The sequence below is a fragment of the Microcoleus sp. AT8-A3 genome (genome assembly GCF_036705675.1).
Taxonomy (GTDB): domain Bacteria; phylum Cyanobacteriota; class Cyanobacteriia; order Cyanobacteriales; family Microcoleaceae; genus Microcoleus.
In genome coordinates this window covers 8,819-66,489 of record NZ_JAUBVD010000022.1, presented here as the reverse complement: position 1 = coordinate 66,489, position 57,671 = coordinate 8,819, and the positions used below count along the sequence as shown (strand labels likewise).

Sequence of the window (57,671 nt, the reverse complement as noted above, 5' to 3'; positions counted from 1 at the left end):
TGGGCCGCCGTGGTCTGCGGATAGAGGTTCGCCGAAGACGGTGTGGGCGAAAAAGTTTTCTTCTCTCAGGAAGTCGGCGATCGCAATGTTAGTCGTGTAGCCGCCGTAGCAGTGTTCCAGGACGTGCATAGCTTTCGGATCGACTTCTATGCAGTTCATAAAATCGGTGACTTTGACTCCCGTCCACTGCACGTCGAGTTTTGACCACCGGGTGACGCAGTGAAAATCCGCAGTAAAGTTACTTTGGGGCATGGCCTGGAAGTCCGACCAACTGAAGGTTTGTGGTTTTGCCAATCCCCAGACTTTAAATTCCCAACTCTCAATGCTGACGGAGGGTGTATCGCCGTAGGTCAGCACAGGAAAGCCGTTGGCGAGGTATTGACCCGGGGGGACGCGATCGATGTTTTCTGATTCTGGCTTGCGAAAAAATTTGCCCAGCATGGATTCACGCTCTACAGTAACTGACTGCAATCCTGAGTATAACTTGCATAGAGGGGCGCATCGCAATTCTTCTCAAGGTAGAAAGCTTTCTGGACTTCTCTAGAAAGAAAAATCCCTAAATCCTGCCTGATGCCAACCTACTTCTGCCTTCTGAGAGAGACCAAGCTAAAAATTATAAAATTTATCACCCCAGCGGATGAATTTCCTAACCTTAAATTTTACCGTAATTAATGGCGCATTTCCGAATCTTTGATGTATTGTTACAATATGCTCAGATGCCATATGTAAAAAAATTGATGGGGTAAAAATCATGATCGCAAGTTGCTTAATTCCGTTGACGATCTGCTTGATTGCTTGGTGGGTGACAGCCGGGACTGACAACAGAACGCTAGACGGAATTCCGGCTCCCATAGCTGCAATTATTGGAATTTGTTCGTTAATTTGGTTGGTGGCGGCGTGTCCTTGGCCTGTTGAACTTGCTCTAGTATTGGCGGTACTGGTTTTGGGCAAAGCTTATTTGCAAAAAATCTTGAAAGTCGGCTGAAATTTTAGGGCTAGCGCTCCTAGGGTTTGCGGGAGCGCGACGATCGAGTGCTGCTACCTTGTTAAAATTTTTTGCAATGTGTCTGGCTAAGTTCTCAAAGGGGGTCGCAAAGGCGGAAAAAACCCTAGAATTGGTGAAATTCAATTTACATATTTTAGTTAAAAATTAGAACATAAAGATGGACAGGAAAACCCGGTTTATCTAAAATAAACCGGGTTTGTGAGGGTCTGAAATTGTCACACATCCAGCAATAATTGCTTAGGAGTGAGACACTCGGAACACAAGACACTGGGTTTCTGAGTCGAGGACTGTTGCTGTATGTGGGTAAAATGTCGATCTGTTAAATTGGCAAGCGATTAATATCTTTGTTAGAACCAATTACTACCATCACCTCGCCTTTTCTCAAGCGTTCGCTTGGCTGCGGATTGATCTCGAACTTGTCGCCACGACCGACTGCTAGCAAATTCAAACCATACCTGCGCCGGAGTTCCAATTCGGAGATGGTTTTGCCATCAAACTTTTCAGGAACTAGCAACTCAACGATGCTGTGAGCTGGGTCGAGGTCAAAGCGTTCTAAAATGCTGGGTTTTGTAAGGAGGCGGGCCAAAGAGCAGCCCATTTCTCGTTCGGGAAAAACTACATGATCTGCGCCGACTTTTTTCAACAGTTTTAAGTGAGTTTCCGAAGAAGCTTTGGCTATTACGTGAGCTACCCCGCCTTCCTTAAGATTTAAGGTTGTGGTAATGCTTTCTCCTAGATAATTGCCGATCGCAACAATTACTGTTTCAAATTCAAATATACCGGCTTCCGCAAGAGCGCTAGGCTCAGTAGAATCTAACTGCAAAACGTGAGCCGCAATGCGATCGTTCAAAGCTTGAGTTACTTTTTTTTCATCGGTGTCAATTCCCAGGACTTCGTAACCCAAACCGTGCAGAGTAGAACACACAGCTTTGCCGAAGCGTCCCAAACCAATAACGGCAAACTGCTTGTTGTCGGCGCGCAAAGTGCGAAAAAAATTTAAAGATGACAGGTTCACTGAATATCCAGCGCTGAGCGTCTTGCTGTTTAAATGTTAGCAGAGACAGCGCCGCCTCCTTTTGATTTTTGGGTAAGTAGTAAAAGTTGATTTGGGTTGTCACCCATTGTTTAGATTATCAGCAACGAGGCAGGATTTTTTATCCCACTAACAAACTTTCCTCAGCATACTTAAAAGGTCTGGGTTTGGGGTCGCCGACAGCGGCACTCATCAGCATCAGCACGCCAACACGACCTATGTACATTGTAGCAATCAAAACCAGCTTACCGATCGCTGAAATCTTGGCTGTAATCCCTGTGGAAAGGCCGACCGTAGCAAAAGCTGAAACTGCTTCAAATAGCACTTCGATAAATTTTAGTTCGGGATTGGTCAACTCAATTAAGATTGCAGATGTGAACGCGACCAACATGGAACCGAAGACTACACTAATAGTTTTTAGAATCATTGCTGGCGGGATTTGACGCTGATAGCACTCCACATCTTCCTGACCTTCGAGAACTGCTGTGGTACAGCAAAACAATATTCTAAAAGTTGTGGTTTTGATTCCGCCGCCGGTGCTGCCAGGACTGGCGCCGATAAACATCAGCGCGACAGTCAGAAATAGCGATGCTTCGCTCATTTTGCCAATGTCAATTGTATTGAATCCCGCCGTGCGGGAAGTAACAGATTGAAACCAAGCTGCCATCACCTTTTGAGGAAAATTTAGAGAGCCGAAAGTTTCTGGGTTGTCGTATTCCAGCACAAAAAAGGCTAGCGTTCCTAAAATCAAAAGGACAGCAGTTGTAGTGGTAACGACTTTGAAATTTAGGGAATAAACTGTGCAGATAGGGCTTTTGTTGAAGCGATCGCGCAGCCACAGGTACAATTCCATAATGACTTGATAGCCGATTCCCCCAAATATGATTAAACTGCAGACTGTGAAGTTAACCATAGGCGAATTGATGTAGCCGATCAAATTATCTGAATAGATGCTAAAACCCGCGTTGTTAAAGGCATTAATGCTGTGAAATACCGCCAACCACAGACCGTCTTTAAATCCGTACTGGGGGACGAAAACCGTCATCAGCAAAAACACTCCTGTTAATTGAAACAAAACGGTTGTTGCTAGAATTGACTGCACGAGTTGCACTACGCCGGCTAGCCCGGATTTGTCGAGAGATTGTTGCAGGGCAATTTTTTCTTTCAAGCCAAAGCGACGGCCCAATAACAGCAGCAAGATAGTCGTGGCTGTCATGTAGCCCAAGGCTCCTATTTCCACCAGTAAAACTAGGCACAGTTGCCCCCAAAAAGAGTAATATTTTCCGATATCTACAACCGACAAGCCCGTGACGCAGACAGCGGAAGTAGAGGTAAACAGTGCTGTTATTGGATCGCTCCAAGTTCCATCAATTGTGGAAAAGGGCATCATCAGCAATAGAGTACCTGCGAGGATGACAGCGAGAAAGCCCAAAGCAATGGTTCGCGAGACAGTCATTCGATTTTAGATTTTAGATTTTAGATTTTAGATTTGGGATTTGAGATTTGAGATTTTGGATTTGGGATTTGAGAGGGAACCCACAAATATATCGTCGGGCTTGAAATCAGGACATCTCTATCTGGCGAAGGCCGGAGACCGATCGAACTCAATCGCCAATTTCTATGACAACAGCGGGAAAATAACGGTAGAATTCCTTTAATAACTTGCGATCCGGCGATGACATCAACACTTTACCAGCAAATTCAGCAACTTTACGACGCTTCTAGCGGTTTGTGGGAGCAGGTGTGGGGCGAACATATGCACCACGGTTACTACGGCCCGGATGGCAATTTGAAAAAAGAGCGCCGACAGGCTCAGATAGATTTGATAGAAGAACTGCTGGCTTGGGCTGGAGTCCCGTCAGAGAAGGCACTGGGTGAATCTTACCGCATTCTCGATGTCGGTTGCGGGATCGGCGGCAGCACGCTGTATTTGACGGAAAAGTTTAGTTCGTTAGCGCAGCCCTCGAAGAGGATCGCTCAAAATAATTTAAAGTTGGATGGCGGGGTCGATCGAGATTTTAGCCGATCGCCCGAACTCAACAAAACGGGCGCTAGCGTTACAGCTACCGGGATTACTCTGAGTCCGGTACAGGCCAACAGAGCGACCGAACGCGCTAAAATTGCTGGGCTTGAAAGCAATGTGAATTTTTTGGTGGCCGATGCTTTGAATATGCCTTTTCCTGACGAGTCATTCGACTTGGTTTGGTCGCTCGAAAGCGGCGAACATATGCCAGACAAAATTAAGTTTTTGCAGGAATGCTGCCGCGTACTCAAGCCGGGAGGAACTTTGATATTGGCAACTTGGTGTCACCGCCCGCTGGGAGAAACGGCGGGTGAATTAACTGATGAAGAGAGAAAGCAATTGGCAGAAATTTACCGGGTTTATGCTTTGCCTTATGTGATTTCTTTGCCGGAATATGAGGAAATTGTCCGCAGTTTGCCTTTGACAAGTATTCGCACGGCTGATTGGTCAAAATCTGTTGCTCCTTTTTGGGATGTGGTGATCGATTCTGCTTTGACTCCGAGCGCGATTTGGGGTTTGCTAACTAGCGGTTGGACGACTATTCAAGCAGCACTTGCTCTCGGATTGATGAGCCGTGGATATCAGAGCGGGTTGATTCGTTTTGGCATGATTTGTGCTGTAAAATAACAGGCATATATCAGAGAATTTTTGAGTTTTGAGTTAATGAGTAAGGTGCGTATTACGCACCCTACAGAATATTATTTTTTTGGCGTGGGTGTGAGATTTATGGGCAATGATTCGATTGGCAAGTCTTGGATTGATAAGAATGGCTCGGCTCCGCAAAGCTGGGTGAGCGCATTTTGGGAGTTTTCTCGGCCGCACACAATTGTGGGTACTAGCTTGAGTGTATTGGCTTTGTACGCGATCGCCCAAAGTTCGCGGCTATTTGTTAATCCTGTACTTTTGCCCCTAGCTTTTGCCTGGTTGGCTTGCATTTGCGGCAATATTTATATTGTGGGATTGAACCAGTTAGAAGATGTTGAAATTGATAAAATTAATAAGCCGTATTTGCCGATCGCGTCGGGAGCGTTTTCTAGGAAAACCGGGGAATTAATTGTAATTGCAACGGGAATTATAGCAATTTTGACTGCTGTTTTACAAGGCCCGTTTTTGCTGGCTACTGTTGGTGTTAGTTTGGCGATCGGGACTGCTTATTCTCTGCCGCCAATTCGGCTGAAGCGGTTTCCTTTGTGGGCGGCGCTGTGCATTTTTACGGTGCGGGGCGCGATCGTAAATTTAGGGTTATTTTTGCACTTTAATTGGGTGTTGGGTTTGGGAGGGGCGAAAAGCGCTTTTTCTGGCTGGAGTTTGGAGAGTGTGTCTTTTGAGATTCCTGCGGAAGTTTGGGTGCTGACGGTTTTTGTTGTGGTGTTTACGTTTGCGATCGCCATTTTTAAAGATATCCCCGACATGGAAGGGGACAAGCAATATAATATTACTACGTTTACGATTGAGCTGGGCAAGCCGGCTGTCTTTAATTTATCTCGCTGGGTGTTGACGGTTTGTTATTTGGGCGCGACTTTTGCGGGAGCGATCGTATTGTCTAATGTTAATTTAGTGTTTCTGGCAGTTTCTCATTTGGCGGCTTTGGGTTTGATGTGGTTTTGGAGCGCGAAAGTTGATTTGGACGATAAAATAGAAATTGCGGCATTTTATCAGTTTATCTGGAAGTTGTTTTTCTTAGAATATCTGATTTTCCCCGCAGCTTGTTTGTTGGGGTAGAAGTTCGGCAACTGATTGTGTAACGGATGTAACGGATGTAACGGATGTAACGGATGTCACTCCGATGGAAGGGGGAAGAAGCAAGAAGGAAGTCGGAAGTTCGGCAACGGATTATGTAACGGATGTAAAGGATAGAAGGAAGAAGGAAGAAGGAAGAAGGAAGAAGGAAGAAGGAAGAAGGAAGAAGGAAGGAAGAGTTAACACATTAGAAGAAGTTGGCAATTACCAGTTAGCGAACTCCCAAACAACTAAGACAACTATGGCTTCTCAAAAAAAATTGCGGAAATCTGCCTGTACACTGGGTGCCGAAGACTCTTTGAAATTAGCTTGGGAACATCACCAAGCGGGACGTTTGTTAGAAGCTGAGAATTTGTATCGGCAAATAATAGAAGTGCAGCCGGAATCAGCAAACGTGCTGTGTTTGTTGGGAATAGCGGCGAGACAGCAGGGAAAGATTGCAGAGGCGATCGACTTTTACGAAAAGGCGATCGCCCAAAACCGCGATTTTGTAGAAGCACATTTAAATAAGGCTAATCTTTTGCTCGATGTAGGCGAGTATCAAAGGGCGATCGCCAGTTACGAACAAGTCATCAAAATCCAGCCCAACTCCGCACTCGCCTACAATAATTTGGGCTGGTCAAAACAGCAATTAGGCGAAATAGATGCAGCTATTTTATATTACCAAGCAGCGCTGCGAATTGACCCCAATCTGCACGAAACAGCGCACAATTTAGGACATATATTTAAACAGAAGAATTACTTAAATGAGGCAATTGCCTGTTACCAGCACGCTTTAAAAATCAATCCAAATTTGACATATTCCCTGATGGGTTTGGGAACAGTTTGGCAGCAGCAAGGTAAATTAGCAGAAGCTCTCAACTGCTACCAGCAAGCGGTAAAACTAGACCCCAACAATCCCGAAGCTCACAACAATGTAGGAGCATTTTTTCACGAACAAGGCAATGCAAAAGCAGCAATATCCCACTACCGACAAGCCCTAAATTTAAAGCCAGATTTCGTGGAGGCTATTAATAATCTCGGACACGCTTTGGTCGATTTAGGAGAATTTCAAGAAGCTTTTTCTTGTCACAGTCGAGCCTTGGAATTGCAGCCAGAAAACGCGATCGCCCACCTGGAATTCGCCTTAACTTTGCTATTGTTCGGAGATTTTCAGCGCGGTTTTGCTGAATATGAGTGGCGGTGGCGCACTCCGCAACTACAACCGAGGCAATTTAAACAGCCGGTTTGGGATGGTTCGGATTTGCAGGGAAAAACTATTTTACTCCACGTCGAGCAAGGCTTTGGCGATTCTATTCAGTTTATTCGCTACGCGCCGATTCTTCGCAGCCGAGGGGCTAAAGTTATGGTGGCTTGCTATCCAGAACTGATGCGGTTGTTTGCGACAGTTGCCGGCATTGAATATTTATCAGTTCGTTTGGAAGGTTTACCAGAATTTGATGTTCACGCGCCGCTGATGAGTTTGCCGCGAATTGTGGGGACAACTCTGGAAACAATACCAGCAAATGTTCCTTATTTATATCCGCCTGCTGAGTGCAAATTTGCGCTTTCTTCTGATGCCAAGTTGAAGGTAGGGATTGTTTGGGCGGGAAGTCCGAAGCGCCGGAAAGACAATCAGCGTTCTTGCAGCTTGAGCGATTTTATTCGATTTTTGGATGTTCCGGGAATTGCTTTTTATAGTTTACAAAAAAACTTGTCCGAGAGCGATCGCACTTTGTTACACCAACACTTAGTGCCGGATTTAACTCCGCATTTGAACGACTTTGCTGATACCGCTTCGGCTATATCTCAACTGGATTTAGTCATTAGTGTCGATACGGCTGTGGCGCACTTAGCTGGTGCTTTAGGAAAACCGGTTTGGGTGCTGCTTTCTTTTGCTCCTGACTGGCGTTGGCTGCTGGATCGCGAAGACAATCCTTGGTATCCAACTGCGAGGCTTTTTCGCCAAAGTCAGCCGGAAAGTTGGCAAGAATTGTTTGAGGAAGTACAGGCGGCTTTGAGTTTATTTGCGATCGCCAATACTGCTAGTTATTCCGAGGAGTCTGCCAAAGATTCGCTTGACTTCGTTTCACTCGCAATGACGGCTAATCATAAGCCTGACCTCGATTATGTAGCTGTCAAAATGACAGGTGCAAGCGTAGTTCAAGAGAGTAAACAAATATTTGCGATTGCGAGCGAAGGGTTAGCAGAAGGCTCTGCAGCTAAGCAATCGCAGGGGATTGAGACATCGATTGCGATCGGAAACAGCGGGGAGAATTTGGTTGTTTTAGAGGATTTATTGCGGCAAGCAGAGCATTTAATGGAAACAGGCGATCGGGAAGAGGCGATCGCCCTTTACGAACAGATTATATCTCTTGAGCCAAATTGCGTTCAAGCGCGGATTAATTTTGGTTTTCTCAAGCAAGAAAAGGGCGAATTAGAAGCCGCTATCCCGCACTACCGAGAAGCTTTAGCCATCGCTCCAAATATTCCTCAAACAGCTTACAACTTGGCCAAGATTTTTGAGGAACAAGGTCAAGCGGAAGAGGCGATCGCACATTACGAGCAAGCTCTTGTAGCTCAACCGGATTTCGTACCTGCACTGATTAATTTAGCCGTGGCGCTGCAAGAAAAAGGCGAACTTTTCAGGGCGATCGAGCTGTACCGGCGAGCGCTGGAAATTAATCCGCATAGCTGGGAAGCTTACAACAATCTGGCAACTGTTTTGCAAGAACAGGGCAATTTAGAAGATGCGCTGGATTATTATCACAAAGCTCTAGAATTGCTGCCGGATTTTGTGGAAGCTATCAACAATTTAGGCAGGACATTTCTGGAAAAAGGTGCGGTAGAAGATGCGATATCCTGCTACAGACGAGCGATTCATTTAAATCCAAATCATGCTAGCGCTCACCTGAATTTATCCTTGGCTTTGCTGTTGGTGGGAGATTTGGAAAATGGTCTCGCTGAATACGAGTGGCGCTGGCAAATTAAAGAATTTCACACTGGTCATTCCTGTTTTTTGACGGGGCCGGATAATAGTGTTTCGGCAAGAGAATACCGGCCTCTATGGGACGGTTCTGATTTGCTGGGAAAGACTATTTTGCTGCACGCCGAACAAGGTTTAGGTGATTCGCTTCAGTTTATTCGCTACGCTGCGATCGTCAAAAATAAAGGCGGTAGGGTTATTGTGGGCTGTTACCCGCAATTGCACCGTTTATTTGCAACGGTTGAGGGCATTGATTTGCTAATAGTTAAAGGGGAGCCACTGCCGGAATTTGACGTGCAAGCGCCGATGTTGAGTTTGCCCTATATTCTTGGTACAAATCTGCAAACAATCCCGGCAAATACTGCTTATTTATCTCCGCCAGCGGGTGCTGAATTTGGACTTTTGCCCGATCGCACTTTGAAAGTTGGGATTGTCTGGGCGGGGAATCCAAAACACCGCAAAAACAAGCAGCGTTCGTGCAGTTTGAGTCAGTTTCTGCCGCTTTTGGACGTTTCGGGGGTAAGTTTTTACAGCTTGCAGAAAGAGGTTTCTGAGGCCGATCGCGCGCTGTTGAATCAAAGGTCGATCGTAGATTTGAGCCCGCATTTTGGCGATTTGGCCGATACTGCTGCTGCGATCGCCAAACTGGATTTAGTCATTAGCGTCGATACCGCTGTCGCCCATTTGGCGGGGGCTTTGGGCAAACCAGTGTGGATTTTGCTGGCGTTTTCGCCGGATTGGCGGTGGCTGTTGCAGCGCGAAGATAGTCCTTGGTATCCGACGGCGCGGCTGTTTCGCCAGCATCAGCGGGGCGACTGGGAGGACGTTTTCGATCGGGTGGCGGAAGCTCTAGGCGCGGTTGCTGCTGCATTTGTCCCGTCGGATGGGGCGGATGCAGAGTTTCGGTTGGGCGTGGATTTGCAGCAGCAAGCCGATTGGGGCGGTGCGATCTCTTGTTACGAGCGAGCGATCGCGATCGATCCTAATTACGCAGCCGCGCACAGCAATTTAGGCGTTGTTAAACAGCATACCGGCCAGCTAACAGAGGCGATCGCGCACTACCGACAAGCCCTCTTCATCGACGGTAATTTGGCGGAAACTGCGAGCAATTTGGGCAGCGCGCTCGCGGAAGCAGGGGAGACTGAAGAGGCGATCGCAGAATATCAGCGGGCGCTTTCTTTGAACCCGAATTGCGCGGAAGCGCTGATTAATTTGGGCCTGTTGCGGGAAGAGCAAGGGGATGTGGCGGAGGCTATAAGCTGCTACGAGCAAGCGATTCAAGTCAATCCTAATTGCGCGGCGGCTTATTTGAATTTGGGAATTGCTTTGGAGGCACAAGGGGAGGATGCGATCGCGAATTACGAACGGGCGATCGCGAATTACGAACAGGCGATCGCGCTCGCTCCCAATGATGTGGAGGCTTTGCAGCATTTAGCATACGCCTCGATCCGACAGGGCAAAATTTCCGATGCGATCGCATACTACGATCGAGCTCTGGCGCTGCAACCGGATTGGGCAGAAACTGATCTCGCTTATCTGAGTTCACTGTCTAGCCCAGATAAGTTGGATGAGGATTTAGCTGTTTGCCAGCAAGCGATTCAGGCATCGCCAGCCAGTGCACAGGCTCACGGCAATCTGGGAATTGTCCTGCACAAACAGGGCAAAATTGAAGATGCGATCGCCTGCTACCAGCAAGCTTTGAGGCTGAAACCCGACTTTCCACAAGCTTTGAACAATCTCGGCAAAGCTTTTGAGGAAGCGGGAAATATGGCAGAGGCGATCGATTGTTACCGTCGGGCGATCGTACTCAAACCCGGTTATATCAATCCCCTCACCAGTTTGGGAAGTGCTTTGCACGATCGCGGACAATTTGCGGATGCTCTCACCTACTACAGCCAAGCAGTTAAATTTAATGTCGCTAGCCCCGAATCTCACCTAAATTTAGGTTTAGCTTTGCTGCTGGCGGGAGATTTTCAGCGTGGTTTTTGCGAGTACGAATGGCGACTCCTAGTTAAAGAAAAACAGTTCCGGCGCCACAACTTTATTCAGCCGGTTTGGGATGGTAAAAATTTGGAGGGAAAAACTATTTTGCTTTGCCCGGAACAGGGTTTAGGCGATGCAATTCAGTTTATCCGCTATGCAGATTTAGTCAAACAAAAAGGCGGTAGGGTAATTGTTTGGTGTTTGCCGCACTTGCAGCGCTTGTTTGCAGAAGTTTCTGGAATCGATGCGTTAATAGTTAATCCAGAGGATGCGCCGGATTTTCAAGTGCGCGCGCAGCTCATGAGTTTGCCTCATCTTCTGGGAACAACTTTAGAAACTATACCCGCCAAAGTTCCTTATTTAGCTCCGCCGCCCGGTTGGGAATTTACTCTCAATCCAACTACTAATTTGAAAGTGGGAATTGTATGGTCAGGAAATCCTAAAAATTCCCAAAATAAGGTGCGATCGTTACCGCTAAAATTGTTGACAAAACTGTTAGATATTCCGGGAGCAGATTTTTACAGCTTGCAACAGGAAATGACAGCAGACGATCGCGCTTTGTTAGAGCAAATAGCCGTAACAGATTTAAGCTCTTATTTGCACGAATTGGCGGATACTGCGGCGGCAATCTCGGCTCTGGATTTAGTGATTTCTGTAGATACTTGTGTGGCACACTTGGCTGGTGCTTTGGGCAAACCCGTGTGGATTTTGCTGTGTTTTGTGCCGGATTGGCGGTGGATGTTGCAACGCGAAGATAGTCCTTGGTATCCCACGGCGCGGCTGTTTCGCCAGTCTACAGCGGGAGATTGGGAAGGAGTTTTAGAACAAGCTGCTTTGGCGCTGAGAGAAAGAATTGTCCAGCATAAACCAGCTATACCGCCCAGAGAAAGTCTAACCAATATTGAATTATATCAAAGACAGTTTAATCAGGGAAATATTCTCAAGGCGCAAGGAAGATTTGCCGAGGCGATCGCTTATTTTAAAAATGCTTTGGTTTTGCAGCCAAATTCGATAGAGACCGCCACGAATTTGGCAGTGACGCTGCACCAAACAGGCGATTTAGCCGAAGCTGCCACCTATTATCAGCGCGCGAGCGAAATTGACCCTAACTGCGCTCAATCTCACAATAACTTGGGTATTTTGCTGCAAGATCAAGGCAATATAATGGCTGCTATATCTTGCTTTCAAAAGGCGATCGCCCTGAATCCGGTTTACGTCAAAGCTCTCAACAATCTCGGCGCGATACTCCAGCAGCAGGGCGAGTTGCCAAGTGCGATCGCGTGTTTTCATCAAGCACTTTCTGTCAATTCCAATTACGTGCCGGCGCTGGTAAATTTGGGTGCGGCGATGCAAACACAATCTCAGCTAGACGAGGCTCAACGGCTTTACGAGCGGGCAATTGAAGCAGAACCTAACAATCCTGCAGGACACTATCACCTGGGAACGTTACGCTTGGGGGCGGGAAAAATAGAACAGGCAATTTCTAGCTTGGAACGAGCCATATCTTTGAACCCTAATTATCTAGAAGCTCTTACTAATTTAGGCAGTGCTGTTGAACAATTAGGAGACGTAAATCGAGCAATTTTGTGTTACAGTAAAGCTCTCGAACTTGATGCAAATTGTGTTAAAAGTCACTTCAATTTAAGCTTAGTTTTGCTGTTAACTGGGGACTTGCCGCGCGGTTTAGCAGAATACGAGTGGCGGTGGCAAACAGAACAGGCGAAAAAATTGCCACGGTTGAATTTTAATCGACCAGTTTGGGATGGTTCAGATTTGAATGGGCAAACTATTTTGCTCCGATCCGAACAAGGTTTGGGCGATGCTATTCAATTTGTGCGATACGCAGCCATTGTGCAGCGAAAAGGCGGCAAAGTAATCCTTTCTTGCTATCAAGAACTGAAGCGTTTATTTAAGCAGATTCCTGGCATCGAACAAGTGGCGGTTCGGATGGATGAATTGCCCGATTTCCAAGTGCAAGCACCGCTGATGAGTTTGCCTCATATTCTGGGAACAAATTTAGAAAATATACCCGCAAATGTTCCTTATTTAGCTGCGCCGCCGCATTGGCAATTTTCTCTAAATTCCGATGGCAATTTCAAAGTTGGGATTGCGTGGGCGGGAAGTTCGGAACATTTGAAGGATTTTCAGCGATCGAGCGATTTAAGCTATTTCCTGCAATTGTTAGATGTTCCCGGTGTAAGTTTTTACAGTCTTCAGAAAGACTTATCGCCTGAAAATCGTACTTTGTTAACTCAAATTCCCGTGATAGATTTGAGCGACAATTTGAACGATTTTGCCGATACTGCGGCGGTGATATCGCAACTAGATTTAGTAATTTGCGTGGATACTGCGATCGCCCACTTAGCCGGTGCTTTGGGTAAACCCGTATGGATTTTGCTGTGTTTTATGCCGGATTGGCGGTGGATGTTGGAACGTGAAGATAGCCCTTGGTATCCGACAGCGCGGCTGTTTCGGCAGCAAACACCGGGCGATTGGGAGGAAGTATTCGATCGCGTAAAAACAGCCTTGCTAGAGAGCATAAAAACAGCCTTGCTAGAGAGGGCGAGCACGGGGGCACCGCCCCTACAATCTACTCGTTTCCAGGCTGTGCCTGGTAACGGAGATACCGAAGCTTCGCCTCGATTTGCCTTATCGCCGCCACAGGTACAATTTTACATAGCAAAGGCCTTAGAAAAACAAGGTAAAAAAGCAGAGGCAGCCGCTCGTTATGAACAAGTAATTGCCGCCTCACCCAGCCACGCAGAAGCCCACAGTTGTTTAGGTTATCTCAAACAGGAAAACGGGCAAATAATCGAGGCAATTTCGCATTACAAACAAGCGCTAGAAACCGATCCCAATCTGAGCGAAACAAACTTATATTTGGGTTCCGCCCTCGAAGAACAAGGAAAAGTCGCAGAGGCGATCGACTTCTACAATAAAGCAATTCAACTACGTCCCAACTCGCCAAATTGGCGCTTGAGACTAGCCTTAGCTTTGCTCTTAACTGGAAATTTTGAGCGTGGTTTTGCGGAGTACGAATCGCGCTGGCAAACTCAACAATTGGATCCGCGCTCTTTTGAGAAACCACTTTGGGACGGCTCTGATTTGCAGGGAAAAACAATTTTATTGCACCCTGAACAAGGTTTTGGTGATACGATACAATTTATCCGCTACGCAGCTTTAGTTAAGCAAAAAGGCGGCAAAGTTATTGTGGCTTGTCATGTCTTGCTGAAGCGTTTATTTGAAGGAATTGCCGGAGTCGATCGAATTGGAGTCAAGCCGAGCGATTTGATAGATTTTCAAGTGCAAGCCCCGCTGCTAAGTTTGCCCAGAATTCTGGGAACTACTTGGGAAAATATACCGGCGAATATTCCTTATTTAGCACCGCCACAGGATTTTAAATTTTATTTAAAGCCGAACAATAAACTCAAAGTAGGTATCGTGTGGGCGGGCGGCCCGCTGCACCGCAACAACCATCGGCGATCGTGTAAATTGAGCGATTTTGTGAATTTTTTAGATGTTCCTGGAGCTAGTTTTTATAGCCTTCAGAAAGATTTATCACGGGGCGATATTACTTTATTAAAGCAACACCAAATTGAAGATTTGAGCGAACATTGCGTCGATTTTGCCGACACCGCAGCAATTATTTCGCAACTCGATTTAGTAATTTGTGTAGATACTTCTGTCGGGCATTTGGCTGGTGCTTTGGGCAAACCAGTCTGGATTTTGCTGTCTTTTGTGCCCGATTGGCGCTGGATGCTGGAACGCGAAGATAGCCCTTGGTATCCCACTGTGCGTCTGTTTCGCCAGCAAAAAGCCGGTGATTGGGATGGAGTGTGCGATCGTATAAAAGCAGCCTTGCTAGAGAGGGCGGGCACGGGGGCACCGCCCCTACAATCTACTCGTTACCAAGCTCTGCCTGGTAACGCATATTCAGAGGCTCCGCCTCGGCTTCAACCCCCAGAAACTCCCCCACAAATTACCGGAATGGGCATCAGTTGGCCGATCGGCATCACCAGCGGCTGGGGAATTTACGCCCTGAATTTAACACTACAACTGCGGCAAAATCCTGCCTGGGAAGTTGCACTTTTAACACCGCCATCAATCACCTCAGAATCGATGAATCCGCTGCATAAATCGCTGTTGTTACCTGTCATTGAAAAGCACAAAAGTTTTCAGGAATTAGTAGCAACCAATTCCGACAAACAAATCAGTTGTAATTTTCCCGTACTTTACGCTTTAGGGAATAATTTAGCATCCTCTGGAGTTGACAATCAAATTACCAGCGATTGTCAAATAGGAGTCATATTTTTTGAAGACACGCGAATCACAGCAGAAGCACTAGAAACAGCCAAAAAATATAGCGTGATTGTCGCCGGTTCTAACTGGAATGCCGATGTTTTGAGAAGCTGCGGCTTGACTAATGTGGCGATGGTACATCAAGGAATTGACCCAACAATTTTCCATCCTGCACCCAAATCTAATCTATTTGGCGATCGCTTCGTCATTTTCTCCGGCGGCAAACTGGAATATCGCAAAGGTCAAGATATTGTAATTGCCGCTTTCAAACGATTTCGCGCCAAACATCCAGAGGCTTTGTTACTAACAACATGGCACAACTTCTGGCCTCAGTATATGCTAGGAATCGAACAAACTGGAAACGTTGCGGGACTTCCCAATATCAACCGGGACGGAAGTTTAGGAATTTCGCAATGGTTAGTGGCTAACGGTTTGCCCGTTGACTCTTTTATCGACATAGGCTTAATTCCCAATCACCTCACCGGACAAATTTTGCGAGAAGCCGACTGCGCTGTTTTCACCAACCGCTGTGAAGGCGGTACTAATTTAGTCGCGATGGAAAGTATGGCCTGCGGAATTCCGACTATTTTATCAGCAAATACTGGTCATTTAGACTTGATTTACAGCCACATTTGCTATCCTTTATGGAGTCAAGGACGAGTTAAACTAACTCCTCCTTTTTCCGGTGTAGAAGGTTGGGGAGAGTCTGATGTGGCAGAAGTTGTCGAGGCTTTGGAGCAAGTTTATACTAATCGGCAACAAGCTAAAAGTCGCGGTTTAGCAGCGGCTAATTTCATGCTGGATTGGACTTGGGAAAAACAGGTTAAGCGTTTTTTGGATGTTATATCAAATTCGATTTAACAATCATCTTTTTACGGCGAATAGAATTCGATCCTCCACAAACAAAGTTTGTTTTTGTGGACTCAATAATAAAGAATCATATCATGTCCGATCGATCGCCCATAATACAATTGCCGGGGCGGGTTTGTGAGATTGTCCGTTTTTGGCAAATATTATTGGTGAACCCGCCCCTACAGGAATCAGGGTAATCGACAGGACATGATATCAAGATTAACTTGCGATTAGTTCCAATAGCTTTTCAGCATTATTCACGCTTTCCATATCGTAAAGTTCCCGGTTGTAACAAACAATTTGTGCTACTAATTTGTGATGATATTGTTGAGCTTTTTCATTTCTAGAACCATGAACCTGACGATAATTAAGAACTATTTCTCTCGTTCCAAAAAAAGGAATGCTATGTTTGTGACAATTAACCCAAAATTCCCAATCCTCATAACCTTCTTTCATCTCTGCTTTGTAACCGTTGACCAAATTCCAAACTGATTTGTGATACAATGAAGACGGGTGAATCATATTAGATTGCTTGATATTTTCCGGCGAATACAAATCGTAACTGGGTACGGTGCGCTTTTCATTGCCAAACAGTTGATAAGAACCAAATGCTATGCAAGGTACTTTGGATTTTAGACATATTTCTAAAAGACAAATCAAGGCATTGGGATCTAAAATATCATCGGCATCTAAGGGAATTATGTATTCGCCGTTTGCTGCCGATATGCCAGTATTTCTAGCCCTTGATATCCCTTGATTAGCTTGTTCTATTAGCCTAATTTGATGCTGGGGATTTGTTGCTATCAAATTTTTGGCGGCTGTGCTAGTAGTATCTAAGCTGCCATCATTAACAATGATTATTTCCCAATTTTTGTAAGTTTGATTGATAACGCTAGTTACTGCTTGCGACAAAAAATGAGCTTGATTGTAACAGGGAATAATCACAGATATTAAAGGTCGATCTGCCAATTGTGGCGATGCTGAAACTTGTTTGACACTTTCTGATTGTAAATTCTGTGCCGAATTTCTAGCAGCTTGCAAGCTGTAAAAATAAATCTTGGGATGGACGATCGCTAATTGATTCAGCTCGGTATTTTGATACTCATTTACTAACCTCGGATATCCCGGCAAGTATTCTTGTTTAACAAAAATCAAGATATTCTGAGCGTACCAAGGCTCTACTTTGTCATTGTTCCATATTTTTTTTCTCAAGCAATCAATGACTGCATAGCCCTTTTTCTGAAAGTAATAAACCCAATATTCTGGCCACTGTTCGTTAACGTGTTCGACGCCTCCTTGAAATGGTATCGCAGCCGAAAACAGAATCACTGGTGCTAGTTGAGTGAGAGAATTAACAAAGTTTTCGGCACAGGTAGCGGGCAAATGTTCGGCAACTTCCAGAGAAATTGCTAAGTCAAACTTTCTGTTTATTTGCAGCGGTTGCTTTAAATCGGCGGATTGAAACTGATTTAAAGGAATTTGTAAAATAGTGCGATCGACATAATCGCCATCTATTCCCAAACAATCAGCAATTCCCAACTTCTGAAACGCAGCTAACCAGCTTCCCGTACCGCAGCCCACATCCACTACACTTTTAGGTAAAATCGGTTGCAGCAAGTCTAACAGCAGGGGAATAATTTCTCTAGCAGAAGTGCGAGTTCCTTCTCCGATTAATTGGTAAAAATCTCTTGTATAAGATGACTGTTGGTTTTGATGGGTTTGGCTGCCTGTTGGAGAATTAATTGTCTCTAAACTGCTAATATTGTAGCCGTGCAAATGTGCTGGCAACTGCCAGGAAATCTTGGGGTCTGGTTGATGTTTTACTGGCTCGACATTGCCCCGCCAAGCAGCACCCATAATTTGCATTGTTTGATATACTACCGTTTGCCATCCCCTTTGCTTCAAGTAATCTAAACCTTGAGCAACATCGGGAGCGGTTAAATCGTGAAATAAAATTATTGCATCTTCCTCCGCCAATTTTTCACACGCAATGGCATCATTTAACGGCCCATCACCTCCGTGTTCTCCGTCAATAAAAATTAACGACCATTTGCGGTTGAATTGAGCGGAATATTCTTCTACTCGTTGGGGGCTATAGCCCGGTATTAGCTCGACTGATGTTTGAACGCCCGACGCATTTAGAGCACTTTGAATTGAATCGATTACACTTTGTCTGATATCTTCTCTTTCTAACAGCGGATCGACGACATCTAACTCAACTCCTGCGAGGGCTATGTGACAAGCAGACCAACCCAGCCAGCAACCTATTTCTAATGCTTTTTTACCCTTGAATTGCAAAGCAGTATTGTAAAGAATATGTGCTTCGTCGCGATTCAAAAACCCGATAAATGGATAGCGCTTGTCTGCATACCAATTATGCGGAACTTCCCGGCGCAAATAAGGCCAGTTACTCGTATTTGGATCGGCAATAATCATATTGGGGAAATAGGAGTCAGGTATAATTATTTGGAACCCTGGCGAGACATAATCCCCTGGATGTAATAAATTATTTTTGCTAATTTCCGGTTGTTGGTAAGTCATTTTGGGTTTTTGAAATATTTGGACTGCTTCCTGTTTTTTAGGTTGGTAACGGACGCTAATTTCCAGTATATCGCCGTCAGTTGCCATCAATTGTACTCGGTCAAACTGCTGGCGGCCAGCTAAATGCAAAATGCCGATCGCCTCCTGCGGCAAGTACGGCTCCACAAAACAGCCTCGCTGCTTGTCCCAAACCGGAAAACCGTTGAATATCCAATTGCACCAAGCTGGGAGCATTTCAGTGAGATTGAACAATTCGCCACTGTAAACAGCGAGGTTGAGGGCAAATTGATCTGTCATGACACAGCCGGATCTTTGCAATCCTTGATTGATTTTTTCTGCCCAGATTTCCCAGTGCAAAGCATCTTGTCGGAGTGCGAAAACTCCGGCATTTAATATCGGATAAGTGTAGAATTTATTAGCAATTTCTTCACCAAAGTTAGCTTCATATTGTTGATAAACCCACGGCCAAAACTGAGGAAGTTGCCCGTACTGCTGCAAGCTTGCCCTGTGAACTTCGGGAACAATTGCCAGCCCCCGGCGCGATGCTCCTTCAACCAACAAATTAATTGCTCTCCAGTCTTGAACCCAAGCATCTGCATCTATCCAAAGGTATATATCAAAATTGGGAAAGTATTTTCGCAAACAAGGTCTAACTAATAGTCCTTTTAAATGTTCTGGAGATTCATTTCTACCGGGAAAATCAAAATCCCAGTCCGGTTTTTTAATAAAAGTTACTTGCCTTTCTAGCCACTGCAACTGTTCGGGAGTGCAGCCGAGATCGAAAAAGCCGATCGCCACATTTTCACCCTCTGGTTTTTCCCGCACCGATAAAATAGTACCTTGCACCAATTCAAAGTAATTTGCATCGGCGGCCGTGATGATGATAATCTGCATAAATAGTAACGGGTGCATCTCGTTGGGTGGGGCGGGTTTATTTAACCTGTTTGCACCGTTGAGGGGAAGGGGTGAACCCGCCCCTACAGGCTGCTTGAAAAGTCTGATTAAATTATAGAGTAGGGTAGGGTGCGCCGCAGCACCGCAATATTCATAAAACTATACTATCGAGACGATCGAGGAGGAATTGTGAAAAACCATAAAGGGAAAGTTTATCTAGTCGGTGCGGGGCCCGGAGATTGTAACTTGATGACAGTGCGATCGCACAAACTGCTATCCCAGGCCGAAGTCTTAATCTACGATGCCCTCATCGACATCCCGCAACTCGAATTAATCCCAGTAACTTGTCGGAAAATCGAAGTCGGGAAACGCGGAGGCAAACCTTCCACCCAGCAGGAAGAAATTAACCGTTTGCTGGTAGAACATTGCCAACTTGGAAAACAAGTGATCCGCTTAAAAAGTGGCGATCCGTTTATTTTTGGTCGTTCTAGTTCGGAAATTCAAGCATTAATTACAGCGGGCTGCGACTTTGAAGTAATACCCGGAATATCCTCCGCCTTAGCCGCACCTTTACTAGCAGGAATTCCCCTCACAGATCCGGTAATGAGTCGCTGTTTTGCAGTGATGAGCGCCCACGAACCGGATGCTTTGGAATGGGAAGCATTAGTGCAGATAGAAACTTTGGTAATATTGATGGGAGGGCGCAATTTAAGCGAGATAATTTGGCAATTGCAAAAGCACGGACGATCGCCCGAAACTCCGATCGCCATTATCCGAAATTGCGGCCGCCCCGAACAGCAAATTTGGCTAGGCACTCTCTTCAACATTGTACAGCAAACAGCAGGTCAATCTCTGTCGCCTTGCGTAATCGTAATTGGGGAAGTAGTTAGATTGCGCGAATATTTAATCCAGCCAGAAAGCACAAATATGATCGATACACCAGTCACCATTAATAACAGCCAATTGCCGCTAGCAGGAAAAACCATTTTAGTCACGCGATCGGTTTCTCAGTCTGCTGAATTTAGCGATCGACTCCAGCAACAAGGAGCCCGCGCGATCGAAATGCCCGCCTTGGTAATTGGGCCCCCGTCCACTTGGGAACCATTAGACAGTGCGATCGCACAATTGTCAAGCTTTCACTGGTTAATTCTCACTTCCCACAACGCTGTAGACTGCTTTTTTCAAAGATTACAAGCAAAAGGCAAAGACGCCCGCAGCTTGTTTGGTATTAAAATCGCAGTTGTCGGGAAAAAAACAGCAGAAAGTTTGCGATCGCACTCTCTACAACCCGACTTTATTCCCCCCAACTTTGTCGCCGATTCCCTAGTCGAGAACTTCCCCTGGCAGGGCGGGCACGGGGGCACCGCCCCTACAAACTGCAAAATCCTATTTCCGAGAGTAGAAAGCGGCGGCAGAGAAGTTTTAGTTAAAGAATTCACCGCCAAAGGAGCGCAAGTAATAGAAGTGCCAGCTTACCAATCTTGCTGTCCCGAAACTATCGATCCGATCGCCCTATCCGCACTCCAAAACCAAGCCGTAAATATCATAACCTTTGCCAGTTCCAAAACCGTGCATAACTTTTGCAATCTCCTCGAAAAAAGCCCAGAATTATCCCTGTCTAAGGATTGGTTGGAAAACGTTTGCATCGCATCCATCGGGCCGGAAACTTCCAAAAGCTGTCAGAATTTATTGGGTAAGTTAGATGTGGAAGCCAAAGAATATACCTTAGACGGATTGACTGAGGCGATCGTCCAATGGGCACAAGCGAGGTTGTAAAATAGTTGTACGATCATTAGGAGGAAAGAAACATGACCGCAAAAGACCAACTTCTTCAAGAACTAGACCAAGTACCAGAACCCGTGCTGCTGAAAGTGCTTGAATTTGTCCGTTCCTTAAAGACTGAAGAAGAACAACAAAAACTAGAAGCCAAAGCATGGCAGGCATATCTAAATTCCGAACACGAAAGAAAGGAGGTTTACCGTCGCCTTGCCAACTCCTAATTTTGTCAGCAAAAGTATGGTTTTAAGTATCCACGCCAGACAGATAGAGAGGTTTGGCGGCACTCCCGGCGTTAGAGATGAAGGTTTGTTAGAGTCGGCTTTGGCTCAACCGCAAGCAACTTTTGGCGGTCAATTTTTGCATTCAACGATTAGCGAACAAGCTGCCGCCTATCTCTATCACATAGCGATGAATCATCCCTTTATTGACGGCAATAAACGATCGGCTTTTGCAGTGACAGATACCTTTTTGCGTTTGAATGGTGGCGCTTTGAATTTGACCGACGATGAAGTATATGATTTAGTCATGCGAGTCGCGCGGGGAACGATGACTAAGGAAGAACTAACCACCGAGTTGGAGTCATGTATTGTTGAGGTTTAATAAGTAAGTTTGGCAGTGCGCTACATTGAGATTAAGTAAGATGCGCCGATAAGCGCCCTACAGTGAAATAGCGAATCGCGGAACAAAAAAGCGAGTAAAGTTATCACTAAAGAACAAAGCCGAGATCCCTTGCGTCAAGCCAGTAATAAAACTAAACAGAAAATAGCACCAACCGCCGATCGCCCTTCCTCCACCAAATCCCGCTACCCAGCTACTAATTAGCAATAGCCATGAATATAAATTTTTCTCGTTACGACACCTTAACCACCCTGCTAGCAGGAACTACCGCAGCCTTAACCATAGTCATCAGTCAGCCCGCGATCGCCAAAACCCCCCAAGAAGTCGCCAGCATTGCCGGGCCGCTGACAGTACAAATTAACAGTGCTCTCGGAGACGGTTCTGGGGTAATTATTGCCAAAACAGGCAAAACTTACACAGTTTTAACAGTCAACCACGTCGTAGAAAAAGCAGACGTGAAATACACCGTTCGCACGTCTAAAGGCAAAAACTATCAAGCAACCTCCGTCACCCGTTTGCAAACCGCCGAAACTGACCCGGATTTAGCCGTAGTCAAATTTGAAAGCCCCGAAGAATATCCAGTCGCGACGATCGCAGATTCCGATCAAGCCGTCATCGGCACTCAAATCTTCGTTTACGGCTATCCCGCTACCGGCGGACTTTTCGGCGCTGAACGAGAACCCGAACTCTCTCCCGGACTCGTTACCAGCCGCCCCAGCAACCGCCCGGAAGGTTACACTTTGCGGTATCAGGCCGTAACTTGGAGTGGCATGAGTGGCGGCCCAGTTTTTGACTCCGAAGGCCGAGTCATCGGTTTACACGGACAAGGGGAATTCGGTTTTGCTCAAACCAGTTCCGGCGAAGTCGCCCCAATTAAAACCGGATTTAACGCAGCAGTTCCCATCAATACATTTATCGCCAAGCTAGTGGCGGCGGGAATAAACAAATCCGAGTTGAAAGTAGACAATACTCCCGCAACGATCGGCCCGGTATCCACCGCCAATCCCCAAGACGCCCAAGCCTATTATTTTCGAGGACTTTCGCTGTTAGATCAAGGAGATGCTTGGGAGGCGATCGCGGATTTCAACAGAGCACTCGCTTTCAAGCCCAAATATACCCCTGAATTGTATTTTAATATCGGTAATGCCCGCACTTTCATCACCGCCGGCTTAGCCCAACTCGAACCCACACGCGGTTCCAATGCTATTCAAGCATACACCCTGGCGATCGAAGCCAATCCCGGTTTTGCCGACGCTTACTACAACCGAGCTTTAGCTTACCTGGACAACAAAGACCAACCGAAAGCAATTGCCGACTTCCAAAAAGCAGCAGAACTTTACAAGCAAGGCGGCAGAACCAGCGCCTATCAAGACGCGCTCAACAGAATCAAGCAATTGCAGTAGACTTACAAGTTAAGAATTAAGAATTAAAAATGGGATTATTCATTTTTAATTCTTAATCACGTTCATACAAACAGCAGGTAAATAACCATGACTGCTATCACCTTAAACCTCAACTCCCTGATTAAACTAACTTCAGAACAGTTTTATCAACTGTGCGAAGAAAACCCTGACTTGAAACTCGAACGCAACGCCAACGGAGAATTAATCGCCATGCCGCCAACCGGAGGAGAAACAGGGAAACGCAATGTCAAATTGACTACACAATTGGATGTGTGGAACGAACAAACCGAACTCGGCGAAGTGTTTGATTCCTCCACAGGATTTACTCTGCCCAACAAAGCCGATCGATCTCCTGATGTCTCCTGGGTAGAAAAATCCCGCTGGTCAGCTTTGACGCCCGAACAAAGAGAAAAATTCATCCCGCTTTGTCCCGATTTTGTCATTGAATTAGTCTCGCCCAGCGACAGTTTGAAAAAAAGTCAGGAAAAAATGCAAGAATATATGGAAAATGGCTGCCGTTTGGGTTGGCTAATTAACCGCAAAAAACGGGAAGTTGAAATTTATCGCCCCGGTCAAGATGTGGAAGTTTTACAATCTCCTCTCATTCTTTCTGGGGAAAATGTTTTGCCGGGATTTGTTCTCAATTTGCAAAAAATTTGGAATTAGCAGAATTTAATTTTGACTTATATCATCTTCTGTAAAATAACCTTTACCATTTCTTAGGGAGGAATGCCAGTCCGAGCGATTTGGATTAGGACTCTCAGTCCTCATTACAAACCAATTTTGTTATAATCTTTCGAGGGGACATAATATTAGCTGGAAATTGATAAAATTGTAATTACTCATAAAATTAACTGGCTCGAATTATGGTTCAAACAATTCAAGCTAAAAATGTCACATTAGAAGAATTAAAAACAGTTTTTGACCTTCAACTTGTCACAGACGACCAATTTTTCCGAGAATGGCAAGATGAGTTACCAGAAATTACCGACTTTCAAAAACGACAGCTAGATCAGATGAAAGCGGGTTACTTCAACTTGTTAGAGTATCCGCCGATGCTGGAAAAAACCATTAGTTTGTCAATTGTCTCTCCGCTGTTATTTGCAGGCGAGTTTTATCTGCATCCTTTCTACATTAAACCAGAAAAATCCGTCGAATTTTCCGAAGAAGATGAAGGGGTTATCATCAAAGGCAGCATCGACACTTTAGTTTTAAAAGAGCAGTTGTGGCTGATGGTAATAGAATCGAAACTCGTTTCGTTTTCGATCGAAGCGGGATTGGCGCAAATTTTAGCTTATATGCTGGCAAATCCCAACCCGGACAAACCTAGTTACGGCATGATTGCTACAGGCGGCAGTTTCATCTTTGTCAAATTAGTTAACGGAGAATCACCTCGATATAGCACATCTAAGGGGTATCTCACCCGGAACCCCGGCAACGAACTTTATGACGTGCTCCGCATCCTCAAACGGCTGACTCAATTAGTGATTAGTCAGTAGTTATTGGCAATTGGGAATTGGCCCGCGCAGGGAATTAGGCATTAATCTTCCTTCTTCCCTCTTCCTTCTTCCTTCTTCCTTCTTCCTTCTATCTTCAGAATTACCACGGCGAACCGATCATTGTAAAAGCGGCCCAATAATAAGGATGCGACAAATTTCGATCGCCCCTGGCGGCCAACTCCGACGGCAAAGGCAGAGCTTGATTGTTGCCCGATCGTACCAAATAACCATCTTGCAACCGCACTTCACCCCGCAACATCGCCAACTGCGCTTGCCGCAAAGCCTCAGCCTTAATCGGCGCTGTACGCAACTGCTGGTAAAACTCAGTCATCAGCCCCAAAGTACCGACATCGCTGACATACCACAAACTCGCCAAAGCCGATTTTACCCCCGCGTGCACCGCCAACCCCGCAAACCCCAACTCAGCTTGTTCGTCTCCCACCGCCGTAGTACACGCACTCAAAACCAATAACTCCACCTGCGGGTTAGATAACTTCAACTGATCCAACTGATTCAACCGCAACTTAGTATCCCAAAACTGAATGTAAGAATTTTGGGCCCCCCCAGGCTGAAAATCGCCGTGAGTAGCTAAATGAATAATTTTGTATTGCGATTGATTGCGCTTCTGCTTCAAATTTGCCAAAGTAAAAGCTTCATTAAGAAAAGACGAACCAGGCCAAATCTTGCCCACAATTGTCGATATTTCCAACGGCACCGCAGGCAAAGGATTTTGATCGTATTTGGCGGGAAAATTCGACGCACCCATCGCTAAAACTTCAGAACCCTTAACATCGGCATAGCGAGTATCAGTTAAACTCAAACTCGGAATCAGCCCCAAACTGTACTTTTCTACCAAAAACTGCTTGCCGTCGTAAAGAGCAGCTAAAGGCAAAGTTCGCAAACCGGCATCCATCGAAAACACCAAAGTGTCAATCTTGTTAGCCTCCAATTCCGGTTGCAGCGGTGCAATTAACCACTGGTAAAGTTCCTCGGCAGGTTGCTTGTAATCAACAGCATTCAATCTCCTGGGACTTCTGATAGCATTAGTAAATTCTTTAGCAACTTTGAGCACTGTCTCGCGGCTTGCCGGCACACTTTTAAAAACATTTTTGCCGTCTGGCAACAACAACACAAGTTCTAAATGTTTGTCTTTTGCCCATACGTAAAGGATGGCGGGTTTAACCCCAGTCAATTGATTGACACTGCTGAGAGTATCTCGAATACTTTGCTGTGTGACTGACTTTTCAGTCACAGTGCCCCCAAAGTAACGTTCAAAGTCCCGCCCCTGAGTTCTATCCCTTTGCTGCACTGCGTCGATCGGATTTATTTGCGCGATCGAGTTCGATCGAGAAATCTCAGGAACCCTCACATTCCCGATACCTTCTGACGTTACCGCACTCCCCGGCTTCTGTGGAGTTTTTGCCACGCTGGCGTTTTCTGTCACCGCAGGCGCGGGCAAATTGTCTTTTAACACCGACGGCGATCGCACTACCGGGCCGGCAGCAGTCTGGTTAGACTGCGCCTCAACAGACGCAACAGCAGGTTCTGGCGAGACATTTGCGTTACTGAGCTTTGGCGCAGACACTGGGGGGCCGAGACTCACCTGAGTCACAATTTGTTGAGAATTCTCTGTAGTTTGCAGTTCCACAGTGGTAGTTGGTGCCGGAGTCGGCACGATCGCCAGCGGCCCGATCGCAGTTGAGGAAGTGGCAGTATTCGACTTCGAGTTTCCAGTCCCAACAGTCGCCGCCGTGCAGGTTCCCGACGGGCAAGAGCTTTGCAGCAGCGTCTGTGAACCCGATTGAGCCAGCCCTTCTGTAGAAATGCTGACCTGGGCGGGTTCAGCAGCCGTTCCTGTTCCCGGTGGCCGAAATGCTCCCCCAGCCTCGATCGCCACATCGCCGCCGGTATTGCCGCGAGCTTTGATCGAAACAACTTCAACATCTTTCTGGCCAGTAATTTGGCTCGAACCGGCACTTCCCGATTGCGAACTCGAGTTAATCACCCCTGTAACGATCCGGCCCGGCGCAGCAATCGAAATATCTCCCCCGCTTCTGGCACCAAAAGCATCGATATTGCCGGTTTCTACCGCACCGGCGCTGCGAATATTGATAGGGCCCGCCACCCCGGAAGTTGAGCGAGATGAAACCGTACCAGCAGTCAAATTGCCTTGGGTGCTAGTGATATTAATCCCCGCAATCGAGGTAACGTCTCCGACGGCTACAGTACCGCCCATCAGAGAGATCGTGGCGTTATCAGTACCGACGATCGCACCCGTTCCCACGATCGCGCCGGTATCCAACGGCGAGCGAATCGTCATCGGATCTTGAAATGTCACCGCCACTGGCGTGGAATTTGGCGTTGAATTTGGCGTTGGAGAACCAATCGAGATCGCACCGCTACCGTCAGCGCGCCCGATCGTCATCGAAGCAAACCCATTCCGAAAAGTGTTCAATTCAGCAGCAGTCAAGTTCAGAGCTTCTGTATCGCCAGAACCTTGAATTATAATATTTTGACTGGGATCGGCAGGTTGCAGCACCAGATTGCCGTTGCTGGCGATCGAATTTTTGTCACCCGTCAAGTCAATTTCGTTGCCAGTTAAAGTAATATTTCCCGGTGTTTGCGAGCCGCCAGCTTCGATCGCCCCTGCAGTGACTCCATTGCGCCCCGTTAGCGTCACATTCCCCGCGCGATCGCCCCTCGTGTCGATCGCCCCAGCAGTCACCGTACCCTGTGCAGTAACACTCACATCTCCCGCCGAATTGCCTATATCTTCGGGAGGATTGACAGAAGTGTTGATGGTGCGGGCAGTTCCAGTAAGTAGCTGACCGGTTGTGACATTGCCTGCGGTGCTGACGATGCGAATTTCCTGATTGTTGGTAGTGATATTTCCGGTTCTGATATTGCCGTCAGCTTTGAGAGTAATTGAGGCCTTGTCTGCCCCTGTCAGGGAACTTGTAGTAGTGATTGTCCCCAAACCCGCTGGCGATTGAATAATTAGCGGATCGTAAAATGTGAAATCGTTAGCAATCAGAATTGAACCGATACCGTTGCTGCGCCCGATCGTAATTCCAGCAAACCCATTTTCCAAACTTCCGAGGTCGTTTGCGGTCAGATTCAAATAAATATTAGTACCGACATCTCCAGAACCGCCGATCGCAATATTTTGACCAGGACTCCAAGGTTGCAGTACCAAAAAGCCAGTACCGCTGACTGAATTTTTGTCACCTTTAAAATTAATTTCATTACCAGTCAAAGTAATGTTTCCCGAACCCCCTGCGATCGAGCTCACTCCCAGAACATTTCGAGCCGTCACAGTGACATTTCCCGTCGCTTCCGGGCCGCTGGCATCAAGTTTTTGCGCCGTTACATTCAGGCCTTCGAGCAAAATATTTCCGCTGCTGCCAGTGCTGGGATTGGATGAAGAAATCTTGTTGGCAACAGTCGAACCCGGACTAATCAAACTAATATTTCCGCCGTTACTTGACAAATTGCCCGCTGTAATTTGACTTCCCGAAATGGTTATAGCACCGCCAGCCGTGCTAATTGTATCGGCCGCATTCATCGAAAAAGCACCCGCACCATTGCCATCCGCATCTGCTCTAAATGTTACCGAACCAGTAGTTGCTTGAAAGCTCAACTGATTGTCCGCCAAATCAGCAATTGTAATATCATTGAGCGCTTCGAGAACCACATTTGCAGTCGCCGACATACTTTCCAAAGCTCTAGCCGAAATTGTCAGCGAAGGCTCAGAATTGTTTTCCTGTCCTGGTAGCGTTCCTGTTGCCAAAATATTATTGTTAGCAATTATTTCCGCATCGCCCGCAGCTTCTGGGGAATCTGTAATGAAAATATTTTCAGGATCTAACAGCAAAGTCCCCAAACCGTTTGTCCCAGAGGTATCAACAGTACCGTTAAAAATCAATCTTTGCTTACCCGAAACTTCCACAAACCCCCCAACACCTGCGGTTCCCGTTGCAGAAACGCCATTGGCGCTGATGCTGCCCAAAAATGCTGTTGTGTTGTCAGCCCAGACAACAACTCTGCCGCCGTTGCCTGATTCAGTTGCGTTGGCTGCGATCGAACTTTTGCCATCCACGTAAGTCATCCCGGCAGTCGGCACAGTTCCCTCGCCTCGGTAATCTCCCCCGATCCGCACCGTTCCGCCACCGTCCGGGCCCGAAGCCTCAATCTTCGCTCCCAATAGCCCTACCTTGTCACCCAACACGTTGACGCTTCCTCCGACGCCCCCCCTGGCAGACACGTCTGCAGCACCCCCTACCAGAGCATTTCCAGCCCCTGCAGGCACTGTTTGGCCGCCTGTGAGCACCACTTCACCTTGAGCGTTCGTAGTTATACCCGTAGCGTGAGCCACGCCGGGGCCAGAGAGCAGCCGAGGTAAACTCAGCCCAGAGAAGGGAACAGCTTCCGAACCCGACACTGCTGCTGCCGGAGAAACTTCTAAACTCAGCAAAAGTCCGTTTTGACTCAACCGCACCAGATTTTCGCCCGGAACAGCCGCCACAGTAATTTGACCGCCTGGGGCTGAAAGTTGTCCTGTACTGATGACCGTACCGCCCAGCAAAGTCAAATTTTGCCCGGTGCCGACAGCCAAGTTACCGGCATTGACAATACTCCCCGGCTGTGGGCCAAAAGCAAAAGCATTGGGCGTTCCGACGAGGGCCGCGAAGTCGTTCGCCCCAGTACCGTTGAACCAACCGTCGTCAAAACCGATACCGCTAGCGGTGGTAGCCAAAAAAGACCCGGACACGTCGAGTCGGGCATTTGTTCCGAAGATAATGCCTGCGGGATTCATCAGCAACAAATTAGAATTGCCGCCACTAACTTGAATTAGACCATTAATTAAGGAAGCATCGCCCCCGACAACACGGCCGAGGATATTTTTAACGCTTGGGTTGGAGATGAAATTGGCAGTTTCGCCCGAATTCAGATTGAACCGAGTAAAACTGTGGAACAAATTTGCTCCGTCTCTGGAGGTAGTGCCGCCCTGAATGTCGTAGCGAGGAGGCGACGCTGTACGTGGGGCGGTGACATTGGTTCCGGTGCCGTCTGGGGCTGGAGTAATAGATTGTGCCGCAGCAATTTGAGATTGGGGATAAATTGCCACGAGTACCCATCCGTTGCTGTTTTCTTTGAGGAAAACCAGGTTGGGGAAAAAATCTAATATCAAAAATCCAGCAATGGGAATTGCTGCCAAAATCGACCGCACAGCACGTTGAGCATTCATAAGTTTGCCTCGGTCTAGACCTTAATTCGAGTTTAAAATTGAGATTTTAGGTAAAAAAGAGTCGATCGCACCCAATGCTGACACTTCCTAACGCGAACTCTCGATCGCAAATCTTAAAATTTAAGTCTAAATTTGATTGTGTCACCAACATAGCAAAGACTGACAGTAAGTGTCGAAACACAGTTCCGTTTAAACGCCTGAAAATTATGAGCGATCGAATTGTCCGTCTGATCGGTTTAACTGGGGGCATCGCCACCGGTAAAACCGCTATATCTAATTATCTGGCCGATGCCTGTGGATTTCCGATTTTAGATGCCGATATTTTTGCCCGCGAAGCTGTGAACCCCGGTTCGCCAATACTTGACTCTATTGTAAAACGATACGGCGCGGGTATTTTGCTCCCGGACGGCAATTTAAATCGGCCAGAGTTGGGAAGTATTATTTTTTGTAACGCAGACGAGCGGCAGTGGTTGGAACAACAGATTCACCCTTACGTGCGCCGCCGATTAGTTGAGGAAACTCAAAGCTACATTGCTGCATCGAGTTTGGTATCCCAAGACACACAGGATTTAGGTACAAAGACTCAAGAAACCGGCTTGTTTCACCAAAAGCTAGAACGAAGTATTGTGGAAAAAAAATCCGGTTTCTGTGCCAAGGCTGACACGTTGACTTTGGTTTTGGTAGTGCCGCTGCTGTTTGAAGCTAACATGACTGACTTGTGTACCGAAATTTGGGTAGTGTACTGTTCACCCGAAGTGCAGTTAGAACGACTAATGCAGCGAGATGGCTTAAGTTACGATCGAGCTAATGCCCGCATTAACGCCCAGTTGCCGCTAGCTCAAAAGTGTCAACAAGCTGATGTTGTTTTGGACAACTCGTCAACCCTCGACTCGCTATTCCAGCAGGTAGATGTGCAACTCAGTCGCTGTGAGATTTGATATTTGAGATTGACTCGGCGATATGAGTTTTAAAACCAGGTTTTTTTAATTTCTGCGCGGCAGTTAGTCCATTTTAGATGTGAGATTTGAGATTGAATCCACGATTTTGCGAAGGGGCTTTTTTCCCTCAACCGCTTTCGACTCCTCCTTGAGAATGGCGCGTCACCGCTCTTGTCACAAAGCCAGATCAGAAAAGATCCGAAAAAATCAAAGATGCACAATTTATTTAAAAATACAAGAGCAACCATTTATGAAGTTAATGTGAAAATTAGGCATTGCCTCCTTTAAGGAATCTCATTCACCAAGATATTTATATGTAATACCAATTCTCCCAACTCTTGCAACAATTATGAGTTTTTGGTTTGTTTACGCTCACGCTTCAGGTAAGGTTCGTCGCTTGGAGATTGTCGCTCTTTTTTAGGATTGGCAGGTGGCGACGCACCCGGAGCGCTACTGTTGCATGAGTTTTGAGAATTAGTATAACGTCCTGATGGCGCGCCTGGGTACTCTCTTGTTGTGTCTGTAATCCCCGGTTGCCACTTCAACTCAATAAATTATCAAGTTAATCATAAAAGTAGTAAAACTTTACAATTGGCGCTTTTTGTTTCTTTCTTGGAAGACTGTTTCAAAAGGATTCCAGGGGCGATACCCTTTTAAATTTTATATTTTAGATTTTAGATTGGGGAATGATTTATAACTACGAGGGCTGGGAATACGGGCCTAGAAGAGTAGCATTTTTTTTGTGAACATGGTCTTGAATTCTGCTGGTTGCCCGCAACTAGCAGAGAACTAGAAATTACCAGCGAAAAAGCGAGCTAGATGAGGGATTTAACCCGCTTTTAACCAAAATTCAAAAAAATTGCAGGTGCCGTCACTTACTAATTGATGATTTCACCACAATTATTTTTTTTATCCTGATAGCAGAGTACAGACTGCGTATCAAGAAGGGAAAATACACCCACCAAAATTTATGATGCGCGTTTACTCTTCCATCCTGATGTCAAGCCTGTTACTGAGTGCTGGCGCAGTTAATGCTCAAAGCTTAGAAACTCGATCGACCTTTTTTGCTCAAGACAACTCTGCTCCCGAAATTTTAACCGCCATAGCCGACTCTCAGACCTTTTACGATAAGGAGCCAGATAATAAGCCGCCACAACGAGGAAGCGGGAGATAAAGCCGAAAAAAGCGATAATTGCAGGGAATTAGGGGGAGAATGGGAGAAAAGAAAATTGGGATAAGAAGAGAAAAATTGAATATTTCGAGCCATTAATTGCGGACTTACGTACTGCGTAGCAAAAAACCGATTTTTCAGCAGTATTTGACGAGTCAAGGCATAATTGTTCGCTATTTCGATTTTTTGGCCAAGCGTCCTCAAGATATCAGACACCACCAACGGGCGGGAAATGTTGCACTCAAAAAAAAAGAAAGGTAAAGCGCGAGTAGGAATCTTACGCTTTACCTTTTTTTTTAAACTTTTGCAGATTTAATCTTCTTCCGCAGCTTCGCCACCAACAACGACATCGCGAATCCGCAAACTCGGGCCGCCGCAGCCCACGGGCAAACCGCTTTGCCCTGCCTTGCCGCAGCCCCCGGATTCATCCCAGTAGAAATCGTCGCCGATCGCCTCAATATCGGCTAAAGTGCTGAAAACATTACCCGAAAGAGTAACATCCCGCACCGGATTGTCTAATTTTCCGTCGCGGATCATCCAAGCTTCGCCGGCACTGAAAGTAAACATTTCGCCGTTAGTCATGCCGCCTTGCCAATTGCGCGCATAAACTCCTTCTTTGATACCAGAAAATAAGTCAGCAACTGGCGTGTCACCCCGTTCGATCCAAGTATTCGTCATGCGAACGATCGGCGGATAATGATAATTCAAACAGCGAGCATTGCCAGTAGGCGTTTCTCCCAACTTGCCCGCCGTTTCCCGCGAGTGCAGTCGCCCGACTAAAGCGCCGTCTTTAATTAACTGAGTAGTAGTCGCGGGAGTGCCTTCGTCGTCGTAGAAATAGCTGCCCCGGTGTCCCTCTGGCGATGCACCGTCGAAAATTTGCAAGTTTTCTGGGCCGAACTGGCGGCCGAGGGTCATAATTTCCAAAATGTCGGGATTTTCGTAGGCCATGTCGGCTTCGGAAAGGTGTCCGAAGGCTTCATGGACAAACAATCCGGTCAAAATCGGGTCGATGACGACGGTGTAGGTGTTGCCTTGGACGGGGGGTAAGGCTAGGGAATCTACGGCTCTCTGGGCGGCGCTGCGAACTTGAATATCGAGATCCGTTAAGTCTTCGTAAGCTTTGCGGGAACCGGTGGTTTCGCGGCCGGTTTGTACGGTTTCCCCGCTGCGGGCTGTGGCGGCAAAGCGCATTTCCATGTCTGCCCAACCTTGTTCGAGCATGGTGCCTTCGGAGGTGGCGAGGATGATCCGCTGGGTGCTGTCGCCGTAGCGCACGGAGATTGTGGCGATGCGCGGGTCAATGCTGCGGAGGATGGCCGCGTAACGATCGCACAATTGCTTTTTGTCAATTAGGGGAACCAGACGGGGGTCTGTTCCTGTCAGCGGCAGCAAGCAAATGTCTTGTACTGGCGTAACTGGCGCCAGGATCGTTTCTTCTTCGCCGATCAGTTTGGCCGCGGCGATGGCTTCTTCGATTCTTTCGGCGAGGGTGGAAAGTCTGTTAAAACTGGCAAAGCCCCAACCACCTTTGTGGCAAGCTCTGACTTGGCCGCCAATTGAGACTCCTTCGCTGAGGGTTTCAATTTTTTCGCCTCGCAGCAGGATGTCGGTGCCTTCGGCTTCTTCCAGTCGAATTGCCAGATAATCGACTTGGTGGCGGTAGCGTGCCATTAAGTCTGACAGCAGATTTTTCGAGTCGGCGATCGAGGTGGGCATAAGGAAAGCACGGTGTTTAACTTACTTCATTTTGCACTGTTGTCAGGGCGATCGTACAAAATACCGCCGCAAGCGCGGAGATTGCGACTTATTGGTACGGTTCTGCCAATATCCTTAGTTGACAAATGTGGATATCCTGTGAGTTAGGAGGAAGGCGCAAGAAATTATGCGGGATTTTTCGATCGTGCTGGTGCTTGACCCAGCCCAAAAACGGATACCGTGCCACGTACTCCTGTCGTGGAAAGATAAAAATTTTAGACCAAAGTTCAATCTCCCAGATTGCATCTGTGGGGTAAATCTAAAATCTAAAATCTAAAATCTAAAATCGACTGACTCCTAACTCCTGAACTTTCCTATACATAAATACTTCACCCTTCATGCCTCCGAAGGTGGGTTTATAACTACTATGAATACTTACTTTTTACCGACAATAAGCGAAATTTTAGCCTCCGAAGGCCAAGAAAATGACCTGAGTCTCTTTGATGCTAAGTTGGCGGGAGGAAACAACCGCCATCGGTGTCCTGCAAGCCGTGGGGCTTCTCGGCTGAAAGCTGAACAGGAATGGTATGGGGCGATCGCAGCTTTGAATCAAATGCTCGATCGGCAAAAAGCAGGACAAAAAACAGATGCCGATCGAGCAAATGGTCGATCGACAATCTCCAATTCCTGTCAGGGATTGGTGTTGTCGGGCCCATCTTCGGTTTTGACTCACCCCGCTTTGGCCAACGGCTTTGCCAATTGGATTTTTACCAGTATTCCCGACAACGATGCAGCTTTGTGGTCTTTTCGGGCCAGACAAACTTTAGCTTTAATGCCGGCGGCTGATGTGCAAACCTCAGTACCTGCGACGGCCCCGGCTTTGGCTTTGGCAAGTGGCGATCCCTTAGCCAACGAGCAGTTTTGTTTGGTTTTAACTGCTAGTTTTAGCCTGGTGATGGTTTTGGGTGAAAATTCTGCGGGAATTCCGGCTTTTCTATTTTCTTTCGATCCGCAAGTAGTCGCCAAAGCTTGGGAAGTTTTGCGGCGCAGGGTGACTGAAAGCGAATGTTTGCTTGCCAATTCTGACGGTAGCTTCAATTTACCAGTTAGCAAATTAACTAATAATTCTACTAAATTAGACGCGCTGTTCCAGCAGTTTTTGCCTGTGGAGCCAAATTATCAAACAGTGATGCAGTTCAGCCGCTTGCTGTTGCATAATTTGCCGGTTGGGAAAGAGGAAGCAGGCAGGATAAAGGATGAAAGAAGTGATGATGGTTTGAACCATAGACATCACAAGTTATCGGCTACAGATATCAACTGCCAATCTCCAATTCCTCTCGCTACGAAAGAGGTGGAATTGCTACAGGCGATCGCCCACGAAGTCCGCACTCCTTTGGCTACTATTCGCACGCTGACTCGATTGTTGCTGAAACGTCCCAAACTTGAGCCAGTGGTGGTCAAGCGTTTGGAAATGATTGATGCTGAGTGTACCGCTCAGATCGATCGCTTCGGTTTAATTTTCCGCGCCGTGGAATTGGAAATGTCGCAAGCTAAAAATTCGGGCGTGCAGCTAACAGCAATGTCCCTCGGTGAAGTGCTACAAAATAGCATTCCCCGCTGGCAAAAACAGGCGACTGTGCGAAACCACACTTTGGAAGTTATTGTGCCGAAAAAGTTGCCGGCGGTAGTCAGCGATCCGACGATGCTGGATCAGGTTTTAACTAATTTGATTGAGAATTTTACTCGAACTTTGCCTTCGGGGAGTCGCATTCAGGTGGAGGTGACATTGGCGGGCGATCAGTTAAAGTTGCAGTTGGAATCGGAACACTTACCTGAAGGTAATGTCGCATCGACTTTTGCAGAAGCGGCGAATGCTCCTTTGCGCTCGATCGGGCCTTTGTTGATGGTGCAGCCGGAGACGGGAAGTTTGAGTTTAAATTTGAGCGTGACTAAGAATTTATTTCGGGCTGCTGGCGGGAAGTTGGTAATTCGCCAGCGGCCCCAAAAGGGTGAGGTGATGACGGTATTTTTGCCGCTGCAATAGTGCTTAGTCATTAGTCATTAGTCATTAGTCATTAGTTTTAATCAATGAAAATCTCAATGACAAACTCCGTTCCTTCTCCCAGTGCAGAAATACAACAGTCAATGAGTTTGAGTTGTTTAGTCTCAGGATTAATCAGATATAATCTAGTGCCAATCAGATTCTATCGTCCTATCAATACTTAAAAATACAACAAATTTCACAGCCCACGAACAGCTAACAGTTAACAGTTAACTGTTAACTGTTAACTGTTAACCGAATTCATTTAACCGAATTCATTCTGGCTTTCAAGGCATCTCGCGCTTGTTCTCGATCGTCAAAATGGACTTTTTCGGTGCCCAAAATTTGATAATCTTCGTGTCCTTTCCCTGCAATCAGCACGCCATCTCCCGGTTTAGCGTCCATAATAGCAGTGCGAATTGCAGCGGCTCGATCGCACATCACTATCGGCTTTACTGTGGCGGGAATTCCTGCTAAAACATCCTCCAAAATGCGATCGGGATTTTCCGTGCGCGGATTGTCGGAAGTAACAACAGCTAAATCGGCTAATTCTGCCACAATTTTACCCATGATCGGCCGCTTAGTGCGATCGCGATCGCCACCGCAGCCAAACACGCAAATCATCTTACTCGGAATAAACGGCCGCGACGCCTTCAACAAGTTCTCCAAACTGTCTGGAGTGTGCGCGTAATCGACAATAACGCTAATATCTTGGTCGGGACTAATTTGCACCCGTTCCATCCGTCCCGGAACTCCCGAAAACTGAGATAATTTCTCCACAATTGCGGACAAATCTAAACCCAATTCTAAAACAGCACCAACAGCAGCCAACATATTTGATAAATTGAACTGACCGACTAAAGGCAAAGAAAAAGCTGTTTCACCCTTGGGAGTGTGCAGCATTCCCGTAACTCCATTAGGCTGATACTGCAAATCTGAAGCATACAAATCTGCCGTTTTGTCGCTAGTGCTGTAACTCCAAACTAGGTCAGATTTGAGGGTTTCAACTATCCGCTGCCCGTAGGTATCGTCAATATTAATCACAGCGCGATTTGCGAGGTAATCCGAACCAAACAAAAGCGATTTAGCCTCAAAATAATCTTCCATATCCCGGTGATAATCGAGATGATCTTGAGTCAAATTTGTAAAGACAGCAACTTCAAAACTACACCCCAAAACTCGCTGTTGCGCTAAAGCGTGGGAACTGACTTCCATTACCCCGTGTTTGCATCCGGCGACTACAGCTTCTGCTAATTGCTTTTGCAGGTCAACTGCAAAAGGTGTGGTGTAAAGTGCAGTTTGTTGGAATCCCGGCCAGCGAGTATAAAGCGTACCAAAAATTGCCGTCGGCAACTGCATTTCATTGAGCAAAAATTCGATTAAATGAGTTGTTGTAGTTTTGCCGTTAGTCCCGGTAACGCCGACAAGTTTTAATTTGCTAGCTGGATTGCCGTAAAAAGCAGTGGCTATTTGACCGCAAACTTGAGCCATATCGGCTGCTGCGATGACGCAGGGAACCTCTTCTAGCCCCTTGCTAAGGGGGGAAGGAACCTCTTCTAGCCCCCCCTTGCTAAGGGGGGGTTGGGGGGGTGTCTTCTCGGCTGCTTGGGTGGAAATTATGGCGGCAACTGCACCAGATTCGATCGCACTTTGCCAAAAATCTCCGCCATCTACCCGAGTTCCCGGCATTCCCAAAAACAAATCGCCCGCCTGACAAGCGTGGGAATTAGTGGATAAACCCTTGACTTCGACATCGAGGGCGGGATGTTGGGCGTCAAAGGAAATGCTGGGAACTGCTGCTAATAATTCTCTCAATTTCATCTGAAAAACTCCTCACTTGGATGTCTTGAATATGACTGGCGGAACACATTGTTTGAGCCACTCTCTACAGGTTTTTGCTGTGGGCGGTGCAAAGCCTAAGTTTTTTTGGTGCGCGGTGTAAAAGCTCTCGCCCTAGAGTAAGCTGCACACCGAGCACCCCGAAGTCAGGATTAAAACCTGAGTTTTTGGGTAAATTGTATTATTGTGACAGATCGATTTGCAAATATTTCTGTAACATTTGCTCCAATTGGGCGACACTACAGCGGGGAGAAGGACGGGGTAAAAGTTCTTCAGGGGAGAATGCAGCCTCGCCAGCAGAATTTGTTGGTTGGGGCTGCGCTTTAAACAAAACTGGAACTTCGTACTGATAAGCTTGAAACCAGTCATCGCGTTCGGTAATATCTCGGACTTCGAGTTGAAACTTCAGGCTTTCAATCTGTTCGAGTTTTTCTTGCAACCCTTCGCACAAGTGGCATCCGGGTTTGGTGTACAAAATCAATCGCATCATAAGAGTACAATTAAACTCGATCTTAAATTATCAAACCTGCGATCGCCATTGGGCTAACTCAACGCGAGTAAGACACAACTCACGGCTTTATTGGTCGCAATGCGCGATCCGATGTTATCTTAGCATTGACGGCAAACCGATTACGGTAATTTGCCATCTCAATGTAAATACAGGTCGATCTATCCATACACTCGGTCAGTAAAAAATGCAAATTACGCCTGAAATTTCTGGGAAAATTAAATTATTACGTCTCCCCCTAATTATTGGGATTGTTACTATTCACTCGTCTATAAATTCTGTGGGATATGCTGACAATTTTTTCCAGACTTTTATTGCGAGCACTTGGGGTGGTTCCTGCGTTTCTTTTTTGTTTGTTATTTCAGGATTTCTTTTTTTCAAAAGTTTTAACTTATCGCTAAATTCTTACCAAGAAAAGCTCAAGTCTCGGTTTTGGACTCTCCTGGTTCCCTATTTATTTTGGAACTTAGCTTTATTGGCAATGGTCTTAATTGTCTTGAACATACCGGCAACAACTTCTATTATTCAAGGTCATTACAAAAAATACATTGAAGACTACAGCTTCGCCAATTTTATAGATTGTTTGACGGGGTACAGAAACGGTTATCCGATCGCATTTCATTTCTGGTATGTCCGGGACTTAATCGCGATGGTGATTCTATCTCCGGTATTTTTACTGGTAGCTAGAAAGATACCCTATCTAGGTTTGGCTTTGTTTGCCGCGCCTTGGTTGCTGAAATTACAACTTGGTTTTATTAAAATCCAGTGGTTGGGGCCACTGTTCTTTTATTTGGGATGTCTGATTGCTGTTCAAAAATTGGATTTAACTTGGATCAATCGACGAAAAAGTTTGATCGTAAGCATATACTTAGCGATGGCTGTTGTGCTGGCAATAATGAAAACATCCGAAATAGAAACTTTCCAACACCTGTTTGAATGCTGCACCAGAGTAGTAGGTACGATGGCGATTTGGTGCGCTGCCGATTTGGTAGGTGGGAAGCTGCAAAAGGTGTGTTTAAATCTTTCGGGTTTGGCATTTTTTGTTTATGCTTCTCACGAACCGACGGTAACAGTTTTGAAGGAAGTTTTTGAGAAATTGTCAAAAACGCCAAATTCGATAACTGTCATGATACACTATTTGTTGATATTGACAATTTCCACTTTACTAACGCTGGCTGCGGGTAGTCTTTTACAAAGGTACACGCCTAAATTTTTCCAAGTGATAACAGGTGCCAGGGGATAATCATACAATTTTAGATTTTAGATTTTAGATTTTAGATTTTAGATTAGGGAGGGATGATTATCATCGTTTCGCTCTTGCCTACAGTAGCATTTTTTGGGGCTACCTAATATCAATTTTAGATTGGGGATTAGAGAGTTTAGATTACTCTCTTTCTGCTCTTCCTCTGTGCCCTCTGCGCCTCTGCGGTAAAAAAATAAATCTAGTTCACCAATGAAAAAGTTAAATTTATTCACACCAACTAATTTTCCAATTACGATTGACTAATAAATCAAGCTTTAGTATAGTATAGAAATAGCCCTACATAAAGGAGGCAGTATGGACTGCACCGAATACGCAGAAGCCAAGCGAAAAGCAGCCAAAAAAATTAGCGGCGACATTCGAGAACGCTGGAACAATCGCATTGTTCAGCGAGAATTGCACTTGATGGGAGAAGCGGGGGCAGTGCAGTATTTAGCTGATTACGGGCGCGGCATCGGTACGGCAAAAGTTATTGGTTTTGCACTGTGCGCGGAGTCGGAAGGATACCCGGAAATGGCGATCGGCTTTTGGAAAAGAGCGTTTGAATTGGAAACAGGAGAAAAGCCGATCGCCCTCAATACTCCAAACAAATCTACCACCAATCTTGCTCCTGCTGCAAAATCAACTACCGCTGCCAGAATAGAGACTGTTAATGACCCCGTAGTTCCCGAATTGCCACCGCATTTGCAGCCGGGAAGGATTGTCACCATGCAGCCGGTGGACGCGCCGAGTGAACGTTCTTATTACATCGAAAATCCCGATTATTGGGGACAGCCAAAGCGCGACGGCAATCGAGTAGTGGTCATCGCGACGCCAGATAAAGCATACTACCAATCGCGATCGACTAACCTGCGGCAACAAGCATCGATTGAAATTGAACAGGCATTAATCGACACAGCCGCTAAAATTGGCACCTTTATTTTAGACGGCGAACTGTATTACAAAAGCTGTACCGGCAGCGAACACCGCACCGGCGCGCAAGCTGCTACAGTTAATATTGAAAGCGGTTTTCCCACAATCCAGCCCAGCGCAATTTATGCCATTTTTAAAAGTTTGTTTTTCAAAGGCAATGATTTAACTACCGTGGCAGAATCAGAACGAATTGCAGCGGGAGTTGAAGTTGGCGAAATTCTGGCAAATATATCCCCAGCCTTTGAAGTTGTACCGACATTTCGCACCACCGCCGAAAAACTCGTCCTGGCAAATCAGCAGGAATCTGAAAATAGAGAAGGCGAAGTTTGGGTGTTGCACAACTGCCAGTATGTCGGCGGCAAAGATGTTAAGAAATATCCGATGGTGAGGACTAAATACTGTCAAGAACACGATTTATTTATTGTGGGTTTGACGGCCACAAAAGTTGCGGGGCGGCCGTTTAGCGCCGTCAAAGTAGCGCAAGAAATTGATGGCAAATTAGTCCCAGTAGGAACCGTGGGAACCGGGTTTAGCGCGGAGGAAATGCAGGAAATTGCCCGACTCTACGAGGCTAACCCCAAAAATGTCAAAATTAAAGTGCGATCGCAGGGTTTGACGGAAAGCGGCAAATTATGGCACGCCCGATTTCTGGAGTTTTGTTAAATTTGTAGGGAAACTGCAGTGACGTTTCCCAGCCGGGTATGCGATTATTAACCAATAGTGGTAAATAAATAAAAATATCGGAGGAAACCTCAATGTTTGTTAGCAAAAATAATTTTTACATCTCCCCAGAAGAGTACCTAGAAGGCGAGCGAGTAAGCCCCATCAAACACGAATACAGACGCGGACACGTTTATGCAATGACCGGGGCAAAAAAACCTCATATTGTTATTTCAGTAAATTTAGCAAGTTTGCTTAACAATCATCTCCGCGAGAGTTCCTGCTTAGTTCTTTCATCAGATATAAAAGTCCGACTGGAAGATGCAAATTGCTATTACTATCCTGATGTAGCGGTGACTTGCGACGAAAGAGATACAAGTTCCACCGAAGACTTCATTATCTATCCATCTCTAATTATTGAGGTGCTATCTCCCTCAACTGCATCTTTTGACAGGGGCAATAAATTTGTCGATTACCAAACTTCTCTGAGTTTGCAAGAATACGTACTCATCACTCAATCTGAAATTAAAATAGAGTGTTTTCGGCTTAACGAGTCAGGAAATTGGGTGTCTCAAACTTACGGACAAGGAGATAGAGTAGAATTTGTTAGTGCGAATTTTAGTTGTGAAATTAGCGAAATCTATGAAAAAGTCCCCGGCATCATATTGTGATGTATGAAAAACAACTTTCTTGGGTTCGCAGTCAGGAATGCAAGTCATGCTTCTGAGGACTTCACTCCTCACTCCGAACCAAACGATAACTAACAAATAGAAAAAACAATGATTAAAATCTTACACCTTTCAGACATTCACATGGGCAGTGGCTTTTCCCACGGCCGGATTAATCCCGAAACTGGTTTAAATACGCGGCTGGAAGACTTCGCGGCGACGCTGAGCAAATGTATGGATAGAGCAATTTCTGAACCCGTAGATTTAGTCCTATTCGGCGGCGATGCTTTCCCGGATTCGACGCCTCCACCGTTTGTAAAAGAGGCTTTTGCTCGCCAATTCAGCCGCTTGGTGGAGGCGCAAATTCCGACGGTTTTGCTAGTAGGAAATCATGACCAACATTCCCAGGGACAAGGCGGCGCGAGTTTGGGGATTTATCGGACTTTGGGGATACCTAAGTTTATTGTAGGCGATCGCCTGGACACTCACCTGATTCAAACCCGCAGCGGGCCCGTACAGGTGGTAACATTGCCTTGGTTGACTCGATCGACCTTAATGACACGTTCCGAGACTGAAAGCCTGTCTATGGGCGATGTTAACCAATTATTAACCGAAAAACTGACGATCGCAATGGAAGGCGAAATCCGCCGCCTCAACCCCGACATACCAACCGTACTTTTAGCGCACTTAATGGCAGATAAAGCAAGTCTGGGCGCCGAACGTTTTTTAGCAGTTGGCAAAGGTTTTAACATTCCCGTTTCCATGCTAACTCGTCCTTGTTTTGATTACGTTGCTCTCGGCCACGTACACAAACACCAAAATCTCAACGCTGACAACAATCCGCCCGTAATTTATCCCGGAAGTATCGAACGAGTTGACTTTAGCGAAGAGAAAGAAGATAAAGGTTTTGTGTTAGTTAATTTGGAACGGGGGAAAGCAGAGTGGGAATTTTGCGCTTTGCCAGTGCGGGTGTTTCAGACGATTAAAGTGAATGTTTCCGAATCGGAAAATCCGCAAGCCGAGTTAGTTAAAGCTATTAGCAAGAAAGAGATACAAGATGCGGTTGTGAGATTAATTTACCAATTGCGATCCGAACAATTAGATTTAATCGACAACGCTGAATTGCACGCACTTCTGGGCGAAGCGCACAGCTATACAATCCAGCCGGAATTAGTCAGTCAGTTAGCAAGGCCGCGTTTACCAGAATTGAATGCTAATAATAGTATAGAACCCTTAGAAGCTTTGAAAACTTATCTGGCAAGTCGCGAAGATTTGAAAGATGTTGCGGAGAGTATGTTAGAGGCGGCGCAGGGTTTGTTGGGTGGTACGGAGGAAGTTTTAGTTGAATTTTAGGTAGAATTTTAGGTAACATCGGGTATGTAAATTTTCCCTACCACACAATCTCAGAAACCGGGTTTTTTCCTATATTTTTCCTACTCAACCCAAATGATTCGCAGAAACCCGGTTTCTCCCTACCACTCATTTACTTAGGATCGCGAATTAAAGAACTTACAATTTTAATTGTTATTGTGGGATGGGCGTCCCGCCCGTCCAAAAAAGACGGGCGGGACGCCCATCCCACAAACTTGTGGAAGTTATTTAATTCTCATTCCTTAACTTCAACCATCCCAAAAACTTCCCCTACAACCAACCGAGTTCCGTTGGCAAAATCCACTCCCGACTGCACCTTTTTCCCCGCTAACTGCACCTCCCGCAACAATAATAAACCATCACCGGTTTGGACGATCGCCCCCAAGCCCTTCACAACCTTCACAACTTCCCCATTTGCGCCCGACAACTGGGCTAAAACAGGCCATTCGCGTTCCAAAACTCTCAAATCTGCTGGCATTTGCAGCCAATATTCCGGCCCGACGGGCACAGTAGCTATCACCTTCAGAGAATTGCCGCGAAAAGTCGTCGTGCAATCCGGGAAAAAGCCCCTAACTTGATTGTGAAGGGCGATCGCACTTTTCGACCAATCCAGCACATAATCGGCACTCTTAATCATCGGCGCATAAGTCGCCTCAGCATCATCTTGAACAACAGCTTCAATTTTGTCGTCCCTCAATTTCACCAACGTTTCTATCAACAAATCCGCCCCAACTTCCGCCAACCTATCCGCCAAAGAATCAGCATTATCCAACAGCGAAATCCCAGCAAAAGCCTTCAACAGCATCGCCCCAGTATCCATCCCAGCATCCATCAGCATAGTAGTAATTCCTGTTGTCTTTTCCCCGTCAAAAAGACAGCGCTGAATCGGCGCCGCACCGCGATACTTCGGCAAAATTGAACCGTGAACATTAACGCAAGCCAAATTAGGAATATCGAGTATTTCTTGAGAAAGAATCTGGCCGTAAGCTACCACCACAAACACATCCGCCTGCGCTTCTCGCAATTTGGCAATGGTTTCAGCATCTTTCTTGATTCGTTGCGGCTGCAAAACCGGGAGACTGTGATTTAAAGCCACATCTTTTACAGGTGAAGGCATCAATTGATTGCCTCTTCCCCGGCGTTTGTCCGGCTGAGTCACTACACCCACAACCTCAAATTCTGGGTGGCTTAGCAAACTGGATAAAGTAGGGACAGCAAAGTCGGGAGTGCCAAAAAAAACAATTTTCATAGATTCTTCGTTATTAGTAAGTAGTCCTCAGTCATTACTCATTAGTCGTCAATTAGGTAATGGCAAAAAACCATAGTATATTATACAGACTATTCAGCGCGTAGCAGCTATGATACAAGCGAGTTTATGAGTATTTTCACTCACCGGACTCGTGTAATATTTATCGATCGGCTAAAACAATAATAGTTTGCTTCTAGATTATACACTTCTATAATTGTTCCGAGTTGTGCGATCGGCAAAAAAAATCTCGATTGATACTCAGGTGCAGCCCAACTCGATCGCTCAAAACCAATGAGTTTTATATACGCAACAACATTTGCATCTATGCTTCCCAAGTTAACTAGAACTGTTTTAGTAAAAATTTTCATATAATCTACATTTTTTACTGCTAATTTCAATTTTAGCATATCTACTAGAACAGGAAAATAATTGTCGAATTTTCTGCTAAAACTCAGCCGCAGCTTATTTGCCTACACCGCCGAACAAGAAAACTTTATTCACGCCGTCACTAATCCCCAAGCTTTTAATTCTGCTATTTTGTGGCTGCAACCACAACCAACATAAAACCCATTTAATCTCGAAATTCCAGTTTCTTGGCAACCCCAATTTGTAGATAGACTAGCCTTAGAATACCAGCCGGGAAAACATTCCTTACATCAAGCAGAACATTACTACTGTCTCGACTTTTTCTCAATCTTCGCCGCCTCTATCTTATTAACAATACCGCAGCCAATCAAAGTAATATTAGATATGTGCGCCGCCCCCGGAGGAAAAAGTATATTTGCCTGGAAAACATTAAACCCAGAATTGCTGTTGTGCAACGAAGCCATAGGCAAACGCATGGGAATGTCGATCTCTAATTTAAGACGCTGCCAAATTCAACCATCAGCCGCCGCCAACGTCGATTCAAAAATACTTGCCGAAAAAATACCACAAACGGCTAATTTAGTAATAGTAGATGCTCCTTGTATTGGTAAATCACTCTTAGCAAAAAGAGACAAGCACCCGGCTGCTTTCATACAGCACTTTCCAGGTAAGTGAAGTACAGAGAAACCGGGTTTCTTGAATAAAACCGGTTTCTGGCGAGAAATCCAGAAGAAACCCGGTTTCTGGGGTGTACTTTATAAACCTGGAATCCGCTGTAATGTCACCATCAACAGCAATGCCAATCGCCAAAAAATAATTTTAGCCAATTCTGCTAAAATTGTAGAGCCCCAAAGTTATCTTGCATACATGAGCTGCACTTATTCAACTGCATAAAATGAACAAGTCAGCGAAGGGCAGTTAAGCAAATTCCCCGAATTGGGGCCAGTCACTGTTCCTCATTTAGAAAAATATCGATCGCACCTGACAGAAATTCCTTGCTATCGGATGTGGCCGCAAGATAGACTAGGAGCAGGAGCTTTCACTGTTTTGTTTCAAAACACCTCCGATGGAGAGAGAAATCAGCTACCAGCAGATTTTCGAGATTTAGCTCGTTTTACCAACCTCTAACTATCCGCGTTCATCGGCGGTTAAAAAAATCTTCTTCCCTGAATCCAACTAACAAATGATTTTATCCCAATTATCCAAAGCAATTAAAAAGCCACTCAAACTAGCGCTCGGCATTTTACTTACCTTAAATCTGCTAATATTAAGCGGCTGTCAAAACCGCACAACCCCCGCATCGAAAAACGGCGAACCGATCGAACTCACACTGTGGCACGGCATCAATCCCCCCCCCAATCGCGACGTATTTCAAGCCCTCACAGACAAATTCAACAAAACACATCCCAACATCCAGATCAAACCAATTTACATCGGTCAGCCCGACCAACAACTGCCAAAAATTCTAACAGCAATAGTTGGAAATGCACCGCCGGATTTGCTGTGGAATAGTCCTACAAGTGCCGGAAAACTAGCAGAACTAAACGCAATTGTGCCGTTAGAAAACTGGATCGACAAATCGCCCCGGAAAGCCGAAATCTACCCGGCACTCTTCGAGTCAATGGAACTCGGCGGACACATTTGGTCAGTTCCCCTAGGCACAAACAACGTCGCCATATTTTACCGTCCCAGCTTATTTGCAGCAGCAGGAATCAAAAAAGTGCCCCAGAATTGGGCGCAATTAAAGCAAACAGCCCGATCGCTCACGCGAGACACCAACGGAGACGGCCGCACAGACCAACACGGCATAGTGCTCCCCCTAGGCAAAGGAGAATGGACAGTATTTACCTGGCTGCCATTCATGTTCAGTGCAGGGGGCGAACTCAAAGGCGAAATACCTCAAAATCCTGTACCCCAAATAGATAATCCCGGTTCTCACGCCGCCTTAGAATTGTGGAGCGACTTGTTAAAAGAAGGTTCAGCAATATTGTCAGCACCCGAACGCGGTTACGAACTCGACAATTTCATCGCCGGGAAAGTCGCCATGCAAATCACCGGGCCGTGGACGCTAGCACAGTTGCAGCAAAGCGCGATCGACTACGGAGCAATGCCTTTACCCATCCTCAAACGCCCCGCAGCCGTCGTAGGGGGTGAAAACCTATTTTTAATGAAAACCTCGCCAGAACGAGAGCGAGCAGCCCTAGTATTCTTAGAATACGTTATAGGTGAAGAATTCCAAACAGCATGGGCATTGGGAACAGGTTATTTACCCATTAACTTAAAATCGAGACAGAGCCAAGCTTATCAAAGCTTTGTGGAAAAAAACCCTGTTTTGCAAGTATTTTTAGAACAAATGAACTCAGCTAGAGCGCGACCCATTATATCAGGTTACTCCCGCCTATCAGAAAACCTCGGTCGCGCCATAGAGGCAACCCTTCTCGGCCGCAACCCCCAAGACGCCCTTAAAGAATCTCAAGAGCGTTTGACACTAACCTTAGATATTGCAACAGCCAAAGAGAAATAGACAAAATTTTTTTTTTTGCTGTAATATATCCGCTTTCACTGTATCCAAGCGCAAGACTTGAAGCCTTGATTGATTGGTTAAAAATCTAGTGAAAATAACTACCGCCTGCTGTTCTAATCAGAAACCGTGTTTATTGACCCAAACATACCTAAAAGCAGAGATTTTACGTCTCTGTTATTGGTATTTTAGGTATTTTAGGTATTATCGATCGGGGTGCAAGATGTTAGGGTGCATTGAGTTACGATCGCCCGACACAAAAAGACACCCGCTGTCGCTCGGTAATAAATTTTTAACAAAAACCAAAATTTACAAACCAATTGCTTAGCCATTAGAGATATATTTACAAAAAAGCGATACTCCCGAAATTCATGGGCAGATTTGATCGAACAAAAAAACCGCTCCCTCAACGGCACCACAAAAAGTTAGCTCAAAAGCTTCTCCCAGTACCTACCACCCATGACCTACCATCACCTAATAGAAACATTTTCTCTACCCTGTGCCTGTCCCGTGCCACATACTGAGACCCCAACAACCGTCCACCTTTTCCCCAAACGACCATGCAGACAAAGTTCCTTAACGCAATCAAAGGACATTCCTGGCGGTACTTCCTCGCAGTAGGCGCGATCGCCCTGGTCTACTATTGGGCGTCGCAATTCGCCATTTCCACCCTCACCCTCAGTTCAGAAATTTACCCGATGTGGCCAGCAGCAGGAATTGCCCAAGTCGCCCTGCTGCTGTTTGGGCGGCAACTGTGGCCGGGAATCGCGATCGGAGGCTTCCTGTTCAGCATGAGCGTACCGTCGGCCAACATCGCCACGGCATTGATATCGGCAGGCGCCAGAAGCCTGCAAGCGTGGACGGGAACTTATCTACTCCAAGGCCTTAACTTTAGCGCCGGGCTCGATCGGCTCAAAGACGTTTTAGGAATAGTCGGACTAGCAGCCTTGGGATCTACCCTGATCAGCTCCACCATCGGCAGCATCCTCGTATGCCTGAGTGGTATATCTAGCTGGAGCGATTTTGGCACGATTTGGGGGACTTGGTGGGTCGGAGACGCCATGGGAATTGTGCTCGTCGCCCCGCTGCTACTGACGTGGCAACAATTGCCCAAAGTCCCCACCCATCGCAAACAGATAGCTGAACGAGCGATTTGGCTGCTGCTGCTACTAGCAGTCGGCTGGCTCGTCTTTTGCTCCCGCACCCGCGCCGCCTACGCCCGCTATCCCCTCGAATACCTACCATTTCCCCTAGTAGTTTGGGCTGCCTTTCGATTCGGTCAGCGCTACACCGCCCTCTCCAACTTCATCCTCTGCGGCTTCGCCATCTGGGGTATCGCCCGAGGCAGCGGCCCCTTCCTCAAACACGCCAGCAGTATCCCCCAAGCACTGTTATCCCTGCAAGCCTTCATCGCCGTCATCGCCGTCACCGGCTTAGTCTTAGCTGCCACCGTCGCCGAACGCCACCAAGCAGAAGTCTCCCTGCGCGCCAGCGAAGCCAGCCTCGCTAACGCCCAACGCATCGCCCAGCTAGGCAACTGGGACTTAGACCGCAACGCCCAGCAATTGCGATGGTCAGAGGAAATTTACCGCATCCTGGGACAGGAACCCGGAACTTTTGAACCCAGCCTGGAAGCCTTCTTGGAATACGTGCACCCGGAAGACAGAGAATTAGTCAGAACCTCGATCGAAGCCGCTTTATTTCAGCAACAGCCTTACAGCATCGACTACAGGCTCATACTTCCCGACGGTAGCAACCGCACCGTCTACGAACAAGCCGCCGTCACCTCCCTCTACATCACCAGCACCGTCCAAGACATCACAGACAGAAAGCAAGCCGAAGCCGCCCTGCGTTCTTCAGAAGAAAGATTTTCCAAAGCCTTTCACGCCTCCCCAGTCGGGATCAGCATCTGCACCCTCACAGACGGATGCTTCCTCGATGCCAACGAAAGCTTTTTGCGCTCATTAGGCTGGCTGCGGCACGAATTTCTCGGCCGCACTCCCAGCGACTTAGGAATATTTGTCAATTCAGAAGACGGGGGGCGGCTCGCCCAGATTTTGCAATCACAAAATTCGATCAGCAACCAAGAAATCAAAATTCGCACCAAAGCCGGCGAAGTGCGCGACTGGCTGCTGTCAGTGGAACTCATCCACCTCGGCAGCACTCAGTGCGTTTTAATCATGACCACCGACATCACCGAACGCTTGCGTTCCGAAGAATTCCGCCGCGCCGCATTAGCCGCCGAAGCTGCAAATAGATCCAAAAGCATTTTTCTCGCCAACATGAGTCACGAACTCAGAACCCCCCTCAACGCCATCATCGGCTACAGCGAGATCCTGCAAGAAGACGCCCGAGACCTAGGTGCCGAAGAGTTCATCGACGACCTCCAGAGAATTAACACGGCCGGCCAGCACCTACTCGCGCTGATTAAAGATATTCTCGACTTGACCAAAATTGAAGCAGGTCGCATCGACTTCGACCTCGAAACCTTCACCATTTCAACTCTGGTTGAGGAAGTAGTTGCCACGATCGCGCCGATGGCAGACAAAAATAGCAATATTGTAGAAATACAATGCCCCGATGATATTGGCTCAATGCAGACCGACTTGACTAAACTCCGGCAGTCTCTGCTCAACATCCTCAGCAATGCCGCGAAATTTACTTGCTCCGGCGCGATTACCTTTGCCGTTACCCGATCCGTCGAACCCCCTGCCGACTCTGCAAAGAAAGGCAAAACACTTGGAGCGTATAGAGGAGGTGGCCAAAATGAAAATAGCTTGTCTCTATTATCTTCCGCTCAAGATTGGATCATTTTTACGGTCAAAGATACCGGCATTGGCATGAGTCCCGAACAGTTAGCCAGAATCTTTGAGCCTTTCACCCAAGCAGATTCCTCAACTACTAAAAAGTACGGCGGCACTGGTTTGGGGCTGACGATTACTAAGAAATTCTGCGAAATGATGGGCGGAGACATTACCGCATTCAGCGAGGTGGACAAAGGTTCTACCTTTACTATTCGGCTGCCAGCTATTTTCACCGAACTTTCCATCTCAACCGAAAAGTCTGACAAATAATAATTTATTGACATTTCTTTTCGAGCGTTGTCGGTTTTATTAGCCTCCGCAATTTGCTGATTATTTCGCTATCACGTATCAAAAAATTCCACATATAGCCAAATCAATAAAGCCATTAGGATATAAATATAATTAGCGCAGTTTGAAAGATTTTGGAGAGCAGAGATGATCCCTCGGCTTCTCAAGAAAACCTGTGATAGACTTCGATCGCGTAGTTTTCCCCTAACCGTATACCTACGTATATATACTATTAATTAAAAAGATATACTGTAGAAAGTTGCCTACAAAGTGCCAGAAAATATGCACCCCCACCTCCAGCGCCAACTCGAACAGCTCGGTTTAGTCGGCGAGTCTCCTCCTCCCACTGCTGAGCAGTGGCAGCTTTTATTAGAGCAGGTAAGTTGTAGCTATGACGGAGTTCAGAATCAGCAAGAACTTCAGCAGCAGGATTGCTTGAACAACGAGACAGTGGCGTTAAAGGATTTAACAGACTCCCCCCAGTCCCCTCAAGACTCTCCAACAGCTTCAGAATTCGATCGACTGCGGGCGAGTGTCAACAGTTGGGGAGCGGGATTGTGTATCCTTGACGCAAAGGGCTGTGTAATCTCGGTGAATCCAGAGGCAGAACGCTTGCTGGGATGGCGAGAGTCGGAACTTGCAGGCGTTTCCCTGCTAGAGCGCATCGGAAAGCAAAACAAAGGCAACAAATCCCAAGTTTTGACGGCTCCGAAACAGTCGGCAAGCAAGAGTGAAGATAGGCCGATCGCACCTACACTAGATTTACAACAGGCGATCGCTTCGGGTCAACCTTGCAACAATTGGGACGACGAGTTTTTGTGTCGCGACGGCAAGATTTTACCAGTTTCCTATTTTTTCCATCCCGCCGTTGAGGGCAGCGAAATATCAGTCTTGGTGTTTTTTGACATTTTTGACATTAGAGAACACAAGCAATCGCTCTCGATACTGCAAGCAGTTCTAAAATCTACAGATGCAGGAATTTTGGCGGTTGACAGAAACGGCAATATATGTAATTATAATCAGAATTTTCTAGAGATGTGGGGTTTGTCCGCCAGCCAAGGAAAGTTGAGCCGATCGACCTTCGGCACAGTCAAAAACACGATCGAAACAGGATTACCCAACGCCCGGGAACAATTACAAGACCCGCAAATATTTCTCGAAAACGCGATTAAAGTGTCGGCAGATTCAGATACTCAAATCAGCGAATTATTAGAATTTAAAGACGGAAAAATTTTTGAATTAAATTCGTTGCCATCAAAAGTCGGATCGAAAACAGTCGGTAGAGTCTGGATCTTTCGAGACGTTACCGAACTCAAAAAAGAAGAACAATCTTTGCAGTATCGAAGAGAATTCGCTCAATTGATTGCCCGTTTGTCAACCCATTTCATCAGCCAGCCCTTATCAGAAATAGACAAAGGCATCGATCAAACCCTAGAAGCGATCGCCACCTTGAGCGGGTTTGACCGCAGTTACATCTACCTGTTATCATTCGACAAAACCCGCGCCGACAAAACCTACGAGTGGTGCGGCGAAAGCATTCCGGCAGTCAAAAACAGCACCGACAAACCAATAGACATCGCACAAATCCCTTGGATTGCAGAAAAGCTCGATCGCGCCGAATGCCTCTATATTCCAGAAATTGGCGAAATCCCGCCCTCAGCAATCGCCGAAATTGCCTATTTTATCGGTAAAAATCCAGCCCAATTCCAGACAGACTCCCCATCCCAAACAGTCAATGAAACAGCAACCGCCTCAATACCTGCAATGGGCGCTTCCATCAATAAATTAGAATCACAAAAACACCTAAAAAATATCCAATCGCTGATAATTATTCCCCTAATTAGTTGTAGTAAAAACCTAGTAGGATTTCTCGGATTCGAGGGCTTAAAGCAAACAGCAGGTCGAGGAACCGAAATATCCACAATATCCACACAGCTAAAAATGGTAGGAGAAATGCTCGCCAATGCCCTAGAGCGCAAGCGAGCAGAAGCAGCCTTGAGACAATCCGAAACAAAATACCGCAGCATCTTTGAAAACGCAGTCGAAGGCATATTCCAGACAACGCCTTCCGGGTACTACCTCAGCGGCAATAGCGCACTAGCTCGAATTTACGGCTACGAATCCAGTACCCAAATGCTTGCCGAACTCACCGATATCAACCATCAATTTTACGTGAACCCCAATCGGCGCGCCGAGTTTATGGCCCAATTGGGCGCGCGCGGCCAAGTGTCAAAATTTGAATCCCAAATATACCGCCGAGACGGTAGCACAATCTGGATTTCCGAAAACGCGCGCAGCATCTGCGACGAAAACGGCAGGGTTTTGTACTACGAAGGCACAGTCCAAGACATCACCGATCGCAAACAGGCAGAATCCGCCATGCAGTTGGCCCTAGAAGCAGCAGAATCAGCCAACCGGGCAAAAAGCACATTTCTCGCCAACATGAGCCACGAACTTCGCACACCCCTCAACGCCATCATCGGCTACAGCGAAATGCTTAAAGAAGAAGCCGAAGAATTGGGCAGTTGCGAATCCGTCCCCGACCTCGAAAAAATCTGCAGCGCCGGCAAACACCTGCTGTCCCTGATTGACGACATCCTAGATATTTCTAAAATTGAAGCAGGCCGAATGGATCTTTACTTAGAAACCTTCGACATTCATACCTTAATTGAAAGTGCTGTGGCTACTGCCAGACCACTGGTCGAGAAAAATGGTAATACCCTAGAAGTGTACTGTCCAGACAACCTCGACACCATGCACGCGGACATGACCAAAGTGCGGCAAGTGCTGCTTAACTTGCTCAGCAACGCTGCTAAGTTCACACAAAACGGGAGAATTGCGATCGGAGTGGAAAGAATTAAAAATGAACAATTAAAAATGAAAAATCAAGAGGAATCTTCCCAAATTTTAATTTCCAACTCCGAATTTTTAAGTTTCCGCGTCGCCGACACCGGCATCGGCATGACAAAAGAGCAATTGCAGCGAGTTTTCCAACCTTTCACCCAAGCTGATGCCTCGACTACTCGCAAGTACGGCGGCACCGGTTTGGGACTAGCAATCAGCCAGCGCTTCTGTCAAATGATGGGCGGCAGCATAGAAGTCAGCAGCACCTTGGGCTCCGGCACCACTTTCACCGTGCTCTTGCCCAAAGCCATCAAACATCCGGAAATCCCCAACAAAGTTCACGACAGCACAAACCCTCCCGACGCCCCCGCTATCGGCACGGTGCTGGTAGTTGACGACGACCCGATCTCGCGGGATTTAATCCAGCGCGCCCTCAGTCGCCAAGGACTGCACGTAGAAGTCGCCGGCGGCGGCGAGCAAGCTCTCCGGCTGGCTAAGCAACTACGGCCAGACGCCATTACCCTGGATGTGATTATGCCCGGAATGGACGGCTGGGCGGTACTCTCAGCGCTGAAGGCAGATCCTGACCTTGCCGAAATTCCCGTAATCCTGCTATCCTTTGTGGGCAACAAAAGCCTCGGCTTTGCATTGGGTGCCTCGGACTACCTCACCAAACCAGTGGACGGCAAACGGCTGGCTGCCTTGTTGAACAAGTACCGACGCGACCAAGACGGCGTTGCAAGTAACAATTTGACCTGTCAGATTCTAATTGTGGAAGACGACGTTGCCACGCGCGAAATACTGCGATGCGTACTAGAAACACAAGGCTGGGCAGTAACGGAAGCTGATAGCGGACGCGCTGCTCTCGATCGGCTAAAAGTTGCTCGCCCGCACCTGATATTACTGGATTTGATGTTGCCAGAAATGGATGGTTTTGAGTTGATCGGGGAAATTCGTAAATCCCATTCGGGAGATCCTATACCGATTGTTGTGATCACGGGGAAAAATTTGACACCGACCGAAAGCCAGCAGCTAAACGGCTACGTCGAGCGGGTGCTACAAAAGGGAGTCTACAGTTGCGATACTTTGTTGCGCGATGTTCGCTCTATAGTCAATGACAGGTTCGATCGCAGGTACGACTCGAAAGGCAAGGAGAACACCAATGGCTAAAATCCTGTTGGTCGAAGATAACGAAATGAACAGGGATATGCTTTCCAGGCGTCTGGCCCGCAAGGGACACGAGGTCTTTATTGCTGTTGACGGTGCTGAGGGGGTGTCGATGGCGCTCGCGAAAGTACCAGATTTGATTCTGATGGATATGAGTCTGCCGGTTCTAGACGGGTGGCAAGCAACGCAGCAAATTAAGGCGGCTCCTGAAACTAGCAGGATTCCGGTGATTGCGCTGACGGCTCACGCAATGGCGGGCGATCGTGAAAAGTGTCTTGCTGCAGGCTGCAATGACTATGACACTAAACCGGTCGAGTTTCCCCGACTTTTGGGTAAAATTGAAACTCTTCTCAAAGAGGCCCTGACATGAAAGGTGACGAGGGCAGCGTGCTGGTTGTTGACGACAATGAGGTAAACCGCGATTTGCTGGCCCGCCGACTTCAGCGTCAAGGCCATGTGGTGACTGTTGCTGAAGATGGTCTCCAAGCTCTGGAAATGTTGCGAAACCATCCTTTTGATTTGGTTCTCCTAGACATTATGATGCCGCAAATGAACGGCTATCAGGTGCTCGAAAGTCTGAAGGCGGACGAAAAGTTGCGCTACATCCCGGTGATTATGATTTCGGCGGTGGACGATATCGACAGTATCGTTCGGTGTATAGAGTTGGGGGCGGAGGATTATCTTTCTAAACCGTTCAATCCGGTATTGCTCAAGGCTCGGATTAGCGCTTGTCTGGAAAAGAAGCGACTGCGGGATAAGGAACAGGCGTATTTACATGAGTTGGCCCAGGAAAAGGAAAAGTCCGAGCGTTTGCTGTTAAATATTTTACCGAGGGCGATCGCACAGCGCCTGAAACACGGGGAAATTACGATCGCAGACAGTTTCGCTGAGGTGACAGTGATGTTTGCCGATTTGGTCGGTTTTACTAAGCTTTCGGCTCATTTATCGCCGGCCCAATTGGTGGAGTTGCTCAACGAAATTTTTTCGGCTTTTGACGAGTTGGCCGAGCGCTACGGACTTGAGAAAATTAAGACGATCGGCGATGCTTATATGGTGGTTGGCGGTTTGCCGACGCCCAGCGACGACCACGCCGAGTCGATCGCGGAAATGGCCCTGGAAATTCAAGCAGCAATGACTAAGATCCGTACCAAGGGAGGTCAGCCGCTCAGCATCCGCATCGGCATCCACACAGGCCCCGTGGAAGCTGGGGTAATCGGTACTAAAAAATTTACTTACGATTTGTGGGGAGATACGGTAAATACAGCTTCCCGGATGGAATCTCAAGGCGTCCCCGGCAGCATTCAGGTGACAGTTGCTACCTACGAACGCCTGCGGGGTAAGTACGTTTTTGAGGAGCGCGGCGTGATTCCAGTGAAGGGGAAAGGCGATATGATGACTTATCTGCTTGTGGCCCGAAACGCTTAATTAATCATTGGGCATTGGGCATCGGGTATCGGTAACTAATATCAACAGTCAACAGTCAACAGTCAACAGTCAACAAATCATCAAATGAACGTAAATTCTAACCTTTTAATGTACGCCCAATGGGCGGGAATTCTGACAGGAGCTTTAGCTATTCTAACAGTTATAGCATTTATCTTCAAATGGGGTTTTCGCTTCCGATTGGTGGGAGTGACCAGCTTTATGGGAGTAATTGCTGCGAGTATATTTGGTCTGGGTTTGGGACTGTTTTCCCGTACAGAAATTCCGGGTGCGGTGCGCTATTCTTTAGTTTACGATACTGGCGGCGCTCAAACAGTAGTTACTGTGCCACCTACGATCACGGAATCTGAATTAGAAGCAACGATGCGGCAAGCGGCTGCGGACTTGTACTCTCCAGGGCGCTCTGGGCGTGGCAGAGACTACATGACAATCCGGGTTCGTACAGTGGTACATCCTGAACCTGGGCTGTCGCAGCCGCTGTTTTTGGGCGAGGTGAGACGATCGCTCGCGACTCGTTATGATGACAAAATGGCGATCGAAATCTTCCCGGAAAAAGTTGCTATTCTGAAAAAGTATCAAGCTTAAAAATAGGGTGCGGCAGCATTCTTAGGACTTACGCATGGGAGAGCAGAAACCGGGTTTTTTACAAAAATACTTCGTTGTAACGCGCAGATTCGGTAAAAAACCCGGTTTCTTTAGTCGTAGTGCGTAAGTGATGAAAAAATAATTTGGAATCGCTACTACACAAACAAAGTCCGCGCAACCCGAGACTAAGAAACTAATCGTTTCCAAGCAAAGCCTGGTAACGCAGAACCGGAGGATATGGCTGCAACTTTAGGGATTATTTAAACAATGATTGCAACCACCAAACAAAAATTAAAATTTAACGAATTTATTGCTATTTGCCCGGAAGATGGTATTTATGAATTGGTGAACGGAGAGATTGTCAAAATGGCAACTACCAGAAATCCCGATGACGTGGCTGAATTTACAGACAGACAGTTTTATCGAGAGTGCGATCGCCTGAAACTCAACTATGTAGTCAAGCGAGGTATCACTATTAAAACTACCACAAAAGAAGGTATAGAACAAGGACGAGTTCCTGATGTCAGCGTAGTCGATCGCACTTTGTGGCGCGATGAACGCAAATCCTATACCGCACTCGAATCGCCGATTCAGTTAGCAGTGGAGGTAGTATCAACTAATTGGGAAGACGATTATGTTGACAAGCTAGATGAATATGAACGCTTGGGGATTGCTGAATACTGGATTATTGATTATTTAGCAATTGGCAAAAGAGAGTATTTGGGAAACCCGAAAAATCCGACGGCATTTGTTTTTTCGCTAGATGCTGAAGGCAAATATCACCGCACTCAGTTTATAGAGAATGAACAAATTGTTTCGCCCACTTTTCCAGAATTAGTGCTGACGGCGGCTCAGGTATTATTAGCCTAGTGGTAGGGTGTGTCGCCATGAAAAATTATTAACTAAATTTCGACAATCTTATAGCGACGCACCTGATAAAATAGTGATTTTAAGGTGCGTCATGGCCGAAATTTTTAACCAATTACTCAAGGATTTATCCCTGATGCACCCTAGGGTTATACTTGAAAAAATAAGAGTTTGATGAAGAGGAATAAATGATGAATATAGAAAACAAACAAACTTTAAATTTCCCAAAAAAACAGGAATTGGTGATGATTCAAATTTTGATTAATCTAGAGGGACAAACGCCAGAACAAAAAGCCGAATTGTTTTTTTTACAAGGTGTATTGTATGAATCTGCTCAAGAATATACAGAGGCGATAGCCTCCTACGACAAAGCCTTAGAAATCAAACCAGATTATCACGAATCATGGAACAATCGGGGCAATGCACTGGTTAATTTAGGCAGATTGTCAGAAGCGATAGCCGACTACGACAAAGCCTTAGAAATCAAACCAAATTATCACGAATCCTGGCACAATCGGGGCAATGCACTGGTTAATTTAGGCAGATTGTCAGAAGCGATAGCCGACTACGACAAAGCCTTAGAAATC

The 57,671-nt window shown here is 46.5% G+C and carries 38 protein-coding genes (1 of these 38 cut by a window edge); 28 read left to right on the top strand and 10 right to left on the bottom strand.

The genetic code is table 11. The features are described 5' to 3' along the window. On the bottom strand, positions 1–441 hold the 5' portion of the coding sequence (locus QUB51_RS15125) for a sulfite oxidase-like oxidoreductase (RefSeq protein WP_333053320.1). Its footprint begins 159 nt before the window's first position; the window shows 441 of its 600 coding nt (coding positions 1–441); it begins with the start codon at positions 439–441; its stop codon lies off the left edge, out of view. 310 nt (positions 442–751) lie between these two features. Between QUB51_RS15125 and QUB51_RS15120 the strand changes: the two genes are divergently transcribed. Then, positions 752–985: a hypothetical protein gene (locus QUB51_RS15120; protein WP_333053190.1), complete on the top strand. Its 234-nt coding sequence runs from the start codon at positions 752–754 to the stop codon at positions 983–985. 340 nt (positions 986–1,325) lie between these two features. Here QUB51_RS15120 and QUB51_RS15115 read toward each other — a convergent pair whose 3' ends face one another. Beyond that, on the bottom strand, positions 1,326–2,021 hold the full coding sequence (locus QUB51_RS15115) for a TrkA family potassium uptake protein (protein ID WP_333053191.1): 696 nt from the start codon (positions 2,019–2,021) through the stop codon (positions 1,326–1,328). Positions 2,022–2,160: 139 nt separating this feature from the next. Beyond that, a complete protein-coding gene (locus tag QUB51_RS15110) occupies positions 2,161–3,495 on the bottom strand; it encodes a TrkH family potassium uptake protein (RefSeq protein ID WP_333208297.1) in 1,335 nt (444 codons plus the stop codon). Between the two features lie 219 nt (positions 3,496–3,714). Here QUB51_RS15110 and QUB51_RS15105 point away from each other — a divergent pair, with 219 nt between their 5' ends. The 3 genes from QUB51_RS15105 to QUB51_RS15095 all read left to right on the top strand — a co-directional run bounded on the left by QUB51_RS15105 (position 3,715) and on the right by QUB51_RS15095 (position 15,910). After that, complete coding sequence (locus tag QUB51_RS15105) at positions 3,715–4,689, top strand: methyltransferase domain-containing protein (protein WP_333208298.1); 975 nt, start codon at positions 3,715–3,717, stop codon at positions 4,687–4,689. Positions 4,690–4,725: 36 nt separating this feature from the next. After that, positions 4,726–5,784 carry a homogentisate phytyltransferase gene (locus tag QUB51_RS15100; RefSeq protein ID WP_333208299.1) on the top strand — a complete coding sequence of 353 codons (1,059 nt, stop codon included), beginning with the start codon at positions 4,726–4,728 and terminating at the stop codon, positions 5,782–5,784. A 64-nt stretch (positions 5,785–5,848) separates the two neighbouring features. After that, complete coding sequence (locus QUB51_RS15095) at positions 5,849–15,910, top strand: tetratricopeptide repeat protein (RefSeq protein WP_333262246.1); 10,062 nt, start codon at positions 5,849–5,851, stop codon at positions 15,908–15,910. A gap of 210 nt (positions 15,911–16,120) precedes the next feature. Here QUB51_RS15095 and QUB51_RS15090 read toward each other — a convergent pair whose 3' ends face one another. Further along, positions 16,121–19,336: a glycosyltransferase gene (locus QUB51_RS15090; RefSeq protein ID WP_333262250.1), complete on the bottom strand. Its 3,216-nt coding sequence runs from the start codon at positions 19,334–19,336 to the stop codon at positions 16,121–16,123. A gap of 189 nt (positions 19,337–19,525) precedes the next feature. On the opposite strand from QUB51_RS15090, the gene cobA reads away from it, so the two are divergent. From cobA to QUB51_RS15060, 6 genes are all read left to right on the top strand, one after another. Beyond that, positions 19,526–21,112: a uroporphyrinogen-III C-methyltransferase gene (gene cobA, locus QUB51_RS15085; protein ID WP_333262253.1), complete on the top strand. Its 1,587-nt coding sequence runs from the start codon at positions 19,526–19,528 to the stop codon at positions 21,110–21,112. A 32-nt stretch (positions 21,113–21,144) separates the two neighbouring features. Continuing rightward, the gene (locus tag QUB51_RS15080) at positions 21,145–21,336 is read left to right on the top strand and encodes a DUF2281 domain-containing protein (RefSeq protein ID WP_333053201.1); all 192 of its coding nucleotides are present in this window, start codon (positions 21,145–21,147) and stop codon (positions 21,334–21,336) included. After that, a complete protein-coding gene (locus QUB51_RS15075) occupies positions 21,323–21,715 on the top strand; it encodes a type II toxin-antitoxin system death-on-curing family toxin (protein ID WP_333053202.1) in 393 nt (130 codons plus the stop codon). The genes QUB51_RS15080 and QUB51_RS15075 overlap by 14 nt, the downstream gene beginning before the upstream one ends. A gap of 230 nt (positions 21,716–21,945) precedes the next feature. Beyond that, positions 21,946–23,136 carry a tetratricopeptide repeat-containing serine protease family protein gene (locus QUB51_RS15070; RefSeq protein ID WP_333053203.1) on the top strand — a complete coding sequence of 397 codons (1,191 nt, stop codon included), beginning with the start codon at positions 21,946–21,948 and terminating at the stop codon, positions 23,134–23,136. An 87-nt stretch (positions 23,137–23,223) separates the two neighbouring features. After that, positions 23,224–23,802, top strand: coding sequence for a Uma2 family endonuclease (locus QUB51_RS15065; protein WP_333053204.1), 579 nt, complete (start codon positions 23,224–23,226; stop codon positions 23,800–23,802). Between the two features lie 200 nt (positions 23,803–24,002). Then, the gene (locus QUB51_RS15060; RefSeq protein WP_333262261.1) at positions 24,003–24,635 is read left to right on the top strand and encodes a restriction endonuclease subunit R; all 633 of its coding nucleotides are present in this window, start codon (positions 24,003–24,005) and stop codon (positions 24,633–24,635) included. 100 nt (positions 24,636–24,735) lie between these two features. Here the strand turns inward: QUB51_RS15060 and QUB51_RS15055 are convergent, their stop codons facing one another. Next, the gene (locus QUB51_RS15055) at positions 24,736–29,883 is read right to left on the bottom strand and encodes a CHAT domain-containing protein (protein ID WP_333208306.1); all 5,148 of its coding nucleotides are present in this window, start codon (positions 29,881–29,883) and stop codon (positions 24,736–24,738) included. A gap of 206 nt (positions 29,884–30,089) precedes the next feature. Between QUB51_RS15055 and coaE the strand changes: the two genes are divergently transcribed. Further along, positions 30,090–30,821 carry a dephospho-CoA kinase gene (gene coaE, locus QUB51_RS15050; protein ID WP_333262289.1) on the top strand — a complete coding sequence of 244 codons (732 nt, stop codon included), beginning with the start codon at positions 30,090–30,092 and terminating at the stop codon, positions 30,819–30,821. Positions 30,822–31,791: 970 nt separating this feature from the next. Continuing rightward, positions 31,792–31,995, top strand: coding sequence for a heterocyst-inhibiting protein PatX (patX, locus tag QUB51_RS15045; protein WP_333208308.1), 204 nt, complete (start codon positions 31,792–31,794; stop codon positions 31,993–31,995). Between the two features lie 309 nt (positions 31,996–32,304). Here the strand turns inward: patX and QUB51_RS15040 are convergent, their stop codons facing one another. Continuing rightward, entirely contained in the window at positions 32,305–33,711 is a 1,407-nt protein-coding gene (locus QUB51_RS15040; protein WP_333053209.1) for a TldD/PmbA family protein, read from the bottom strand. 406 nt (positions 33,712–34,117) lie between these two features. Between QUB51_RS15040 and QUB51_RS15035 the strand changes: the two genes are divergently transcribed. Continuing rightward, complete coding sequence (locus QUB51_RS15035) at positions 34,118–35,734, top strand: HAMP domain-containing sensor histidine kinase (RefSeq protein WP_333262266.1); 1,617 nt, start codon at positions 34,118–34,120, stop codon at positions 35,732–35,734. 258 nt (positions 35,735–35,992) lie between these two features. Here QUB51_RS15035 and QUB51_RS15030 read toward each other — a convergent pair whose 3' ends face one another. Together QUB51_RS15030 and QUB51_RS15025 are read right to left on the bottom strand one after the other, a co-directional pair. Continuing rightward, positions 35,993–37,552 (bottom strand): UDP-N-acetylmuramoyl-L-alanyl-D-glutamate--2,6-diaminopimelate ligase, encoded by a 1,560-nt coding sequence (locus QUB51_RS15030; RefSeq protein ID WP_333053213.1) that lies wholly within the window; start codon positions 37,550–37,552, stop codon positions 35,993–35,995. 199 nt (positions 37,553–37,751) lie between these two features. Beyond that, a complete protein-coding gene (locus tag QUB51_RS15025; protein ID WP_333053321.1) occupies positions 37,752–38,057 on the bottom strand; it encodes a glutaredoxin family protein in 306 nt (101 codons plus the stop codon). A gap of 208 nt (positions 38,058–38,265) precedes the next feature. Here QUB51_RS15025 and QUB51_RS15020 point away from each other — a divergent pair, with 208 nt between their 5' ends. The 4 genes from QUB51_RS15020 to QUB51_RS15005 all read left to right on the top strand — a co-directional run bounded on the left by QUB51_RS15020 (position 38,266) and on the right by QUB51_RS15005 (position 42,932). Continuing rightward, positions 38,266–39,321, top strand: coding sequence for an acyltransferase (locus tag QUB51_RS15020; RefSeq protein ID WP_333053215.1), 1,056 nt, complete (start codon positions 38,266–38,268; stop codon positions 39,319–39,321). A 315-nt stretch (positions 39,322–39,636) separates the two neighbouring features. Then, complete coding sequence (locus QUB51_RS15015; protein ID WP_333208311.1) at positions 39,637–40,914, top strand: ATP-dependent DNA ligase; 1,278 nt, start codon at positions 39,637–39,639, stop codon at positions 40,912–40,914. Between the two features lie 92 nt (positions 40,915–41,006). Continuing rightward, positions 41,007–41,582: a Uma2 family endonuclease gene (locus tag QUB51_RS15010; protein WP_333262273.1), complete on the top strand. Its 576-nt coding sequence runs from the start codon at positions 41,007–41,009 to the stop codon at positions 41,580–41,582. 108 nt (positions 41,583–41,690) lie between these two features. Further along, on the top strand, positions 41,691–42,932 hold the full coding sequence (locus QUB51_RS15005; RefSeq protein ID WP_333053220.1) for an exonuclease SbcCD subunit D: 1,242 nt from the start codon (positions 41,691–41,693) through the stop codon (positions 42,930–42,932). Between the two features lie 253 nt (positions 42,933–43,185). Here the strand turns inward: QUB51_RS15005 and fmt are convergent, their stop codons facing one another. After that, the gene (gene fmt, locus QUB51_RS15000; RefSeq protein ID WP_333208314.1) at positions 43,186–44,199 is read right to left on the bottom strand and encodes a methionyl-tRNA formyltransferase; all 1,014 of its coding nucleotides are present in this window, start codon (positions 44,197–44,199) and stop codon (positions 43,186–43,188) included. A 140-nt stretch (positions 44,200–44,339) separates the two neighbouring features. After that, positions 44,340–44,567: a hypothetical protein gene (locus QUB51_RS14995; RefSeq protein ID WP_333208315.1), complete on the bottom strand. Its 228-nt coding sequence runs from the start codon at positions 44,565–44,567 to the stop codon at positions 44,340–44,342. Between the two features lie 61 nt (positions 44,568–44,628). On the opposite strand from QUB51_RS14995, the gene QUB51_RS14990 reads away from it, so the two are divergent. The 11 genes from QUB51_RS14990 to QUB51_RS14940 all read left to right on the top strand — a co-directional run. After that, positions 44,629–44,763 (top strand): hypothetical protein, encoded by a 135-nt coding sequence (locus QUB51_RS14990; RefSeq protein ID WP_333053224.1) that lies wholly within the window; start codon positions 44,629–44,631, stop codon positions 44,761–44,763. Between the two features lie 18 nt (positions 44,764–44,781). Further along, complete coding sequence (locus tag QUB51_RS14985; RefSeq protein WP_333303904.1) at positions 44,782–45,240, top strand: hypothetical protein; 459 nt, start codon at positions 44,782–44,784, stop codon at positions 45,238–45,240. A 261-nt stretch (positions 45,241–45,501) separates the two neighbouring features. Then, a complete protein-coding gene (locus tag QUB51_RS14980) occupies positions 45,502–45,693 on the top strand; it encodes a hypothetical protein (protein ID WP_333053225.1) in 192 nt (63 codons plus the stop codon). A gap of 55 nt (positions 45,694–45,748) precedes the next feature. Further along, positions 45,749–47,089 (top strand): ABC transporter substrate-binding protein, encoded by a 1,341-nt coding sequence (locus QUB51_RS14975; protein WP_333232186.1) that lies wholly within the window; start codon positions 45,749–45,751, stop codon positions 47,087–47,089. Between the two features lie 557 nt (positions 47,090–47,646). Next, the gene (locus QUB51_RS14970) at positions 47,647–50,160 is read left to right on the top strand and encodes an MASE1 domain-containing protein (protein WP_333053228.1); all 2,514 of its coding nucleotides are present in this window, start codon (positions 47,647–47,649) and stop codon (positions 50,158–50,160) included. Between the two features lie 300 nt (positions 50,161–50,460). Then, on the top strand, positions 50,461–54,192 hold the full coding sequence (locus QUB51_RS14965; RefSeq protein WP_333262276.1) for a response regulator: 3,732 nt from the start codon (positions 50,461–50,463) through the stop codon (positions 54,190–54,192). Then, positions 54,185–54,559, top strand: coding sequence for a response regulator (locus QUB51_RS14960; protein WP_015177895.1), 375 nt, complete (start codon positions 54,185–54,187; stop codon positions 54,557–54,559). Before QUB51_RS14965 ends, QUB51_RS14960 begins: the two co-directional genes overlap by 8 nt. Further along, positions 54,556–55,614: an adenylate/guanylate cyclase domain-containing protein gene (locus QUB51_RS14955; RefSeq protein ID WP_333262279.1), complete on the top strand. Its 1,059-nt coding sequence runs from the start codon at positions 54,556–54,558 to the stop codon at positions 55,612–55,614. The genes QUB51_RS14960 and QUB51_RS14955 overlap by 4 nt, the downstream gene beginning before the upstream one ends. A gap of 84 nt (positions 55,615–55,698) precedes the next feature. Continuing rightward, positions 55,699–56,217, top strand: a complete 519-nt coding sequence (locus QUB51_RS14950; RefSeq protein WP_333232194.1) for a Ycf51 family protein — start codon at positions 55,699–55,701, stop codon at positions 56,215–56,217. Between the two features lie 267 nt (positions 56,218–56,484). Next, entirely contained in the window at positions 56,485–57,087 is a 603-nt protein-coding gene (locus QUB51_RS14945; RefSeq protein ID WP_333232196.1) for a Uma2 family endonuclease, read from the top strand. 185 nt (positions 57,088–57,272) lie between these two features. Continuing rightward, positions 57,273–57,671, top strand: a 399-nt coding sequence (locus QUB51_RS14940) for a tetratricopeptide repeat protein (RefSeq protein WP_333298364.1), incomplete at its 3' end; no start/stop codon positions are given.

Excerpts from the sequence above, each read along its gene's own strand:
- QUB51_RS14975 (WP_333232186.1), top strand. The coding sequence starts at position 45,749 with ATGATTTTATCCCAATTATCCAAAGCAATTAAAAAGCCACTCAAACTA.
- QUB51_RS15060 (WP_333262261.1), top strand. The coding sequence starts at position 24,003 with ATGGTTCAAACAATTCAAGCTAAAAATGTCACATTAGAAGAATTAAAA.
- QUB51_RS15090 (WP_333262250.1), bottom strand. The coding sequence starts at position 19,336 with ATGCAGATTATCATCATCACGGCCGCCGATGCAAATTACTTTGAATTG.
- QUB51_RS15010 (WP_333262273.1), top strand. The coding sequence starts at position 41,007 with ATGTTTGTTAGCAAAAATAATTTTTACATCTCCCCAGAAGAGTACCTA.
- QUB51_RS14960 (WP_015177895.1), top strand. The coding sequence starts at position 54,185 with ATGGCTAAAATCCTGTTGGTCGAAGATAACGAAATGAACAGGGATATG.
- QUB51_RS15110 (WP_333208297.1), bottom strand. The coding sequence starts at position 3,495 with ATGACTGTCTCGCGAACCATTGCTTTGGGCTTTCTCGCTGTCATCCTC.
- QUB51_RS14965 (WP_333262276.1), top strand. The coding sequence starts at position 50,461 with ATGCACCCCCACCTCCAGCGCCAACTCGAACAGCTCGGTTTAGTCGGC.
- QUB51_RS14995 (WP_333208315.1), bottom strand. The coding sequence starts at position 44,567 with ATGAAAATTTTTACTAAAACAGTTCTAGTTAACTTGGGAAGCATAGAT.
- QUB51_RS14945 (WP_333232196.1), top strand. The coding sequence starts at position 56,485 with ATGATTGCAACCACCAAACAAAAATTAAAATTTAACGAATTTATTGCT.
- QUB51_RS15070 (WP_333053203.1), top strand. The coding sequence starts at position 21,946 with ATGAATATAAATTTTTCTCGTTACGACACCTTAACCACCCTGCTAGCA.
- coaE (WP_333262289.1), top strand. The coding sequence starts at position 30,090 with ATGAGCGATCGAATTGTCCGTCTGATCGGTTTAACTGGGGGCATCGCC.
- QUB51_RS15100 (WP_333208299.1), top strand. The coding sequence starts at position 4,726 with ATGAGTAAGGTGCGTATTACGCACCCTACAGAATATTATTTTTTTGGC.
- QUB51_RS15015 (WP_333208311.1), top strand. The coding sequence starts at position 39,637 with ATGGACTGCACCGAATACGCAGAAGCCAAGCGAAAAGCAGCCAAAAAA.
- QUB51_RS15025 (WP_333053321.1), bottom strand. The coding sequence starts at position 38,057 with ATGCGATTGATTTTGTACACCAAACCCGGATGCCACTTGTGCGAAGGG.
- QUB51_RS14955 (WP_333262279.1), top strand. The coding sequence starts at position 54,556 with ATGAAAGGTGACGAGGGCAGCGTGCTGGTTGTTGACGACAATGAGGTA.
- QUB51_RS15055 (WP_333208306.1), bottom strand. The coding sequence starts at position 29,883 with ATGAATGCTCAACGTGCTGTGCGGTCGATTTTGGCAGCAATTCCCATT.
- QUB51_RS15095 (WP_333262246.1), top strand. The coding sequence starts at position 5,849 with ATGGAAGGGGGAAGAAGCAAGAAGGAAGTCGGAAGTTCGGCAACGGAT.
- QUB51_RS14950 (WP_333232194.1), top strand. The coding sequence starts at position 55,699 with ATGAACGTAAATTCTAACCTTTTAATGTACGCCCAATGGGCGGGAATT.
- QUB51_RS15120 (WP_333053190.1), top strand. The coding sequence starts at position 752 with ATGATCGCAAGTTGCTTAATTCCGTTGACGATCTGCTTGATTGCTTGG.
- fmt (WP_333208314.1), bottom strand. The coding sequence starts at position 44,199 with ATGAAAATTGTTTTTTTTGGCACTCCCGACTTTGCTGTCCCTACTTTA.
- patX (WP_333208308.1), top strand. The coding sequence starts at position 31,792 with ATGATGCGCGTTTACTCTTCCATCCTGATGTCAAGCCTGTTACTGAGT.
- QUB51_RS14970 (WP_333053228.1), top strand. The coding sequence starts at position 47,647 with ATGCAGACAAAGTTCCTTAACGCAATCAAAGGACATTCCTGGCGGTAC.
- QUB51_RS15040 (WP_333053209.1), bottom strand. The coding sequence starts at position 33,711 with ATGCCCACCTCGATCGCCGACTCGAAAAATCTGCTGTCAGACTTAATG.
- QUB51_RS15035 (WP_333262266.1), top strand. The coding sequence starts at position 34,118 with ATGAATACTTACTTTTTACCGACAATAAGCGAAATTTTAGCCTCCGAA.
- QUB51_RS15020 (WP_333053215.1), top strand. The coding sequence starts at position 38,266 with ATGCAAATTACGCCTGAAATTTCTGGGAAAATTAAATTATTACGTCTC.
- QUB51_RS15005 (WP_333053220.1), top strand. The coding sequence starts at position 41,691 with ATGATTAAAATCTTACACCTTTCAGACATTCACATGGGCAGTGGCTTT.
- QUB51_RS15030 (WP_333053213.1), bottom strand. The coding sequence starts at position 37,552 with ATGAAATTGAGAGAATTATTAGCAGCAGTTCCCAGCATTTCCTTTGAC.
- QUB51_RS15080 (WP_333053201.1), top strand. The coding sequence starts at position 21,145 with ATGACCGCAAAAGACCAACTTCTTCAAGAACTAGACCAAGTACCAGAA.
- QUB51_RS15065 (WP_333053204.1), top strand. The coding sequence starts at position 23,224 with ATGACTGCTATCACCTTAAACCTCAACTCCCTGATTAAACTAACTTCA.
- QUB51_RS15105 (WP_333208298.1), top strand. The coding sequence starts at position 3,715 with ATGACATCAACACTTTACCAGCAAATTCAGCAACTTTACGACGCTTCT.